The 56,946-nt window shown below is 58.5% G+C and carries 50 protein-coding genes, 1 tRNA gene and 2 pseudogenes (1 of these 53 only partly in view); 26 read left to right on the forward strand and 27 right to left on the reverse strand.

All coding sequences use genetic code 11. From position 1 onward, the window contains the following. The first annotated feature begins 86 nt into the window (after positions 1-86). Together ACVWY9_RS09265 and ACVWY9_RS09270 are read left to right on the forward strand one after the other, a co-directional pair. The gene (locus tag ACVWY9_RS09265) at positions 87-347 is read left to right on the forward strand and encodes a hypothetical protein (protein WP_457388160.1); all 261 of its coding nucleotides are present in this window, start codon (positions 87-89) and stop codon (positions 345-347) included. Continuing rightward, entirely contained in the window at positions 344-1,114 is a 771-nt protein-coding gene (locus ACVWY9_RS09270; RefSeq protein WP_457388161.1) for an adenosylcobinamide-GDP ribazoletransferase, read from the forward strand. Before ACVWY9_RS09265 ends, ACVWY9_RS09270 begins: the two co-directional genes overlap by 4 nt. Before the next feature lie 44 nt (positions 1,115-1,158). On the opposite strand, the pseudogene ACVWY9_RS09275 reads toward ACVWY9_RS09270, so the two are convergent. Beyond that, positions 1,159-1,342 (reverse strand): annotated as a pseudogene (locus ACVWY9_RS09275) (hypothetical protein); the annotation flags it as partial. Positions 1,343-1,392: 50 nt separating this feature from the next. On the opposite strand from ACVWY9_RS09275, the gene ACVWY9_RS09280 reads away from it, so the two are divergent. Continuing rightward, positions 1,393-1,851 (forward strand): molybdenum cofactor biosynthesis protein MoaE, encoded by a 459-nt coding sequence (locus ACVWY9_RS09280; protein WP_414330989.1) that lies wholly within the window; start codon positions 1,393-1,395, stop codon positions 1,849-1,851. A 6-nt stretch (positions 1,852-1,857) separates the two neighbouring features. Here the strand turns inward: ACVWY9_RS09280 and ACVWY9_RS09285 are convergent, their stop codons facing one another. Then, positions 1,858-2,790 (reverse strand): bifunctional riboflavin kinase/FAD synthetase, encoded by a 933-nt coding sequence (locus ACVWY9_RS09285; protein WP_414384440.1) that lies wholly within the window; start codon positions 2,788-2,790, stop codon positions 1,858-1,860. Positions 2,791-2,823: 33 nt separating this feature from the next. Next, positions 2,824-3,309, reverse strand: a complete 486-nt coding sequence (locus tag ACVWY9_RS09290) for a CGLD27 family protein (RefSeq protein ID WP_011433781.1) — start codon at positions 3,307-3,309, stop codon at positions 2,824-2,826. 184 nt (positions 3,310-3,493) lie between these two features. Between ACVWY9_RS09290 and ACVWY9_RS09295 the strand changes: the two genes are divergently transcribed. Further along, positions 3,494-4,510 (forward strand): FHA domain-containing protein, encoded by a 1,017-nt coding sequence (locus ACVWY9_RS09295; RefSeq protein WP_457388162.1) that lies wholly within the window; start codon positions 3,494-3,496, stop codon positions 4,508-4,510. A 114-nt stretch (positions 4,511-4,624) separates the two neighbouring features. After that, positions 4,625-5,062, forward strand: coding sequence for an oxalurate catabolism protein HpxZ (gene hpxZ, locus ACVWY9_RS09300; protein ID WP_457388163.1), 438 nt, complete (start codon positions 4,625-4,627; stop codon positions 5,060-5,062). Here the strand turns inward: hpxZ and ACVWY9_RS09305 are convergent. Then, positions 5,014-6,126, reverse strand: coding sequence for an ATP-dependent 6-phosphofructokinase (locus ACVWY9_RS09305; protein WP_414344504.1), 1,113 nt, complete (start codon positions 6,124-6,126; stop codon positions 5,014-5,016). The two genes, hpxZ and ACVWY9_RS09305, sit on opposite strands and share 49 nt — an antisense overlap. Before the next feature lie 481 nt (positions 6,127-6,607). Between ACVWY9_RS09305 and ACVWY9_RS09310 the strand changes: the two genes are divergently transcribed. Then, a complete protein-coding gene (locus ACVWY9_RS09310) occupies positions 6,608-6,967 on the forward strand; it encodes a pentapeptide repeat-containing protein (protein ID WP_457388164.1) in 360 nt (119 codons plus the stop codon). A 29-nt stretch (positions 6,968-6,996) separates the two neighbouring features. On the opposite strand, the gene coaD is transcribed toward ACVWY9_RS09310, so the two are convergent. The 4 genes from coaD to bchB form a co-directional block, all read right to left on the reverse strand. Continuing rightward, positions 6,997-7,476, reverse strand: coding sequence for a pantetheine-phosphate adenylyltransferase (gene coaD / locus ACVWY9_RS09315; RefSeq protein ID WP_011433776.1), 480 nt, complete (start codon positions 7,474-7,476; stop codon positions 6,997-6,999). 20 nt (positions 7,477-7,496) lie between these two features. After that, on the reverse strand, positions 7,497-7,832 hold the full coding sequence (cutA, locus tag ACVWY9_RS09320) for a divalent-cation tolerance protein CutA (protein WP_457388165.1): 336 nt from the start codon (positions 7,830-7,832) through the stop codon (positions 7,497-7,499). Positions 7,833-7,893: 61 nt separating this feature from the next. Further along, a complete protein-coding gene (gene galE, locus ACVWY9_RS09325) occupies positions 7,894-8,898 on the reverse strand; it encodes a UDP-glucose 4-epimerase GalE (RefSeq protein ID WP_457388166.1) in 1,005 nt (334 codons plus the stop codon). A 54-nt stretch (positions 8,899-8,952) separates the two neighbouring features. After that, positions 8,953-10,485, reverse strand: a complete 1,533-nt coding sequence (gene bchB / locus ACVWY9_RS09330) for a ferredoxin:protochlorophyllide reductase (ATP-dependent) subunit B (protein ID WP_457388167.1) — start codon at positions 10,483-10,485, stop codon at positions 8,953-8,955. A 709-nt stretch (positions 10,486-11,194) separates the two neighbouring features. Between bchB and ACVWY9_RS09335 the strand changes: the two are divergent. Next, positions 11,195-11,440: pseudogene (locus ACVWY9_RS09335) on the forward strand (Mo-dependent nitrogenase C-terminal domain-containing protein); the annotation flags it as partial. 80 nt (positions 11,441-11,520) lie between these two features. Here the strand turns inward: ACVWY9_RS09335 and ACVWY9_RS09340 are convergent. Further along, positions 11,521-16,353, reverse strand: coding sequence for a translocation/assembly module TamB domain-containing protein (locus ACVWY9_RS09340; RefSeq protein ID WP_457388168.1), 4,833 nt, complete (start codon positions 16,351-16,353; stop codon positions 11,521-11,523). Between the two features lie 296 nt (positions 16,354-16,649). Here ACVWY9_RS09340 and ACVWY9_RS09345 point away from each other — a divergent pair, with 296 nt between their 5' ends. From ACVWY9_RS09345 to ACVWY9_RS09365, 5 genes are all read left to right on the forward strand, one after another. Then, positions 16,650-17,063: an STAS domain-containing protein gene (locus ACVWY9_RS09345; protein WP_414357994.1), complete on the forward strand. Its 414-nt coding sequence runs from the start codon at positions 16,650-16,652 to the stop codon at positions 17,061-17,063. Positions 17,064-17,075: 12 nt separating this feature from the next. Next, on the forward strand, positions 17,076-17,831 hold the full coding sequence (locus tag ACVWY9_RS09350; RefSeq protein WP_414406588.1) for a precorrin-2 C(20)-methyltransferase: 756 nt from the start codon (positions 17,076-17,078) through the stop codon (positions 17,829-17,831). Positions 17,832-18,656: 825 nt separating this feature from the next. Continuing rightward, positions 18,657-18,815, forward strand: coding sequence for a hypothetical protein (locus tag ACVWY9_RS09355; RefSeq protein ID WP_414329361.1), 159 nt, complete (start codon positions 18,657-18,659; stop codon positions 18,813-18,815). 265 nt (positions 18,816-19,080) lie between these two features. After that, positions 19,081-19,590: a GNAT family N-acetyltransferase gene (locus ACVWY9_RS09360; RefSeq protein WP_414350038.1), complete on the forward strand. Its 510-nt coding sequence runs from the start codon at positions 19,081-19,083 to the stop codon at positions 19,588-19,590. Between the two features lie 200 nt (positions 19,591-19,790). Then, on the forward strand, positions 19,791-20,312 hold the full coding sequence (locus ACVWY9_RS09365) for a peroxiredoxin (RefSeq protein WP_414417129.1): 522 nt from the start codon (positions 19,791-19,793) through the stop codon (positions 20,310-20,312). 4 nt (positions 20,313-20,316) lie between these two features. Here the strand turns inward: ACVWY9_RS09365 and ACVWY9_RS09370 are convergent, their stop codons facing one another. Then, the gene (locus ACVWY9_RS09370) at positions 20,317-20,502 is read right to left on the reverse strand and encodes a hypothetical protein (RefSeq protein WP_414344512.1); all 186 of its coding nucleotides are present in this window, start codon (positions 20,500-20,502) and stop codon (positions 20,317-20,319) included. Between the two features lie 454 nt (positions 20,503-20,956). Between ACVWY9_RS09370 and ACVWY9_RS09375 the strand changes: the two genes are divergently transcribed. Beyond that, positions 20,957-21,703, forward strand: coding sequence for a glycerophosphodiester phosphodiesterase (locus ACVWY9_RS09375; protein ID WP_457388169.1), 747 nt, complete (start codon positions 20,957-20,959; stop codon positions 21,701-21,703). On the opposite strand, the gene ACVWY9_RS09380 is transcribed toward ACVWY9_RS09375, so the two are convergent. After that, complete coding sequence (locus ACVWY9_RS09380) at positions 21,700-22,422, reverse strand: protein-L-isoaspartate(D-aspartate) O-methyltransferase (protein WP_414358474.1); 723 nt, start codon at positions 22,420-22,422, stop codon at positions 21,700-21,702. The genes ACVWY9_RS09375 and ACVWY9_RS09380 overlap by 4 nt on opposite strands. A gap of 510 nt (positions 22,423-22,932) precedes the next feature. Between ACVWY9_RS09380 and ACVWY9_RS09385 the strand changes: the two genes are divergently transcribed. Then, a complete protein-coding gene (locus tag ACVWY9_RS09385; RefSeq protein ID WP_457388170.1) occupies positions 22,933-24,813 on the forward strand; it encodes an AMP-dependent synthetase/ligase in 1,881 nt (626 codons plus the stop codon). Between the two features lie 13 nt (positions 24,814-24,826). Here the strand turns inward: ACVWY9_RS09385 and ACVWY9_RS09390 are convergent, their stop codons facing one another. Further along, a complete protein-coding gene (locus tag ACVWY9_RS09390) occupies positions 24,827-25,147 on the reverse strand; it encodes a hypothetical protein (protein ID WP_414331146.1) in 321 nt (106 codons plus the stop codon). Between the two features lie 255 nt (positions 25,148-25,402). Between ACVWY9_RS09390 and ACVWY9_RS09395 the strand changes: the two genes are divergently transcribed. Both ACVWY9_RS09395 and ACVWY9_RS09400 read left to right on the forward strand, forming a co-directional pair. Then, entirely contained in the window at positions 25,403-26,800 is a 1,398-nt protein-coding gene (locus tag ACVWY9_RS09395; protein WP_457388171.1) for a (Fe-S)-binding protein, read from the forward strand. 28 nt (positions 26,801-26,828) lie between these two features. Further along, positions 26,829-28,058: an RNA-guided endonuclease InsQ/TnpB family protein gene (locus ACVWY9_RS09400; RefSeq protein ID WP_457388172.1), complete on the forward strand. Its 1,230-nt coding sequence runs from the start codon at positions 26,829-26,831 to the stop codon at positions 28,056-28,058. A 140-nt stretch (positions 28,059-28,198) separates the two neighbouring features. Here the strand turns inward: ACVWY9_RS09400 and ACVWY9_RS09405 are convergent, their stop codons facing one another. The 3 genes from ACVWY9_RS09405 to ACVWY9_RS09415 all read right to left on the reverse strand — a co-directional run bounded on the left by ACVWY9_RS09405 (position 28,199) and on the right by ACVWY9_RS09415 (position 30,862). Next, complete coding sequence (locus tag ACVWY9_RS09405) at positions 28,199-29,698, reverse strand: cobyric acid synthase (RefSeq protein WP_457388173.1); 1,500 nt, start codon at positions 29,696-29,698, stop codon at positions 28,199-28,201. Positions 29,699-29,891: 193 nt separating this feature from the next. Then, positions 29,892-29,963, reverse strand: a tRNA-Gln gene (locus tag ACVWY9_RS09410). A gap of 326 nt (positions 29,964-30,289) precedes the next feature. Next, positions 30,290-30,862 carry an FHA domain-containing protein gene (locus tag ACVWY9_RS09415; protein WP_457388174.1) on the reverse strand — a complete coding sequence of 191 codons (573 nt, stop codon included), beginning with the start codon at positions 30,860-30,862 and terminating at the stop codon, positions 30,290-30,292. Positions 30,863-31,156: 294 nt separating this feature from the next. On the opposite strand from ACVWY9_RS09415, the gene ACVWY9_RS09420 reads away from it, so the two are divergent. The 3 genes from ACVWY9_RS09420 (at position 31,157) to ACVWY9_RS09430 (ending at position 34,034) form a co-directional block, all read left to right on the forward strand. Further along, the gene (locus ACVWY9_RS09420) at positions 31,157-32,029 is read left to right on the forward strand and encodes an inositol monophosphatase family protein (RefSeq protein ID WP_414384140.1); all 873 of its coding nucleotides are present in this window, start codon (positions 31,157-31,159) and stop codon (positions 32,027-32,029) included. Positions 32,030-32,187: 158 nt separating this feature from the next. Further along, positions 32,188-33,045 carry an ABC transporter substrate-binding protein gene (locus tag ACVWY9_RS09425; RefSeq protein WP_457388175.1) on the forward strand — a complete coding sequence of 286 codons (858 nt, stop codon included), beginning with the start codon at positions 32,188-32,190 and terminating at the stop codon, positions 33,043-33,045. Beyond that, positions 33,003-34,034, forward strand: coding sequence for a DnaJ domain-containing protein (locus tag ACVWY9_RS09430; protein ID WP_457388176.1), 1,032 nt, complete (start codon positions 33,003-33,005; stop codon positions 34,032-34,034). The genes ACVWY9_RS09425 and ACVWY9_RS09430 overlap by 43 nt, the downstream gene beginning before the upstream one ends. A 16-nt stretch (positions 34,035-34,050) precedes the next feature. On the opposite strand, the gene ACVWY9_RS09435 is transcribed toward ACVWY9_RS09430, so the two are convergent. The 5 genes from ACVWY9_RS09435 to ACVWY9_RS09455 all read right to left on the reverse strand — a co-directional run bounded on the left by ACVWY9_RS09435 (position 34,051) and on the right by ACVWY9_RS09455 (position 39,352). Beyond that, a complete protein-coding gene (locus tag ACVWY9_RS09435; RefSeq protein WP_457388177.1) occupies positions 34,051-35,634 on the reverse strand; it encodes a CPBP family intramembrane glutamic endopeptidase in 1,584 nt (527 codons plus the stop codon). Between the two features lie 97 nt (positions 35,635-35,731). Beyond that, complete coding sequence (gene trmB, locus ACVWY9_RS09440) at positions 35,732-36,451, reverse strand: tRNA (guanosine(46)-N7)-methyltransferase TrmB (protein ID WP_414374841.1); 720 nt, start codon at positions 36,449-36,451, stop codon at positions 35,732-35,734. Positions 36,452-36,492: 41 nt separating this feature from the next. Next, a complete protein-coding gene (locus tag ACVWY9_RS09445; RefSeq protein ID WP_457388196.1) occupies positions 36,493-37,686 on the reverse strand; it encodes an RNA-guided endonuclease InsQ/TnpB family protein in 1,194 nt (397 codons plus the stop codon). A gap of 136 nt (positions 37,687-37,822) precedes the next feature. After that, complete coding sequence (locus ACVWY9_RS09450) at positions 37,823-38,743, reverse strand: L-lactate dehydrogenase (protein ID WP_457388197.1); 921 nt, start codon at positions 38,741-38,743, stop codon at positions 37,823-37,825. Between the two features lie 249 nt (positions 38,744-38,992). Then, positions 38,993-39,352, reverse strand: a complete 360-nt coding sequence (locus ACVWY9_RS09455) for a hypothetical protein (RefSeq protein WP_457388178.1) — start codon at positions 39,350-39,352, stop codon at positions 38,993-38,995. A 664-nt stretch (positions 39,353-40,016) separates the two neighbouring features. Here ACVWY9_RS09455 and ACVWY9_RS09460 point away from each other — a divergent pair. Then, on the forward strand, positions 40,017-42,032 hold the full coding sequence (locus ACVWY9_RS09460; RefSeq protein WP_457388179.1) for a diguanylate cyclase domain-containing protein: 2,016 nt from the start codon (positions 40,017-40,019) through the stop codon (positions 42,030-42,032). A 36-nt stretch (positions 42,033-42,068) separates the two neighbouring features. Continuing rightward, positions 42,069-43,793, forward strand: coding sequence for an ABC transporter ATP-binding protein (locus ACVWY9_RS09465; RefSeq protein ID WP_457388180.1), 1,725 nt, complete (start codon positions 42,069-42,071; stop codon positions 43,791-43,793). Here the strand turns inward: ACVWY9_RS09465 and ACVWY9_RS09470 are convergent. The 3 genes from ACVWY9_RS09470 to ACVWY9_RS09480 form a co-directional block, all read right to left on the reverse strand. Continuing rightward, positions 43,787-44,725: a carbohydrate kinase family protein gene (locus ACVWY9_RS09470; RefSeq protein ID WP_457388181.1), complete on the reverse strand. Its 939-nt coding sequence runs from the start codon at positions 44,723-44,725 to the stop codon at positions 43,787-43,789. The genes ACVWY9_RS09465 and ACVWY9_RS09470 overlap by 7 nt on opposite strands. A gap of 240 nt (positions 44,726-44,965) precedes the next feature. Continuing rightward, on the reverse strand, positions 44,966-45,835 hold the full coding sequence (locus ACVWY9_RS09475) for a M48 family metallopeptidase (RefSeq protein WP_414374847.1): 870 nt from the start codon (positions 45,833-45,835) through the stop codon (positions 44,966-44,968). A 34-nt stretch (positions 45,836-45,869) separates the two neighbouring features. Further along, a complete protein-coding gene (locus ACVWY9_RS09480) occupies positions 45,870-46,538 on the reverse strand; it encodes a hypothetical protein (protein WP_414332314.1) in 669 nt (222 codons plus the stop codon). Between the two features lie 175 nt (positions 46,539-46,713). Between ACVWY9_RS09480 and treY the strand changes: the two genes are divergently transcribed. Then, on the forward strand, positions 46,714-49,515 hold the full coding sequence (treY, locus tag ACVWY9_RS09485) for a malto-oligosyltrehalose synthase (RefSeq protein WP_457388182.1): 2,802 nt from the start codon (positions 46,714-46,716) through the stop codon (positions 49,513-49,515). Between the two features lie 4 nt (positions 49,516-49,519). On the opposite strand, the gene tpiA is transcribed toward treY, so the two are convergent. Together tpiA and ACVWY9_RS09495 are read right to left on the reverse strand one after the other, a co-directional pair. Beyond that, on the reverse strand, positions 49,520-50,272 hold the full coding sequence (gene tpiA, locus ACVWY9_RS09490; protein WP_414413769.1) for a triose-phosphate isomerase: 753 nt from the start codon (positions 50,270-50,272) through the stop codon (positions 49,520-49,522). 216 nt (positions 50,273-50,488) lie between these two features. Further along, positions 50,489-50,899, reverse strand: coding sequence for an FHA domain-containing protein (locus ACVWY9_RS09495; protein ID WP_414374851.1), 411 nt, complete (start codon positions 50,897-50,899; stop codon positions 50,489-50,491). Positions 50,900-51,237: 338 nt separating this feature from the next. On the opposite strand from ACVWY9_RS09495, the gene ACVWY9_RS09500 reads away from it, so the two are divergent. The 4 genes from ACVWY9_RS09500 to ACVWY9_RS09515 are packed head-to-tail and all read left to right on the forward strand — an operon-like array spanning position 51,238 to position 54,434. After that, entirely contained in the window at positions 51,238-51,543 is a 306-nt protein-coding gene (locus tag ACVWY9_RS09500) for a rubredoxin (protein WP_049749648.1), read from the forward strand. Between the two features lie 8 nt (positions 51,544-51,551). After that, entirely contained in the window at positions 51,552-52,541 is a 990-nt protein-coding gene (locus ACVWY9_RS09505) for a photosynthesis system II assembly factor Ycf48 (RefSeq protein ID WP_049749647.1), read from the forward strand. A 30-nt stretch (positions 52,542-52,571) separates the two neighbouring features. Next, positions 52,572-53,675: an undecaprenyldiphospho-muramoylpentapeptide beta-N-acetylglucosaminyltransferase gene (gene murG, locus ACVWY9_RS09510; RefSeq protein WP_457388183.1), complete on the forward strand. Its 1,104-nt coding sequence runs from the start codon at positions 52,572-52,574 to the stop codon at positions 53,673-53,675. Positions 53,676-53,720: 45 nt separating this feature from the next. Next, a complete protein-coding gene (locus ACVWY9_RS09515) occupies positions 53,721-54,434 on the forward strand; it encodes an endonuclease III domain-containing protein (protein WP_457388184.1) in 714 nt (237 codons plus the stop codon). A gap of 16 nt (positions 54,435-54,450) precedes the next feature. Here the strand turns inward: ACVWY9_RS09515 and ACVWY9_RS09520 are convergent, their stop codons facing one another. Further along, the gene (locus ACVWY9_RS09520) at positions 54,451-56,322 is read right to left on the reverse strand and encodes a chloride channel protein (protein ID WP_457388185.1); all 1,872 of its coding nucleotides are present in this window, start codon (positions 56,320-56,322) and stop codon (positions 54,451-54,453) included. Positions 56,323-56,328: 6 nt separating this feature from the next. Next, positions 56,329-56,946: the 3' portion of a type I methionyl aminopeptidase gene (gene map / locus ACVWY9_RS09525; protein WP_414342345.1), read on the reverse strand. 171 nt of this gene lie beyond the right edge of the window; only the last 618 of its 789 coding nucleotides appear in the window; its start codon lies off the right edge, out of view; it ends in the stop codon at positions 56,329-56,331.

The following is a 56,946-nucleotide window of genomic DNA, read 5'->3' on the forward strand; positions in this document are numbered from 1 at the left end:
GACTCCGTCCCGCTAACGCGAATGGAAACAAACAGAATGCTATCGCTGCATAGTTGAACAGTGATGTTCAGCAGTGTTCAGCGTAAATGTATCAGGATCTTCAGCATGAACTCGAACCAGACTCCGCGGATCCCAGTCTTTCTGAAAAAGCAGCCCTCTTTCTGGTGTTGGCCGCGGTGGGCGCCATCGGAGCTTTGGTGGCCAAGCTCACCATTGTCAAGCTCACCATTGTGGTGGGGCGCACCGTTCGCAAGGATTCCTATTTTCTCTCCCAGAGGGCTGGATTGGCGGATCCCTTTACACAGACTCAAGGACTGAGCGATTGCGGCGCTTCTGGGCAGCCTTGACTTTCTACACGGCCCTGCCTCTGGGGTGGGTCGGAGACTTGCCGTTTGAGGGCATTGCCGCCTGGCTGCCAGGGGTAGGTGTGTTGCTGGGCGGGATCCTCTCCCTGGCTGGGATCCTGCTGCAGATTTTCCCCAATCCGGTGCGGGCCGCTTTGCTCTTGGCCCTGTGGGTTCTCTTGACCGGTGGGCTGCACCTGGACGGGGTGGCCGATACTGCCGATGGCTTGGCGATCAATGTCCACAAGCCTCCCCACACAGGGGATCCGCAACCGGCAGCCCAGGCAGACCCGGAGGGATCCCGCCGCCTGCAGGTGATGAGCGATAGCCACACCGGGGCCTATGGGGTACTGGCCTTGGTGCTGCTGCTGCTGCTGAAATTTGCTGCCCTGAGCAGCGTTCGAGCTTGGCCCCTCTTGCTGCTGGTGCCCGCCTGGGGGCGTTGGGGCCAGTTGCTCGCCATTGCCCTGTACCCCTATCTGCGCGAGCAGGGATCCGCCCGCTTCCTCAAAGACTCCACTTCCTTGCCGGGATCCCTGTGGCCGGGCACTCTGCTTGTGCTGGCCATCACCGGGGGGTTGGGCTGGGCTGGGATCTTGGCTTGGCCCCCTTTGCTGCTCTGGACGCTGGGATCCGCCCTGGGGGCTTGGGCCGTGGGCTACTGGATCTACCGCCAGTTGGGAGGACACACGGGCGATACCTACGGAGCTACGGTGGAATGGTCAGAAGCGATAGCATTGCTGTGGGGATCCCTTATTGGGCCATCATGAATCTGATACATTTACGCTGAACACTGCTGAACATCACTGTTCAACTATGCAGCGATAGCATTCTGTTTGTTTCCAACCAGAATGGCGGTATCCCGCAAAGCTTTGAGTAGAATACCCAAAGCGCAGTTTCCGTGTCGTCTTACTACCAATTTTCTGCTTTGCTTTGGCTACCATGTTGGCAGACTCGAAAGTAAACAGAAAGATCAACTGGTAGTAATCCGTACTGAACATATTATACATTATTTTCAGTATAGTTGAGCTTATTATTGACTAGAGTCATGCTCCTGACCGTCCTGAAGACTTCCTTCCAGATTACCCTGGCTCCCCTGTCCATCGACCGTGTCCACCAAGAGGCCTCCCATCCGGGCAATGGAGCTGTGGTGGTGATGAGCGGTACCGTTCGAGACAACACCAATGGCCGCCCTGTCGATTACCTGGAATACCAAGCCTACGAGCCCATGGCTCTGAAGGTCTTCGCCGATATTGCCCGACAAATTCAGCAGCGCTGGCCAGATGCCAACAGTGTGGTCATCCACCACCGCATCGGCAAGCTGCGCATTGGCGAGATCAGCGTCTTGGTGGCGGTGGGCACCCCTCATCGGGCCGAGGGGTTTGCTGCCTGCCAATTTGCCATCGACACCCTCAAGCACAACGCCCCCATCTGGAAAAAAGAATACTGGCGAGATGGCACCAGCGCCTGGGTGAGCCTTGGCGCTTGCGAGCTCTCTTCGGCATAGATCCCCCTACACCATACCCACTTGCTCAGCCAAACCCAATTGCTGGCGGGCTGTTTGGCAATCTTGCTGAATTTGCTGAATCAAATCTGCCACCGTGGGAAATCTCCGCTCTGGGCGGATAAAGCCCCGTAGCGCCACCCGCACCTCTTGCCCGTAGAGATCTCCTGTCCAATCCAATAGATGCACCTCGACGGTGTGCTGTAAACCGGCAAAGGTGGGCCGATGGCCAATGTTCATCACCCCAGGTAGAGCTGCCGCAGCAGCAGGCACATCCACCCAAACGCTGTACACCCCATCGCGGGGCAAAAACTTCTCCGGAGGCAAGCGGAGGTTGGCGGTGGGAAAGCCCAGTTGTCGGCCCCGCTGATCCCCTTGCACCACCTCTCCCATCAGACGATAGGGGCGACCCAAGAGCGCTTCGGCAGTGGACACCTCCCCGGTCGCCAAGGCAGCTCGAATGCGAGAGCTGCTCACCCGTTCCCCGTTCAGTTTCGCCTCCGGGATCACCTCCACCGGAATGCAGCGCTCGGATCCCCAAGCCTGGAGCGTTTGGGCGTTGCCGGAGCGACGGTGACCAAAGCAAAAATCCCAACCGACGCTGAGATGGCGAACGCGCAGGCCCTGTTCAAGTACCGTTTGGATAAACTCTTGGGGGGGCTGGCAGGCAAATGCAGGGGTGAAGGGGAGCAGTACCACCTGCTCAAAGCCCATTTGCGCCAACAGATCCAGCTTTTCGGCAGGGGGAGTGAGCAACAGCTGAGGCCGCCTCGTCAAGACTTCCTGGGGATGGGGATGAAAGGTGAGGACAGTACGTACCCCCTGAAGAGAATCTCGAATCGGCTGCAGCACCTTCTGATGGCCCAGATGCAAGCCATCGAAGTTCCCGATGGCCACAGCGGTGGGTCGCAAGGTTTGAGCCAGATCAGAAGTGATGTGCACTGTCCGGGATCCTAAAAACAGCCAACCAACTGCCTACCCCAGAGGCCACAGCAGGGCCACCAACCCACTCAAGCCCACTACGCCCCACAAGCTCCGTCGCAGGCGCTGCAACACAGGATCAATCTGATACCTGACAATCAGCCGATGCTGAGCCAGCTCCTCTTCTGACTTGGCATACATCGCCCCATCGTACCAGCCACTTTCTTCATAGGGAATCTGGGCTTGTACCAAGCGCCGCCGCACATAAGCCCATCCCAAGTAGAGATGGAGCAACACCAGGCCGAGCAAGACATTGGCCCCCAGCACCGACCCAGAGACAAAGTGGCCCCAATCTCCGGCAAAGCTGCTCCAAACCAGCGGGGAAACCGCCAGCACAACAGCTCCCCAAACCCCAAAGATTCGTTTTAAGTAAGGGATCCACCCCAAAGCAGGCCAGGAAAAAGGAAAGGCTTCCCTCAGCTCTGCATATTGCCGGAGCGGCTGTTGCTCAGCGGGAATGGGATGGGAGGGATCCAGCATAGACCTTAACGTATCTACACAAAATGATATCGGTCGGGTTGGCCCCCCGCCAAGCCCATCCTCAGACCTCCATCTCTCGACGAAGACAGCCTAGAAATCCAGCCCAGGCATCTTCCCGATCAACCGAAGGGGAGCGGGGTATCGTATTTATTGAAGTGTGGTCGCGTCTACAACTTATCCCATCATGAGCGTCACGAGCGAATCTGCCGCCACTGCCGCACCCTATGTAGTCTTAAAAGAGCCGGATGGCAGCCAAAGAAAACACGTTCTCTCGGGAGCGACCGCTTGGACCCTAGGCCGTGATGAGGACAACGCCATCGTCTTGAGCGATCCCAGCGTTTCCCGCCAACATGCCCTGCTGCAATACCTCGACAACAACAGCATCTATCTCATCGATCTGGGCAGCCGCAACGGCTCGTTTGTCAACAATCGCCGCGTCAGCATTCCCACCCTGCTGCAGGATGGGGATCACCTCACCCTTGGACAATCCCAGCTGGAGTTCCACAGCGGATCCCTGGCCAGCTCAGAACCCAGCCCCGCGGCCAAACCTTCGGACACCCTGGTTTTACAAACCCGCTGGCTGATCTCGGTGGCGGTGGTCGATGTGCGAGGGTACGGACAACTGACTCAACAACTGGACGAGCGCCTGCTTTCCCAGGTGATGGGCGATTGGTTCCGGCGGGGTGGGGATATCATTCAGCAGTACGGGGGCACTGTCGATAAATACATTGGCGATGCGATTATGGCCGTTTGGTTCCATGTGCCCCAAGCCAACACTGCTTCTCTGGGCACGGAAGTGCCGGGAATTCACCTCGATGTGAAGTCGGTTTTGCAGGCCATAGCGAAGCTGTTTCAAATGACCGAGCAGCTGAACGGTGAGTTTCCGCTGCCTTCTCCCATTCGTCTGGGGGCAGGGGTCAACACAGGCTCGGCAATCGTGCGCCAGGTGGGCAACAACACCCGCCAAGAATATACGGCTCTGGGAGATACGGTGAATTTGGCCTTTCGCATCGAGAGCGCTACCCGCACCCTCAACGCCGACCTGGCGATCAGCCAGGACACCTATACCTGCTTGGCCAAACAGCTGGGGCAGGCAGCCGCCTGCTTCTCCCATCAGGCTGTGGAGCTGAAGGGGTATGCCCACCGCCATCAGGTGTACTACTGCGATGTGCGGTCTTTGCAAGCCGTTCTCAGCCCCTAGATCCTAGAGATGTCTTGCCACACGATGGGATCCCGCTGTTCTTTTAGAACCTCCTGCTGCTCCTTGAGCCGATAAGATGGCAAGGCCCATCTCGACTGCACAAGAGCCTGGCCCATGACTCTGGTCAATCGCCCCGAGGTGGTGGCAGAGCTAACCGAACTCTACCATCAGTACGAAGCTGCCCTGACGAGCAATGATGTGCCCACCCTGAACCGCCTGTTTTGGGATGGCCCCCAGGTGGTGCGCTTTGGTGTGGGGGAAAATCTCTACGGGGGAGAGGAGATCAAGGCTTTTCGCCAACAGCGCCCTCCCACGAATTTGGCCCGCGAGATGCTGCGTTTGCAGGTGGTCACCTTTGGGGAAGATTGCGGCTCGGTCACCCTAGAGTTTCGCCGCCTGGTGAACGGGATCCCTCGCTTGGGCCGCCAAAGCCAGATGTGGTACAGGTTCCCCGATATCGGCTGGAAGATCGTCTCTGCCCACGTGTCCTTTTTGCCGGAAGATCAGGGGGAAATGCTGCGCAAAAGCTGCGGATCCACCTCGCCCACGTAGGTATTCAGCCCAATGGCCGTGGCGATCAAAGCCCCATCCACCTCCACCCGCCGATACTGGGAGATGGCCTCTGCCAGGGGCACATCCACCACCCGCCGATTTTGCCAGGCCACCATGCGGTCGTATTTGCCTTGGGCGATCAAGTCCACAGCAGCCACCCCAAAGGCTGCTCCCAGCAGGCGATCCAGAGGAGAAGGCGTACCTCCCCGCTGCAGGTGGCCCAAAACCATAACCCGCGTCTCGATGCCGGTGCGCAGGGCGATCTCGTTGCCGATGTAATGGCCGATGCCGCCGTAGAGAGACTGCCCCAGGCTGTTGGTGTAGGTCACCGGCTCCCCCGACTCGGTGCGAACCGCCTCTGCCACCACCACAATGCTGAAGTTATTGCCCCGCTCTTTGCGGTCGCGGATTCTTTTGCAGACATTCTCCAGCTTGTAGGGAATTTCCGGGATCAAAATCACATGCGCCCCCCCGGCAATGCCAGCGCTGATGGCAATGTGACCGGCATCCCGCCCCATCACCTCCATGACCATGACTCGGCTGTGGCTGATGGCCGTGTAGGTGAGCTGATCTAGAGCTTCCACAGCCACGCTCAAAGCCGTGTTGAACCCCACCGAGTACTCGGTGGCACCGACATCGTTGTCGATGGTCTTGGGGATCCCGACAAAGTTCCAATCCCCCTGCAGAGCCAGTTGCCGGAGAATGGCCAAGCTGCCATCCCCACCCACCCCAATGAGGGCATCCAACCCAAGCCGGTGGTAGCCGGTGATCACTTCTGCCGAGCGATCCACCAAGCTGCCGTCGGGCATAGGGTAGGCGAAGGGGTTGCCTTTGTTCACGGTACCCAAGATGGTGCCGCCGTAGCGCAAAATGCCGGAAACCCGCTTCACATCCAGCAGCTCCGCCTCCACCGGTCGAGCCATCAGTCCTGCCGTCGCATCTTTGATGCCATAAACTTCCATATCGTAGTCGCGGGCCCGCCGCACCACTGCTCGAATCACAGCGTTGAGGCCGCCACAATCGCCGCCACTGGTGAGGATCCCGATTCGCTTACGTTTGGGCATAGAGCTCTGGTTGGAGAAAGGTGAACATCCTGAACAGAGATATGGGTCTACATCGATTGCAGAGAATCCCTACTCGATACAAGCGACGGATGTGAGCCAGTCGATCATTATCCCGGTTCAGCCGGCCCTGGAGAAACACCTTCTGGTTGGGGGAGTGCTGAAAAAGAAGAAGTTGAGGGATCCATACAACCCAGCAAGATCAGGTCAGCCTGCGCTCCCGGTGGGGCTTGGAGTTGGCGATCAAGCCCAGCCGTTAAGTATTCTTCACAAAAAGAATTAAGAAACATTGCCGCACAAGCTGCCGATTGGGAAAGCCTTCGATATCTCTGAGGATAGATCTTTTCAATCAAAAAGACTTGGGGGCAACGATCCACTCAAAAACTGAAATCATTTGTTAGGCAGGGATGATCAAAACCTGGTCAACCCGATGATAGGGATGAGGATAGAAATAAGGCATCCAGTCTGATTTGGGAGCAGTACCATGACTCAAACCATTGCCCAGTGTGCTCTACAAGGGGCCTCAGAGTTGCTCAGCCGCTACCGGCAGGGAGAGCGCCATTTTCCCCAGTCCTGCTTGGAGTATGCCTTCTTGAGGGGGGCCGATCTGCGAGGGGCCAATCTCGAGGGATCCGATTTGCATGGGGCCAACCTGCGCTACGCCAACCTGCGGGGCAGCAATCTGGCAAAGGCCGACCTGCGCTGTGCCGACCTGCGCTATGCCGACCTTGAGGGAGCCTGCTTGGAAGGAGCCAATTTGAGTGGCTCCCTCTACAATCACAACACCTGTTTCCCGGTGGGGTTTGATCCGGTGACGGCAGGGATGCAGCCCTTTGAATTTTGATTGGGGAAGGAGAGGGGATCCCTGAGCCCTCAGGCCAAGGGAAAGCGCTCCCGCAAATCTCGAATCACCGGAGCGGGCACCAGATGATCGATGGGGCCGCCCAGCTTGGCGACCTCCTTCACCAGGCTGCTGCTGACAAAACTGTGCTCGCTGGCGGTGGCAAGGAACAAGGTTTCCAGTTCGGGAGCCAAAAGCTTGTTGGTGTGGGCCATTTGCAGCTCCACATCGAAGTCCGACAAGACTCGCAAGCCGCGCACGATCACCTTTGCCCCCCGTTGACGGGCGTAGGCCACCGTCAGACCTGAAAACGTATCAACCTCAACATTTTTGAGATGGGCCGTGGACAGGCTAATCTGGGCTTGCCGCTGCTCGGGGCTGAACAGAGGGGTTTTGTTGGGGTTTTTCAAGACGGCGACAATCACCTTAGAAAAGAGACGACTGGCTCGCTCGATAACATCGAGATGCCCAAGGGTAATGGGGTCAAAGCTGCCGGGGTAGAGGGCGATCATGGCCAACTGTGCACTATTCCCTAGCCTACCTGGTCTCGGGCCCAAGCCAAATAGGTTGTGCTCACTTGAGTGGCTGCCAGAGCCAGGATCTCGGGCTCAGCGTAGGGGTGCAGCTCTCGCAGCCGTTGTTCCAGGCGGGGGTAGGCAGTTGTGGGCAATTTGAGCAGGATGAGGAACTCGGCATCGGTCTCCAGGGATCCCTGCCAGCGATAGTAGGACGTGATCCCGGGCAAGACCTGGGCACAGGCCACATAACGTTCGGCCACCAGGGTATGGGCCAAGCGATGGGCCTCGGCTTCGGATCCCACTGTGGTCATGACAACCGCGAGGGTATCGGGTGTGGTCTTATCGTCCATGCGGGGCAGTGGTTAAGCAAGCGGTTCCTCCCTATCCTATCGCCCGCCAAGTTAGACGCTCCTAGCTCAACGGGGGCCTAGATTTGCCGAAATAGGGCCGCTTCTGGTGCCAGCGCCAGGCAGTTTGAATGATCTCGGCCAAGTCGGTGTAGAGAGGTTTCCAGTTGAGATCGCGAAGGATGGCGCCGGCATCGCCCACCAAGCGCGGGGGATCCCCAGGTCGACGTGCTCCCATTTGCACCGGGATCCGCTTTCCGGTCACGGCTGCTGCGGTGGCAATGACCTCTTTGACGGAAAAGCCTTGGCCATTGCCCAGGTTGTAGGCTGGTTGTATGGGCCGGCCAGAGGCCAGCGCTTCTATTGCCAACACGTGGGCTTGCGCCAGGTCGGTGACGTGAATGTAGTCGCGGATACAGGTGCCATCGGGGGTATCGTAGTCCTCTCCAAAGACCGTGATGTGGGGACGTTGGCCGCCGGCGACCTCCAACACCAAGGGGATCAAGTGGGTTTCCGGGTCGTGGGCCTCCCCAATTTCGCCATCGGGATCGGCTCCGGCGGCATTGAAGTAGCGCAGGCTAATGGATCGGATCCCGTGGGCAACCTGGAAATCTCGCAAGATCTGCTCCACCATCAGCTTGCTCTGGCCGTAGGGGTTGATGGGACGTTGCGGATGACTTTCGGGAATGGGAATCCGCTCTGGCACCCCATAAGTGGCACAGGTGCTGGAGAACACTATGTAAGGGATCCCGTGATCCCGCATGGCCTCCAACAAACTCAGGGATCCGGCCACATTGTTGCGGTAGTATTTGCCGGGATCCTTCACCGACTCGCCCACATAGGCATAGGCGGCAAAGTGAATCACCCCTTCCGGGCGATAGTGTTGGATGACTTGATCAAGCCGCTGGCGGTCGGCAAGATCCCCAATCTCCAACGGCCCCCAGCGAACTGCCCAGGGGTGCCCGTAAACCAAGTTGTCGTAAGCAATGGGGAGATGGCCAGAGGCCGCCAGAGCTTTGCAAGTGTGGCTGCCGATGTAGCCCGCCCCGCCGGTAACCAGGAGACGCATACGCCAGCTTAGATAGGGATCGCACACAGGATAAAGGCTGCCGACGGGATCCCTTCAAGCTCCAAAAGCTTCTTTGGCGGCGTACATGACCTCCACACTGATCTCGGTCAAGCCTCGTTCGCGGGCAAATTTTTCGGTGTTGCGTTTAACCTTGCCGCGCACAAAGCCGGGCACCTTGTTCAGCTCCGCCTGGGCTTCCCGCGTCCAGACGAGGTCGGAATCGGCGCTCAGGCTCTTGTGAATCACCTCCTTGGTGTCGTGGCCACCGAAGATCTCCAACAGGTGATCTTCCATGCCCAGGGTAAAGGAGTTGTAGATCAAATCCACAATTTGGTTGGCGCCCTCGTAGCCCAAAAAGGGCCGGTAGCCGATAGGGAAATCCTGCACGTGGATGGGGGCCGAGATGACCCCACAAGGGATCCGCAGCCGTTTGCCCACATGCCGCTCCATCTGGGTGCCGAAAATCGCGGCAGGTTCCGCCTGGGCAATGGCGTCCGCCACGCGGGTGTGGTCCTCGGTCATCAAGATCTGATCGCAATATTCCCCCACCTCTGCCTGGAACCACTCCCCATCGTAGGTGCAATAGCTGCCCGCCCACACCACGTGGATCCCCATCTCGCGGGCCAAGATCTTGGTGATGGCTGCCGCGTGGGTGGAATCCCCGAAGACCACCGCTTTTTTGCCGGTCAGGTTTTGGCAGTCGATGGAGCGGGAAAACCAGGCCGCTTGGGAAATGTGCAGGGTTTGCTCCTGGATGTAGGCTTCATAATCGACAGGGATCCCTTGCTCGTTTAGGATCTGCTGGATCTGGCGGATGAAGCGGGCCGTTTCCACCACCCCCATCGGGGTGATCTCAATGTAAGGCATGCCGAATTCCTGCTGCAGATAGCGAGCTGTCATCGGCCCCAGCTCCCGGTAGGGCACCACATTAAACCAAGCCCGCCCCAGGTGTTTGAGATCGTGGACACTGGCCCCTTGCGGGATCACCAGGTTGAGCTGGATCCCCAGATCCCGCAGCAGCACCTTCAGCTCCCGCAGATCATGGGCATTGTGAAACCCTAGGGTGGAAATGCCAAGGATGTTACAGGAAGGCCGCTCCGTCTTTTGGGGCGAGTCGTTCAGCTCCCCCTGTTTGCGAGCCTTGGTGATATAGAACTCCACAATCTGGTGCAGGGTGCGATCCGCTGCCTGCAATTCGTTAACCCGGTAGTGGTTGACATCTGCCAGCATTACGTCGCAGCGACTGGCCAACTGGGCCTGCCGGACAAAGTGATGCAGATCTTCCTGCAAAATGCTGGAAGTGCAGGTGGGGGTGACGACGATCAAATCCGGGTGCTCCTCCCCGTCTTTGCGGACGATGTTGCGAATCACCTTTTCGTCGGATCCCCGCGCCAACACCTGCCGGTCAACGACGCTGGTGGTTACCGGAGTAAAATCCCGCTCTCGCTCCAACATGGAACGCATCACGTTGAAATAGTCGTCTCCCAGAGGAGCGTGCATGATGCTGTGAACGTTTTTGAAGGAGCTGGCCACCCGCAGCGTGCCGATATGGGCAGGGCCAGCGTACATCCAATAGGCCAATTTCATGGGCAGCCTCTCAAGAAAGCCAGAGACAAAATCAAGGATCCCAACCCACCGCCGGATGTGCACCCGCTGGGAATCTCTCCTGGCATTGTAGAACGCTCAGCAGCCGGCATCCCTTGGCTGTTATCCTCCGTAACTCCCAACCGAGACGCTCCCAAGCCAAACTCGATCAAAAGAAAAACAACCCTGCCAAGGCAAGTGTGATTACGGGGATCCCTCTACTCCGCCCAAAGGGCTTGTTCCATCCTAGAAATAGGGGCGATGGATACCCATCTGGCCCCAAAGTTCAAGCTGAGGAACCTCAGGGATCGTGACAGGTGAATCGGCTAGCAGGCAAGAGCAGAGGAGTTTTTGTAGTTTTCGTTACATGTTAACTTTTGGAGACAAAACATGTAGCTCTACAACGTTGAGCAGAGATTCTTGTTTACAGAAGCAAGCTTTCCGTTGGAGAAGGCAGACTAACAGAGGGAAGAGAGATGGCTAATGTTTCCCTGAATACAAGCTCGACACAGAGAATTGTCGATGGCTAGTAATTTTGCGCGCCGTAACCGACCAAAGGCTGCTGCTTCTTCAAAGGTTGAGGTGAAAGCTTATGGGTTCCACAACGATTTCTTGGCAACGTGCTCGCAAAGCTCCTCAGGAGCTGCCTGGTTCCATGACTTCTGTGCTTTTCAAGTCCACGGGTCGCCTGCGCGACTGGTTGCAGGCTCCGTTGCGTCCCATTCAATCGGCTATGGATAACTTTAGCATCCGCGATCCACGCTTGGCCCATTTCCTTTGCCAGTGGATCCCGGCCCGCTGCCCCTTTGAGCGAGATGTGGTGCTGTTTGGCCATAAGGTGATGCACATTCCGCCCATGTGTAAGCTCAACCCCCTCTACGACCAGGTGGCAGGGCTGCGCTTCCGGGCCTTGTCGTTTTTGGCGGAGCGAGGAGAAGACATTAGCCGTTACCTGTAAGGCAGCTTTTTCCACTAAATCTTTTTTCAAGGGATCCCTGGCCATCCAAAGCCTGCTGCCAAACTCCGGAGCGGATCCCATTAGAAGCGGGTCTCAAACTCGATGGAAATGACATTGTTGCCCTCGAGGTCGGTGCTGGCGCGGGTGAGGGTTTGCTCGTTGAGGCGGTAGCGGGCGCTGTAGCGGGTGGGCTGAAAGGGATCCGTTAGGTTGCGCTGCACCGAGATGGAAGTGGCTGGCCCCAGATCGCGGGCCACCTCCAGCGCTAGCCCTATCGAGGAGCGGTTGGCAGCGCGGGTATCGACCTGGGGGACGGGGCTAATGCGCACCTCGTCTAGGCCCAGGGTGTCCCGCAGCGTGTCCAGCACATCGTTGAGCAAGGCAGTTCCGGCCAGGCCGGCCACTCCCGCTTCGGGGTTGAGGCGGGCCAGAGCTGTGCCTCCCAGGAGGGCGACGATCTCTTCGGGGGAGCGGCTGGGGCTGCTGGAAAGGGCCAGAACCCCGTTGCGGGGATCCGCCTCAGCCAGCTGGCTGGCCCGCCCGTTGACCGTGGCGAAAATCTCGATGCTCTGCTGGGATCCCGGCAGGTTGCGGTTGGTGTCAAAGGGGGAGAGCTCTTGGGGAAAGCGATAGACCTCGATGGCCTGGGTCATCAAGCGCAGGTTCAGGAAGGGATCGAAGGGGTTGTCTAGGTCAAAAGTGGCGGTATTGGAGCGGGAGCGATCCAGGCGAAAGTTGGCAAGGGGCAGGTTGACGCGGCCTCGCTCTAGGGCAATGGTGCCCGCTGGGCGCAGATCCTGGGGAGTGCCAAACAGGCGCAAGGTGCCGGCAGCATTGAATTCAAACAGATTGGGACGCTGCACGCGGATCCCTGGCCCCAAGACCAGCTCCAGTCCGTTGAGCCGCGGCTGCCAGAAGGGATCCGGCGAAGTCGAGCCGGCGGCAGCTGTTGCGGCCTCAGGTTCTGCCCGGCGGGGGCTGACATCCACGATCCCTTGAGAAACCTCCAGCCGCCCCTCGAGCAAAGGTTGCAGAAGCAGCCCTCTGACAGCCACCTCGCCGTCCAGATGGCCAGTGTAGAGGTTGGGCAGGTTGAGCTGGATCCCTTGGAGTTGCAGAGTTAAGGGTGGCGAGGTTTCGTCCATCTGCAGGGCACCGCGAGAGTTGACGGGCAAAAAGCCTTCAGCCAAAAGGGATCCACCCCCCAACTGTCCCCGCAGCTCCTGGACTTGCAGCTGATTGAGGTTAAAGGCGATCTGGCCTGTGAGGTCGGTAATGGGCTCCGGCAGGGCTGCCAGCTTGAGGATCCCCGAGTTGACGCTCAAGTTCCCCTGCAGGCTGGGCTCTCGCAAGGTGCCGCGGATGGCCAGCTCCAGTTGGCTTTGGCCGCCTTCCCAGCGCACCTGGTCGGTGAAGAGGTTGATCAGGCGCAGACCGCCATGCTTGGCTTGCAGGGTGAGGTCGATCTGGTCGGATTCGGCCCGCACCTCGGCAAAGGGCAGGGTGTAGGGCACCAGGCCAAAGAGGCGAATGGGTTCGTCACCATTGGCCAGCAGGGCGCCGCCCAGGCGCAGCTGCCCCCGCTGGTAGTCAAATTGTCCTCCCACCTCCCGCAGGGGCACTTGGTTGATCTGGGCGTTGACCACTGTCAGGGATCCGCGGGCATGGGGATCCCGCAGGTTGCCGGCCAGCTCCACGTCCAGGTTGAGATCCCCCTGCAGCTCCAGCTCCTCTGGCAGGAAGCGGTCCAGCAAAGCCAGAGGCAATCCTTGGATTTGCAAGGATCCCGACTGTTCCTCTAGGCCCAGCTTGCCCACAAAAAGGGCTTGACGTTCGCCACTGCGCAACCGCAGCGGCTCCAACACCACTGCATCTCCAGCCAGGCTGCCCCTAGCAGTAAGGCTTTCAATGCCAAACTCCTCTGCCTGCCAATTCTGGCCCTCAAGGTAAAAGCTGACGCTAGGCCGGTTGAGGCTGCCGACCAGGCTAACGCTGGCTTGGAATTCCCCTCGCAGACTTGTGGGCGGCGGGAAAGTGCTCCGCACCGCTGACGCGAACAGCGGATCCATGCGGCTGGCCAAGGTCTCCAGGTGGACGGCCAAGGTCTGGGCATAGTACTCCAGCTGCTCCAGGAGAGGATGGTTGGGCAAACCAACCGGATCGGTCTCCAACACCGAGGCAGGGCCCAAGGGGGGCCGCCGGAAGCCGCGAGTGGTGATGTCTTGCCACTGCCGCCACTTAAAGGCAGAGACGATGTCTTCCAGGCGGCCCTGGCGGGTGCTGATCTCTAGGTTAATTTGAGGAACGGAAACCTCTGGAGTAGACTCCAAACCGCCCTGGAGGGGATCCGCCGGCAGCTCCAGGGTGCCGCTAGCGGTGTAGGTGCTCTCAAACAAATCCAGTTGAGCTTGGGCGATCTCTAGGCGAGGAGAACCATTACCAGCGTGGTAGTCGAAATCCACCGAAAAGCCCCGTACTTCGATCCCTCCCAACTGCAGATCCGCCACCGCAGCCCGTCCTTGGGCGGCGCCGCTTGCCAGGTCAACTGCCACCTCCCCCTCGAGGGTTCCCTGCAGACTGGCCCACGGCCCGGCAGCCACCCCCCCCAGCAAAGCCAGAGGCAACTGGTTCACTGCCACCTGGAGCTCCTCTTGCCGGCGTTGGCCGCGAATTTCCGCCTCGCCCCGCTGCACCTGAAACTGCAAAGGCTGAAACTGGGGATCCAACTGCAGCGCCAGTCGATCCCGCTTCCCCCGCAGATCCACTTCCGTCCCCTGAACAGACCCCTGAAAGGGCCCGGCCAAGTCTTCAAAGGCCACATCTCCCACCTGCAAGCCCCGCAACTGCGCCTTGCCAGTCACCTGCAAGGTGTCCAGAGGTCCGCGGATCTGGCCGGATCCCTGCAGCACTCCTTTCACCAGCGGCGGCAGGCCGGGTACTTCTGCCAGCGTAATCCCGTCGGTGGTAAAGCTCAGATCCAGGGATCCCACCTGCAGGGTTTGAGGATCCACCGGGATCCGCCCCCGTATGCCGGCCAGCCGAGTTGCGTCGGCCAAGATCTCACCTTCTTGGATCACTAGGCCCGCCCCATCCCAGGCCACCTGGCCCCTTGCCTCTCCCAAAGGCTGCGACAGGATCACCGAGCCCTGCGCCCGCAGCGCCCCAAAAAAGCCCAGCTCCAGCGCCCCAAAAAAGCCCAGCTCCGACACCTCAGCCGTGTTCACCTGCGCCGTCAGCTCGCCAGAGAGGGATCCCGGCCATTGGGGGTTGAAAAAGGCCAGCGGCACCTCCTGAGGAGCCAACTGCGTCTGGAGCTGTCCCCCCGCCCACCGCCCCGCCACCGCCACCCGGCCTCCGCCCACGTCCAGCACCGCCTGCGGCACCTGCACCACCCAGTCCCGACCCTCCGGCAAAACCTGCAGCTGCCCTCTTCCGGCGATCTCTCCCCCTTGGGTTGCCCAGGTGGCCTCCGCCCGCGGTTGGGATCCCGTCAGCGCCACCTGCACTTGAGCGGAAACCGGCCCCACCCAAGGAAGAGCGCCCCGGCGGGGCAGGTTGAGGCCGTAAAGGGCCAGCACCTGCTCCACGTCGGCTCCGCTGACTTGAAGATCGAACTGGCCTGCCAAGCCGGCAGCCCATTGCAGCTGGCCGGAGCCTTGGATGCGACCCCCTGCAGTCTTGAGGTCAATTGCTTCCAAGGCCAAGGTTTGATCCGCAAAGCGGAAGCCAAAGGCATACTCCGACACCGGCAGGCGATCCACCTGCCCCGGCGAAAGCCCCCGCAACTGTCCCCGGATCTGCGGCTGATCCAAGGCTCCAGTGACCGCTACGGATCCCCCTACCACCCCCTCCACCGCCACCGGCAGGCCAAAGGCAAACGTCTCTTGGATCTGCTGCAGGCGGGCCGGCGCTACTTCCGCCTGCAAACCAAACCCCTGTCCTTGCTCCCAGACCACCGGGCCTTTTAGCTCGGCAAAGGAAAGCTGACCAAAGCGACCGCTCACCCCCTCCAGATCCAACCCCTGCAAGGTAAAGCGAACGGAGCCCTTCACCTCTTCAAAAGGATGGGGCAACCTCTCCAGATCCAGCCGAGCCTGTTGAACCTGGGCCTGCCCCGTCAACTCCAGCGGTTGATCCCGCCGCCAGAGCACCTGGAGATCCAAGCCAGTTTCCCCCTGCACCTCCGCAAAAGGGGCCGCCGGCACCACACTGGGCAAGAGATCCAAAGGCAGACGAGCCGCAGAAAGCGTCACCGAACCGGAAGCCTGGGCAAAATCCGCCACCCCCCTGAGCTGCAGGGGGTACCCCCCCTCCCCTTCCCGAGGGAGCAACCGTGCCGTCGCCTGGAAACTGGCCCGCCCCCCGAAAAGATCCTCCTCTCCTGGCGGGGCATTGTGAGTCAGCCACACCTGCACCTGGCCCTGCAGCCGATCAAACTGGCGTCGCTCCCCCACCAAAGGGATGGCCGTCAGGGATCCCTGGCGCAAACGGATGTTCAGCCCATGCAAGGGCAGGGATCCCTCCCCTTCGGGCAGTTGAAACTGCACATCCGCCCAGCCGCGATCCAGCGTTTCCATCAGCAGCAGTTGCGGCTGGTTTAGGGTAACATTCAGCACCCGTTCCCCCGTCCGCAGCCAAGTCCAGAAATCAGGGCTGAGGTCGATGGAGCCGATACTGGCCAGATGTTCAACGCGGCTTTCTCCCAAGCTCACCTGCCAGGGGGCCAGAAACCTCACCTCCCCCAATTCCACGCGCCGGCGCATCGCTTGCGAGAGGGTTGCTTCCACCTGCGGCAGCACGTGATCTTGAAGGTAGATCCCTGTTCCCCAGGCGGCACCAAAGGCGGCAGCCGTCAAGCCCAAACCCACCCCAGCTAGAGTGATGGGGGAAAGGTTGAATCGTTGCTGCTGCATCTTTGGATCTTGGTGATCCTCTCCCAACCGCCTACCCCTTAAAAACCTGACAGGCTGCCAAAAGCCATTCGTGCACTGCGGGCCGACCTTGCCGGCACAGTTGCCCCCATCCTACCCAAGGAGTCCTGGCTTGCCACGAGGGAACAGAAAGAAGAGATCCCTGCTCCCAGGCGTAATTCCCCCGAAGACCCCGCGGAAAAATACCGTCTCCCGCGGAGAACGGGGATGCTAAGCTATCTCCACACCCGAGATTGAACCCACCTTGGGGCCTCTCTCAGGTGTTCCCTTCTGTCGAGATGGTTGAAAGGAGAAGAGCCATTCCGGAACCCCTATCTCTGACGGTCAGCTTGCGCGGCAGCCACGAAGCGCTGGAAAACTGCCAGGTCTTTCACCTGACCGGCCTTCTGGATGCCTTTTCCGAGCCGGTCTTTGTTAAGGTGGTCACCAAATACCTGGAAGAGGGATCCCCTAACCTGATCCTGGATTTGACAGGGATCGACTTCATCGACAGCTCTGGCGTCGGCGCCCTGGTGCAATTGGCCAAGCTGGTGCAGAGCCGTGCGGGTGTCTTTCAGGTGGTGAGCAATCCCCGCATCACCCAAACGGTGAAGCTGGTGCGCCTGGAGAAGTTCCTGTCTTTGCGCAACTCCTTGCAGGAAGCCTTGGATCGCCTGAAGGAAGGAAGTACGGGCAGTACAGAGACCGCCTGATACGTAATAAGTATGGGTCTGGGAACCTTTTGGGGGATCAGTGCTGGAGCAGGGGATCCCGACTGGATAACGGTCAAAGCAGCCCGCATCCTCAGCACGGTCAACTGGGTGGCCTGTCCCCAAAATGCCGCCGGCCAGCCGGGCCTGGCCTATCAGATTGTGCGCCCTTGGCTGCGACCGGAACAAACCCTCTTGCCGCTTCGCCTGCCCTTTGTCACCCAGCCGGAAGTCCTACAAGCTGCCTGGCGAGTGGCTGCCCAGCAACTAGCCCCACTCCTAGAAAGGGGAGAAGATGTCGCCTTCATCTGTGAGGGAGACGTGGGCCTCTACAGCACCTTCGCCTACGTGGCCCAAGCCCTGCGGCAGCGGATCCCCGCCTTGCCCATCCAGGCCATACCGGGGGTGTGCTCTCCCTTAGCCGCTGCTGCTGCCCTGGGATCCCCCTTGGTGCTCGGCTCCGAGAAATTGGCGATTTTACCGGCTCTGTTTGCCCTCTCGGAACTGGAGCAGGCTTGTGCCTGGGCTGAGGTAGTCGTCCTCATGAAAGTGGCCTCTGTCTACCCTCAGGTTTGGCAGTGGCTGGCCGAAAGAGGTTGGCTGCAACAAGCCAGCTTGGTGGTCTGGGCCGGCTGGCCCCAGCAAACCCTCTTCCCCACCCTGGAAGGACTGGCCGACTACCAGCCCCCCTACTTTTCCCTGCTGATCCTGCGTTCTCGGCCCCGAAATCAAGATTCTCTTAACCTGGAAAACGAGCTACAGCTGGAATGAGTTTTCTAGGATAGGGAATGAGTTCCTTCCGGCGATTAAGCCCGAAGCAGGGGTTGGTCGTTGTTTTTTTGCGTTTATTTCTGTTTAGCTCAAGGCTCGCGCCGAGCCAGCTTGTTTCCCCAAAAAATCAGGTGTCCTGTGACGGAAAGAGGCTGAGGAATCCGAATCCAGAATGCTGGGATCCCTCATTGACCTGAACCAAAAAGAGATGAAAAGACCAAGTTAAAGGAATGATCCAGCCTGTTAAGAATGGTTGCCGCCCTTGGTGGAGAGATCGGCTATAGGTTAGATTATGGATGTAGTGATTCAGGCGAGGAGGATAATATCTCATCCCCATCTCAAATGCGAGGCACCGCTTCTCGATTGAATCAAATCCAAAATTCAAGTCCAAAATTCTCTGTCGGTCAACGCTTTGATCCAAGCTTCCGATCCGTTGCTTCGGCAGACTCTCCTGAGAAGTGGTTGTCTCGCTCAGCAGAGCACCTGGTACCTACGACAGGTTTTCCTCAAAGCAGAACAAGGGAGTTAGGCAGATAGCAGTTGGGCTTGCTGCACAAGCCACTGGGAAAGTGAGAGAGCGCTCTAGGTGTTCCTCAAATAATCCTCAAATAAAAGTGGTTTTGCCAGATCAACAAGCTCAGCCGGCTATTTTGAGTCTCCATTCATGAGCGAGTCAGGGGGGGAAAATCGGTGATCAGGTTCAGGTGCTCTCAACCTACAAGCTCTGCGAGTCGGAACCAGCGCTCAGTGGGACAAGGACTGCGGGCTTTAGCAATTCGAGGTTCTCTCAGTTCATAGTTTCACTCTCACTTTCAGGAGGTTGCTATGTTTACCTTTCTCTCAAAGATTGCTAGAGCAATTATCCGCATATTTGCTCCTGCCAAGTCCGATCTGGTGGAAGTGGGTTACCAGCCCATCACGGATGATATCTATCGCATCAACGGCTCAGCCTGCCATTTTAGCGATCTGGAGATCTCATCGTAAACCTCAGAGTCGGATTCTGGTGTCGGAGCGGCCACTGGCGCTGGCCTAGAAATTGGAAAAAAAGCTACAAGTTAAGACAACTGAATAAGTCTTAGTTAAGTCTTGGATGCGGTTAGTCCGCGTCGGCAGGGGTGGTTTTCCTCCCTGTGGCCAAGTTCTACCGGTTCAGTGGTGGCTCCCCGTGGGGGTCACCACTTATTGTTTTGTTGTTTGCAAGTTGTTTGGGAAAATAAGGAGAATGCTTGCGGTTGCCCTATCTCAACCTGTGTTGCCTTCCCCCGTAGTTTACCCAGCTACATCGAATGATCTGGATCCCTTGGCCGAAGTTCTAGCCCAGGTTTTTCATCCCCCCTCAGGTCTGCAACGCTGGATCTACCCAATTCGCAAGCTGGGCATTCGCGAAGAGTTGCGCCTCAGGCTGGCCGCAAGGGATCCCCACTACTGCTGTCTGGCAGCTGCGGTGGGATCCGAAGTGGTGGGCACTGCCGAGATCTCTTTGCGGGTCACAGCCCACGGGAAGTATCCCTACCTCTCCAACTTGGCGGTGCTGCCCGGCTGGCGGCGGCGAGGAATTGCTCGTCTGCTTTTGCTCAGTGCTGAAGGGGTGGCGAAAGGGTGGGGCTACCGCTGTTTGCATCTGCACGTATTGGAAGACAATCTCCCCGCGCGGCAACTGTACGCTCAACTGCGCTATACCCCCATCGAACGCACCTCTCAACTCTGGCGATGGTTGGGGATCCCTCCGCAGCTTTTGCTCTGCAAGTGGTTACCTTGAATTGGCAAAGGAATTGGCAAAGCGGCAACATTGAGCTGGCAGAGTGGAGATGCTTCCCACCCCGCCGGCTTGCTTCATGGTGGTGAGACGAGGTCCTGGACTCAGCTTTTATAAAGTTATGTAAACTAGAAATCGGGTTTTAGAGAGGTCCTAGAGTGGCAGTGAAGGAAGTGGGCAGAGTTTGGCGCTGGTTAAACCTCATGGGATTGGTTGTGGGCCTGCTTGTGGGCTTTGGGATGACTCAGCCTGCCTGGGCCCAGTGGGGGACTACCCCTCTCCCGCCGATAGGTTCTCCTGCGCCGGAGTTCGCATTGCCAGATCAATCCGGGCAAATACGGCGGCTGGCGGATTTTCGGGGGGAGTGGGTGGTGTTGTATTTTTACCCCCGCGACTTCACTTCCGGCTGTACGATTGAGGCCCGCCGCTTTCAGCAAGATTTGCCCAAGTTCCGGGCCATGGGGGCACAGGTTGTGGGCGTGAGCGCTGACTCGGTGGACTCTCACAGGCGCTTTTGCTCGGCAGAGGGGCTACAGTTTCCTTTGCTGTCGGATCCCGACGGCACGGTCAGTCGAGCCTACGGATCCTGGATGGGCGATGTTGCCCTGCGCAATACGTTCTTGATCGACCCGGAGGGGATTTTGCGAGAAATCGACCCAATCGTGAACCCCAGCCGCCACAGTGCTGAGGTTCTGGCCCAGTTGCAACGGCTTGTCGGTAGCTAGCCCTCTAGCTTTCCGGGCCAAAAGTCTGCTCGAACTCGTAGAGCAACTCGTCGATCTCCTCCAGCGCTTGGTTGACATCCACGCGCAAGCTGCCCAAGTCTGGCTTTTCCAACAGCTTGGCTACCGCTGGCCGGCGTTCGCGGATTAGCTTGATGCGCTCTTTCAAGGCGGCAATTTCGGCGGCGTCCATAGCTTCAGAGCATGACTCTAGTCAATAATAAGCTCAACTATACTGAAAATAATGTATAATATATAATATGTTCAGTACGGATTACTACCAGTTGATCTTTCTGTTTACTTTCGAGTCTGCCAACATGGTAGCCAAAGCAAAGCAGAAAATTGGTAGTAAGACGACACGGAAACTGCGCTTTGGGTATTCTACTCAAAGCTTTGCGGGATACCGCCATTCTGTTTGGACTCCGTCCCGCTAACGCGAATGGAAACAAACAGAATGCTATCGCTGCATAGTTGAACAGTGATGTTCAGCAGTGTTCAGCGTAAATGTATCAGACCTAATTGACTCTCCTAGCTTATCGCTTCCGCTGGGGGGGTGTCGCCTGCTGGGATCCCTTTCTGAACCACCGAGAGCCAATCATAATAGAGCTGCGCAACCTGGCACTCAACCCCGCTTCAAAGGTGCTGACATGCTCCCCTACACCCAGATTGTCGCCCACCGTGGGGAGCACACCCACGCCGAGGAAAACACGCTGGCCGCTTTTGCTGCCGCTATTGAGGTGGGGGCCGAGCAAATTGAGCTGGATGTGCGCTGTAGCCGAGATGGGATCCCACTGGTTGTTCACGATGCCGATTTGGATGGACAGCCTTTGGCCGCATTAACTTGGGCCGAGATTCGGGCCCGCAAACCCACGATTCCCACTCTTGAAGAGACCCTGTCCCATATCAAGGGCAAAATCACCCTCGATATCGAACTCAAAGAAGCAGGCTATGAGGAACAAGTCCTTGCCCTCGTTAGCGATATTTTGACCCCCGAAGAATTTGTGATCACCTCTTTTTTGCCTCAGGTGGTGCAGCGGGTTAAAACGCTTTTGTCCCCGCAACCCAAGGTTGGCCTGTTGATCGAGGAAAAGTCTGGGGAGTTGCTGCAAGCCAAGGGATCCTTATTTACCCGTTGCCGGGAGTTGGGAGCGGATTTTCTGGCCCCCCACTACAGTTGGGTGAACTTGCAGTTCTTGGCTGAAGCTGAACAGGCCGGGATCCCTCTGTACGTCTGGACGGTGAACGATCCTGAAGTGATGAAGTTGTGCTTGCAGCCATTTGCCGGCTCAGTAGGACAAAATCCCGTTGTTCAAGGGTTGATTACCGACCGTCCCCAATTGGCTTTGCAAATTCGCGCCCACCTTTTGGCAGGAGTAGAGGGGGCAAAACCCTAGACCATGGGCACAAACTGCACCGGAAAAGCCCCTTTTTGAACCCATCCTTGGGCTGTTTTGCAGAGGATCAGCAAGGACTGGGATCCCTGGGCACCGGAGTCCGAAGGGCTTTCTCCCACCGGCACCACCAAGGTGCCCCCCACCGCCAGTTGATCCAGCAGCACCATGGGCACAGTTGGGGGCGCTGCCGTCACCAGAATGGCATCGTAGGGAGCATGCTCTGGCCAACCTTGGTAGCCATCCCCCTGACGCACTTCCACGTTGCGATAGCCCAGGGCAGCGAGGGTTTGTTGAGCTTGAGCAGCCAATGGGGACAGACGCTCCAGGCTATACACTTGCCGGGCCAGCTCTGCCAAAACAGCCGCCTGATAGCCGGAGCCGGTGCCGATTTCCAACACCACCGATTCAGGCGTGAGGCGAGCAGCTTCTGTCATAAAAGCAACAATATAGGGCTGAGAAATGGTCTGGCCATAGCCGATGGGCAGAGGGCAATCCCTGTAGGCCCGATCCCGCAGATCAGAGGGGACAAAAAGGTGACGCGGCACTTTTCCCATGGCTTCCAGTACCCGTGGATCTCGGATCCCTCGTTTGATGAGCTGTTTCTTGACCATCTGCTCCCGTTGGGAAGCAAAGGGATCCGCAGCGTCGGGGGACTCTGGGATCCCAGCTGGAGAGCGAGAAGAATGTCTCCACCGGAAGGATGAGAATGGGTTGATCACCGATACACAACCTCCAGAAACGATGAGCTGCTCAGCTAGAAATCGCAGGAGCCCCGTACCGTACCCGTAGGGTCAGTGTCGGGAGGAATGCTATAATGGTACTGCGGGCACCAGAAACAGCTGTTTAGGGCACTGGTAACGGTCGATTGGGGGTGCAGTAAACCACCCCAGAGGCTCGCGGTTGGCTTGCTAACTGCAGGGCTACTAAAAGCCCGCTTCGTACCGCCTAGCGGTCGGTGTCGGGTAGTTTACATGAAGCTTACAGCCGGGATCCCCATGGGAGATATGGGATCCGGTTTGATCAAAGTTGTAAAGTTTTGTGCGCAATCTGCCGGGGCGAGCAATCACCACCCTGGTTCTGCCAGCGCAAGATTTTATAGTGTTGATCCCTACCTTTTCCCCGCAAGGGGAAGATGGTGAATGGGGTGACAGGCTGGGAACTGTCCTAGCGACACCTGGGGAGAGAGGCTGGGTTTAATAGACTGTAAACGTAATTTACGGTACAGATCTATGACAACTGCTGCCGCTTCTGCTACTCCCACTGCCCCTGAGACGACGCTGCTGAACGTTTGGCAAGTGCTGGCGGAAGAGTTTGCCGGTCAGGTTGCCCTACGGGATCCCCACGCGCAGCCAGTTTTCGAGATGTCTTATGGAGAGCTGTTTCGCCGCATTCAAACCCTGGCGGCTGGCCTGCAGGCTTTGGGCATTTGCCCGGGGGATCGGGTGGCCATTTTTGCCGATAACTCCCCCCGCTGGCTGATGGCCGATCTGGCCACGATGTTCACGGGAGCTGTGAATGTGCCCCGCAGCGCTGTGGCGGATCCCAGTGAGCTGGGCTACATCTTGCGCCACTCCGGTAGCACGGCCCTGATTGCTCAGGATCTGAAGACCCTGAGGCGGATCCGGCCGGATGTGCAGGAGCTGGGCCTGGAACGGCTGCTGTTGCTTTCCGATGAGCAGGAAGCAGGGGTGCTGAACTTTTCCCAATGGCTGCAAAAGGGTCGGGAACACACCTACCAACCCCCAAAGCTGGAGCGATCCCAACTGGCCACCATCATCTACACCTCCGGCACCTCCGGTCGGCCCAAGGGGGTGATGCTCAGCCACGGCAACCTGATGCACCAGGTGGAGAACTTGGGCGTGGTCGTACAGCCACAACCGGGGAATAAGGTGCTGACCATTCTGCCCACTTGGCACTCTTATGAGCGGGCTTGCGAGTATTTTCTCCTCAGCCGCGCCTGCATGTTGGTCTATACCAGCCCTCGCTTTATCAAACAAGATTTCCAACAGGAGCACCCCCATTTTCTGGTGGCAGTGCCCCGGATTTGGGAAACCGTTTATGAAGGGATCCAACGGCAATTCAAAGAGAAAAGCCCCCTGATGCAGCGGCTGATCCGCGCTCTGATGGCCGTGAGTGAGAGCCATGTGCTCTCTGGACGGATAGCTCGCAACCAGTCGATTTTGCATTACGGAGTCAGCCCCTGGGTGCGCCTGCAGGCTCGCCTGCAACATTGGCTGCTCTGGCCCCTGCACCGATTGGCCGATGTGCTGATCTACCGCAAGGTACGACGGGCGTTGGGCCCCAATTTTCAACATGCCATCAGCGGCGGTGGATCCCTGCCTGCCTACTTGGATCTGTTCTACGAGGTGGTGGGCATTTCCATCTTGAATGGCTACGGCCTCACCGAAACTTCGCCGGTGTTGTGCGCGCGGCGTCCAGACAACAATGTGCGCGGTACGGCTGGCCCCCCTCTGCCGGGGACGGAGTTTCGCATTGTGGATCCTGAAACTCGACAGCCGCTGCCCCCTGGAGAAAAAGGACTAATCCTGGCCCGTGGCCCGCAGGTGATGATGGGCTACTACAACAACCCGGAAGCCACCGCCAAGGTGCTCAGCTCCGACGGCTGGTTTGAAACGGGGGATCTGGGCTGGCTCACCCCCGACGGGCAACTGGTGATCACCGGCAGAGCCAAGGATGTCATCGTCCTACTCAATGGGGAGAACATCGAGCCCCAGCCGCTGGAAGATGCTTGTCTGCAATCTCCTTACATCAGTCAGATCGTGATCGTCGGGCAAGACCAAAAGAAATTGGCTGCACTCATCTACCCCAACCTCGATGCCCTCAAAGCCTGGGCTGCCGAGCAAGGGATCCCGGCTGAGGAAGCCGAGCTGCTGGCCCAGCCCCAGATCCGCACCTTGATTTTGCAGGAGGTGCGCCGCCGCATCCAAGAACGCCCTGGCTACCGGCCCGACGAGCAGGTCAGCGACTTTCGCTTCTTGCCGGAGCCGCTGAGCGTGGAAAACGGCCTCATGACCCAGACCCTGAAGATCAAGCGCAACCCGGTGGCCGAGCGCTATGCCCATCTGATCCAAGAGATGTATCCGGCTTGAGGTGCAGGCCCGCCTAAGTTTGGGATCCCCGTTGTTGCTCCAAGTAGCGCCGGAATTGCTCCGGTGGAATGGCCCCTCGGTAGGCTCCACAGTAGTAGAGGGTAAGCACTGCCTTGTAGGCCCAATCGCTTGGCACCACATCCGGGAAAGGGCTGGGCAAAGTATCTGCTTGGTTGTTGGCGCAGGCTTGCAAAATTTGCTCTGTGGTGAGCTGTTCTGCCAAGTCTGGAGGGAGTTCCCGCAGGTTGGCCTGGGCCAGAGCGGCGGTGGGCAGGCTCAAACTGGAGAGGGCTGCGCCCACAAGAGCTGAGGTGAAGAGGTGTTGCACTTTCATAGCACTCCGTGCTGTGCAGAGCACAGACAACTCGAAGAGGGTTAACGAGGGATCGATTGAGAGGGAATCCGTCCGGGGAGTCCCTTCTTCAGGGTAGTACGGACGAAAGGAGCGTCTGGATCTGGATAGAACGCCTCAGCCGCTTTGTTCCCGGATTAAGATGCAGGAAACGGGGGCACCTCCAAAACCCCAAAACAAGCCAAAAGGCAAGATTGAGTCTGTACAGCAGGCTTTTGTGCTGAGAGCTAGAGGCCGATGAACGTATCCAAAGGGCCAAGTTTTGACGGCGTGGATCCCCCGGATCCCAAGCTGATCGATGCCTGCGTGCATTGCGGGTTTTGCCTGACCACCTGCCCCAGCTACCGTGTAATCGGCAAAGAGACGGACTCGCCGCGGGGGCGCATCTATCAGATGGAGGCTCTCAACCAAGGTCAAATCTCCCTCTCGGCGGCTACGGTTTCCCACTTCGACAGTTGTTTGGGCTGTTTGGCCTGTGTTACGGCCTGTCCATCGGGGGTGCAATATGACCGCTTAATTGCCGCCACCCGCCCGCAAATCGAACGCAACTACCCACGTAGCCTTTGGGATCGGCTTTACCGCCAGTTCATCTTCTCGGTGTTTCCTTACCCGGAGCGGCTGCAACCGCTGCTGTGGCCTCTCTGGCTGTACCAAAAAATGGGGATCGGCACCTGGATCCGAAAGGGTCTGGAAAAGGTCTCCCCGCGTTTGGCGGCCATGGAATCCCTGATGCCCCCCCTGGAGGTGGAGCACCTTTTGCCCAAGCGCTATCCGGAGCGGATCCCGGCGGTGGGAGAACGCCGTTTCCGGGTGGGGCTCATTTTGGGCTGTGTGCAGCGCCTGTTTGCCCCACAGGTAAATGAGGCCAGCATTCGCGTCTTGACCCACAACGGCTGTGAGGTGGTGATCCCGCCTGTCCAGGGCTGTTGTGCGGCCTTGCCCCACCATCAAGGGCAACTGCAGCAGGCGGAAACCCTGGCCCGCCAGATGATCGATGCCTTTGCCGATTACGAGTTGGATGCCATTCTGATCACCGCTTCCGGCTGCGGGCATACCCTGAAAGACTATGGCCACCTATTGGCCAGGGATCCCGACTACAAAGAGAAGGCAGCCCGATTTGCCGCCCAGGTCAAGGACATTCAGGAGTTTCTCGCTCAGGTGGGGTTAACGGCTCCCCTACACCCGCTGCAGCCGGAACCCCTGGTGCTGGTCTACCAGGATGCCTGTCACATGCTGCATGGGCAGCGGCTCAGCCAGGAACCCCGACACCTGCTGCGGCAAATCCCGGGTCTGGAGCTGCGGGATCCCGTCGATGCGGCCCTCTGCTGTGGTAGCTCCGGCGTCTACAACCTGTTGCAACCCCAGGTGGCGGATGAGCTGGGATCCCAGAAGGTAAAGAACTTGCTTAACACCGGTGCTCAGGGGATTGTCTCTGCCAATATCGGCTGCCGCCTACAAATCCAGAAACATCTGCGCCTACAGGGCAAAGCCGGGATCCCCATCTATCACCCGATGGAATTGTTGGATCGCTCCCTTACCGCTGCGCGACGCTTTCGCGAACAAGCTACAGGGGCTGCCTCTAGTCCCCGATCTGCTGAACAATTGGTTACTTTGCGGAACCGAAATAGCCATTAAACTAAGCATGTTGGCCGCGGCTATCTGAATGCTGCTTGGATTCCGCACCCGCTTAGAGCTGAATAACCGGCAGAAGACCCTAGCCGCTCAGCACGCTGGGGTAGCCCGTCACGCCTACAACTGGGGCCTGGCCATCTGTCGGCAAGCCCTGGAGAACCGGCAGAAACTCCCCACCGCCATTGACCTGCACAAGCGCCTGGTAGCCGAGGTTAAGAAGGAAAACCCCTGGTACTACCAGGTCTCCAAATGCGCTCCTCAGCAGGCATTACGCAACTTGGAGCAAGCCTTTAAGCGCTGGCGGGGTGGGTTGGGGAAGTTCCCCCGCTTCAAACGCAAGGGAGTGCGAGACAGCTTTTACCTAGAAGGCAGCATCCGCATTTCTGGCGACCGCATCAAGGTGCCTATCTTCGGTTGGCTGCGCTGTGCAGAGTTACTTCCGGCGACCACACCCAAGAACGTGGTCATTAGTCTTCGCGCCGGACATTGGTATATCTCCTTCAAATATGAAGCTCCAGCGCCTCAGGTGGAGAAGACCGGGGAAGTTGTGGGAGTGGACTTAGGTATCCATCACCTGGCCACCTGTTCCGACGGGGAAGTATTCGAGAATCCAAAGCCCTACCGCAAGGCGAGGAAGCGTCTGGCCAGACTGCAACGGCGGCTGAGTCGCAAGCAGAAGGGATCCGCTAACCGTAAGAAGGCGGTGGTGCAGTTAGGCAAGGCCCATAAGCGGGTGGCAGACATTCGGCAAGACAATCTGCACAAGCTAACGACTTACCTGGCCAAGAAGTATCGGGTGGTGGTGATTGAGGGCTTGCAGGTGAAGAACCTGCTCAAGAACCGCAAGCTGGCAGGAGCGCTGTCAGACTGTGGGTTCTACGAGTTGAGGACTCCGTCCCGCTATCGCGAACGGCGACAGCTAGAGTATAAGGCCCGGCTCTACGGCTGTCAGGTGGTGGTGGCGGATAGGTTTTATCCGTCCAGCCAACTGTGTTCAGGGTGTGGGCACCGACAGAAGATGCCACTGCAGGAAAGGGTGTTTTGCTGCCCGTGTTGTGGTCTGGAGCTAGACCGCGACTTGAATGCAGCCCTAAACCTGTTGCGGTGGTACAGAACTACCCCAAGCTCTGGGGGAAGTGACGCCTGTGGAGACTCCTCTGGCGGGGTGGTGGGGGTGAACTCTGCCGCTAGTCATGGGTCGCTGAAGCAGGAAGAAAGCAGCGATGCTGGGCAAAGTTCTGTTTTGTTCAGCGTTGCATAAGTCTTTCGGAGCGGACTTCTTCGGGTCAGGCAGAGGTAGCCGAGGCAACCGGTTGAGTGGATCCTGGATTTCCGGTCGCGCTGGCGTAACCTGGCGCAACATAGCCTCCCACCCCACTTCTCTCCCCCATCGCCGATGGGCTATTCCATCAACAGGCCCAAGTCCAGGTGAGGCTGCCACAGATCGGCCAGGCGCTCCAGCAATTGCTCCCGCTGCTGAGCATAGTGGCCCTCCAGATCCGGCAAGGGATCCCAGCCTTTTTGTCGGCGCAGCCAGTTCAGCCATTGTCGCCGCCACAGGTGGTTGTCAAACAGGCCATGCAGATAGCTGCCCCAAATCCGACCCGTGGGATCCCGCCAGCCCAGGTTCTCTTGCTCGAACAGCGGCAGGCAGCCAGAGGGATCCGCCTGGGTGGATCCCTGATGAATTTCGTACCCCTGGATGGGGGCCAGGGCAGGCCATCGGCTTTGGGTCTGTACCTGCTGGGTGACCTTGGTGGGCTGTAAAACGGTGGTCAAAGGGAGAAAGCCCAACCCCGAGTAGGTGCCGGCGATCCCCTCCCAGCCTTCGGGATCGGCGATGGTTTCTCCCAACATTTGCAGTCCGCCGCAAATGCCGACGATATGGCCGGAGTATTGGCGCAGTTGATCGGCCAAGCCGGTCTTTTGCAACGCGAACAGATCGTTGAGGGTGGTCTTGCTGCCGGGCAGGATAACCACATCCGGGGATCCCAAACTTTGGCCGGGGTGAACCCAGCGCAGATGGACGGTGGGCTCCGCCAACAAGGGGTCAAAATCCGAGAAGTTGGCTACCTGGGGCAGACGAACCACAGCAATCTCCAGTCGCCCTTCCCTCAGGGCTTGGCCACCGGCCCGGTCGCGGCGATCTTCCCAAAGCAGGGGGTTGGCTGCAATTCCCATCGAATCCTCTTGGGGCAGAACCCAATCCAACCAAGGCAAGACACCAACGACGGGGATCCCGGTGTAGTTTTCCAGCCAGTCCAGGCCGGGCTGCAACAATTCCCGCGAGCCGCGAAACTTGTTGATGACAATGCCCCGGATCAGGGCCCGTTCTTCGGGTTCCAGCAGTTGGAGTGTGCCCACCACATGGGCCAGCGCCCCACCTCGGTCGATGTCCGCCACCAGCCAAGTGGGGGATCCCAAATGCAAGGCAACCCGCATATTTGCCAAGTCCCGATGTTTGAGGTTCACCTCTGCTGGGCTACCTGCCCCCTCGCAAAGGATCCAGTCGTACTGCTGTTGTAGGCGAGCAAGGGCTTCTTTGACCGCTTGCCAGGCCGGCGCAAACCAGCGCTCGTAATACTCTCCGGCGCGGTAGGTGCCCACCGCCACTCCGTTCAAGACGATCTGGGAAGTCAGGTTGCCCTGGGGCTTCAGAAGAATCGGGTTCATTTCCACCGCAGGGGGGATCCCGGCAGCCCAAGCTTGCAGAGCCTGCGCGTAGGCAATCTCCTTGCCGTCTGGGGTGACATAGGCGTTGAGGGACATATTCTGAGCTTTGAAGGGGGCGACCCTTTTTCCCGCTTTCTTGAGAATGCGACAGAGGGCTGTCACCAAAAGGGTTTTGCCCACATGGGAAGAAGTTCCCACCACCATCAAGGATCGACCTGAACAGCTCACCCCGGATCCCTCACCCTTGGTTTCTGGTTGTTGTCATTCTCTCCGCGGCCAGTCCTGCCAAGCCAGGGCCTCCGTTGGCAAAGGCGACTCTGCAATCCCCTAGTTAACCGCCCTGCTGATGCCCAGAGCCGCACCCTCCGGTCTGCACGGGATCCCAGGGGCTTGCGCTTTGTGCTTTCGACAGGATTTTGAGCTGGGGCAGATGGATTCGAACCACCGAATGGCGGGACCAAAACCCGCTGCCTTACCGCTTGGCGATGCCCCAATTCACATTGCTTAACCAGCTTAATTAATCTAGCGATGCAGCTTCGGGTCTGTCAACAGTTGCGGTGGCTTCCTGTGTCGTGGGGAAGCTGAAGCTGATACATTCACGCTGAACTCTCCTGAACATGGTTCAGGAAAGAAGCGATCGCATCCTGCCTATCTCTGAGCAGGAAGGCGGTATCCCGCAAAGCCCTGAGGAATACCCCCCGAGCGCTTTCCCCCTTCACTTCCCGGCAACCGTTGCGGTGGACTCAAGGATCAGGGGGAAACTTGGTCTACTATATCCCTCTCAATGACTTTTGCCAAACCGCCTAAAGCTCAGTAAATTCAGCAAAGTTCAGGGTTTTGGGGGTTAGAGGCATGCTCTTCGCCAAGGCCAGGGCCGATGTCAAAGGGGTTCACAGGGAGAATGCGGGCCACCTCGAAGAAATAGGCGCGGATCTCTGGCCCGAAATAGATGACATCTCCGCTCCTCAGGTAGTGAGTGGCCACCCGCGTGCCGTTGACAAACACCCCATTGGTACTGGACTGGCCCTTGCGGTTGCCGTCGATCAGGCAATAGGTAAACCCTGTCCGGTTGGACTTGGTGGGCACCCGCACCAGGTAAGCGTGGTGACGCGAGACAAACCGATTGACGATCTGGATGGCGTTGGAGGGATCCCGTCCAACCGTGTAGATATTCTCCCGCAGGATGTAGCTGCAGGGCCGGACAGGATGGCAGATGGACATGGTGAACTCCGGATGGGATACCGGCCGTTCAGGGACTTGATCGAACAAATCCGCCGGCAGATCAAAGCCCTGGCTGGGAAGAAGACTTTTCCCGCCAACCGCCGTGGTGGAGGTAAAGAAATCGTCGTAGCTATGTGACAACGGCCTTCCCCCCTCAACGCTCAACGCCATTCACAGCAGCTTGGCTTTCCAAATTCAAAGTCTTATCTATAGTCTAAAGTCTTATCTATAGTCTTATCTATAGTTCCCCAAAACCCTACTGCTTTCAAAGGAACTCTGGTCTTGGCGGGCTGCCGGAAAACCCACAAGCCCCAGTGTACTGTACTATACGCTATAGGCAGTCTTGGAGATACCCCCTTTCCCAAAAAATTGGGTTTGGGTTGGGCCTATTTTGGCTTTCAGGGATCCCTTGGGAGCCTCAGCCTTCGCGGGCTATCCTGAGTAACAGATTCTTGAGGTAGGGGTGTGACAGAGGCCCTGCTGCGTCGGTTGGATGTGGCCACAGAAGCTGCCCTGGAGGCAGGGGCTTTGCTGCGCAGTTATGTGGGGGGCACCCTTGCCATTGAGGAGAAACGTCCGGGCGACTTGGTGACTGCGGCGGATCGCGCTTCTGAGGATCTCATCTTGAAAATCTTGAGGCGGCACTTCCCCGAAGATGTCATCTTGACCGAGGAATCAGGCCAGCAGGGATCCCCGGAGGGTGCCTACGCTTGGATGATCGATCCCCTAGATGGCACCACCAACTTTGCCCATGGCTACCCTTTTGCCGCCGTCTCCATCGGTTTGCTGCAGGGGCGGGAGCCGGTTTTGGGGGTTGTTTGTGACGTTTTTCGCGGGGATCTGTTTCGCGCCGTCCAAGGAATGGGGGCCACCCGCAACCGTCAACCCATTCGAGTCTCCACAACGGCTGAATTGTCTCGGAGCCTGCTGGTTACCGGCTTTGCCTACGATCGTCGCGAAACCCCCGACAACAACTACGCCGAGTTTTGCCACTTTACCCATCTCACCCAAGGAGTACGGCGCGGCGGATCTGCAGCTCTGGATTTGGCCTATGTGGCCACCGGCCAGTTGGATGGCTATTGGGAGCGGGGCCTCTCCCCTTGGGACATTGCCGCAGGGATCGTTCTGGTGCGGGAGGCAGGCGGCAAGGTGACCGCTTATGATGGCAGCCCGGTGGACGTTTACAGTGGCCGACTGTTGGCCAGCAATGGCTGGTTACACGCTGCTCTGCAAGAAGAATTGGCCCAAGTACAGCCTTTGCCGGTCTCCTTTCCCATGCGGCGGGATCCACGCCCAGCCTATCAGAACCGGGAAAGCTCCCCAGTTGAGTTGAATTGAAGACAGAAGTAGCTGACGAATAATCGAGGAATAATCAAGAAGATTCCAAGAACCCTATGTTGGGCAGGGTAGATAGGAGATGGGTTAGCGGACTCCCCGGAAAACAGCGACATGGCTGCCGGGCGGCACAGTTCGGCCTGGCTCTCCTCTTGGGAGCGATGGCCCTTGGGGTCGCCACTGCTGGCCCCGGTTACCCTCAGCCGGCACAAGGGAAAGTCGCCCCCACCGAGCAGGCACAGCCCCTCGATTCCCGTTGGGCCGAGATCCAGGCCCGGGGGCGCATTCGGGTTGGCTTGGATCCCAGTCTGGGGCCGGCCTATCTCTATACCGACTTGGAGCGACAAACCTACGCCGGCTTCGAGTGGGATATCCTGGAGGCGCTTGCCCAAACCCTTCAGGTGCAGGTGGATCCCATCTACGTGGCCTGGAGCGAGCAGTTGGCGGCCTTGCAAGCGGATGAGGTGGACTTGATCTGGGGAGCGCGGGAAGCTTTGGGATTGGATCCGGAGCAGTTTCTGGCCACCCGGCCCTACTACCTCAGCCCGCAGCGCTTGGTGGTACGGGATCCCTCCCCCGCCTCCGGGCCAGAGGAACCGGCCATTGAAGCACTGTCGCAATTATTTGGCCGCAAAGTGGGCATTGTAGTTAACAGTACGGGGGCAGCCCTGCTGGAGGCGTACAACGAGAGGAGAGGCAACGCCATTCGTCTCTTTGCCACCAGTAACCCTGAGCGCTTGTTTGCTCAGCTACAGGCTGGCCAGTTGGATGCTGTGCTGGTCGATCAGCCCGTTGCCGCCCTGAACCTGCGCCAAGCTGGATCCCGACTGCGCCTGGTGGGGCCGCCCCTGTTCCCCATGCCTCTGGTGGGAGTAGTATCCTCTCAGCATCCTTCCCTGAAGGAAGCTGTGGATGGGGCGATTTCCAGCCTGATCGAAAACGGAACCTTGCAGCAGATTTTAGAGAAGTGGCAACTATGGGATCCAACTCTAATGTCCCCCGCCTCAACCGAGGACTAGCCCGCTACGAGACTGACCATTTCGCCATCTTAGGCGTGCCCCTTACCGCCGACTCCAAGGGGATCCGGCGCGGCTACCTGCAGGCGGCCAAGGCCCTCCACCCGGATCGGTTTGTGGGGGATCCCGAAGGTGCAGAACGCGCCAACATCCTCTTTGCCAAGCTGGTCAACCCGGCCAACGAAGTGCTGACCAAAGAGCGGGAGCGAGGGGAATACGAAACGGTGCTCAAAATGCGGATTAAACGCCTTTTGGAGACGCCCCCCCCGGATCTTTGGCCCTCTGGGGAAGCTGTCAAGGGCTTGGCCGAGCACCCCCATTGGCAAGAAGAGTATGTCAGGCGGGTGGAGAAGCTGGCCAAAGAGCAATACAGCTCCATGGAAACCCTGCTCGAGAAAACCGAGCAATTGAGCGAGCTGAACCTGGCCTATTTGTTGCTCAAGGCCGGCTACCAGGGGAGCCTAGCCCCTGCCTCTAGAACCACTACCGCGACCGGGATCCCAACCCCTTCCCCCAGCCGTACCACTGTGGGTGGGATCCCAGCCTCCCCCGTCGTTGCTCCGCCCACCCGTCCCCCTGTTCAGCCCGTTCCCACCCCACCTCCGGCTCCCAAGCTCAGCCCTGCGGAAACCCGCTTTATCCAAGCCTTGGACATGATCGAGCGCAAGCAATACCGGGATGCGGTGCAGTATCTGAACTTTGCCATCAGCGCTGAGCCCAACGTGGCCCGCTACTACCTGCACCGAGGCATTGCCCACCTGAAGCAGGGGAATACCGGCATGGCCAAAGCAGACTTTATGCAAGCCAGTCGCCTAGAACCTGCCAACGCCGAGTTGATGGCCGAGGTGCGCCGCTGGCTGCAGCAGGTCACCACCCAACAGCCCGTTCCCTCGCCCAGCCGCCAAACGAGCCAAGCTCAGAAAGTGGTGCCACCTCCCCGTAAGGAGGACAACGGCGGGTTCTTTAGCCGCCTCTTCGGCAGGAAAAAGTAGGCAGACAGAGATCCCCTTAACGCGCTCCTCCCAGCACCAGCAGCGTGACCAGGGATCCCGTATTCCAGAGGCTGTGCAGCAGGATGGGAGCCAGCAGGTTGCGGCTGTGGCTGTACACCACCCCCAGCACCACCCCCAGCATGGTCAAAGGCAGCAGATCGGAAAGGTTGAGGTGGGCAAGGGCAAAGGTGAAGGCGCTAAGCCCAATGGCGGCCCCCATAGGCAGGTAGCGGCTTAGAGTAGGCAGCCAAAAGCCCCGGAACAGCACCTCCTCAAAAACAGGGGCACAGACAGACACCACGGCCAAAAACACCAACCGCGCCCCCCAACCATGGCTATCCAGCAGCAGGGGCAAAATGGGATTCCCACCCCCTGCCTGCGGCAGCAGCAACTGCGACAGCGCCGCTGCCAGCACCACCAAAGGCAAGGCCACCCAGTAGCCACACAGGCCCCACAGCAGCCAAGGGTCCCACAACCGCACCTGCAGCACCCTCTGCCAGCCGGGGTAGGTGTGCAAGAGACGGTACAACAACCCCGCCCCCAGCACAGCGCCGGAGTTGTAGGTGAGAAACAGGGCCACCGCCTGGTGCCAAGGGCTGAGCTGCTCTGCCCCCAGGCCGAGGATGATGATGTAAAGTCGAGGCACCAAAGCGTTGAGGGCGATAAACCCCAAAAACCAGCCGGTCAACACCGCTTGCGCCCCGATCCCCGGCCAAGGCACTTCCCAAGCAGGGCCCAGGAGCGGACGTTTGCGCCAAAGGCTCCAGCCCAGCCAGCCCAACAAGAGCATCAACCCCAGCAGTGCCCCCAGCACGGGGATCCCGCCCACCACCGCCAGTCGAAACAGAGCCGCCAAGGCCAATTTTTCCTGCTGTTGGTTGAGGGCATTCAGGCTATCGCTGCGCTGCTGCAGTCGGTAAAGCTGTTGCAGGGCCACCGCCTCAAACCAGCCATCCAGATGATTGCGGATCTGCACTTCCGCCTCTGGCAAGATGCGCCGCGGTGTTCCCCACAGCCCTTGCAAAACCCGCGCTGCCCCCTTTTGGCTCGATTCCAGCTCCACGGGACGTTCCAGGTCGATGATCTGCTGCCATTGCTGCTGAGCAGCTTCCAGATCTTCTTGGTAGGCATAGAGCAAGCCAAGGCGCAGCCAAAGCGCATCCAGCTCCGTCTGCAAATCTTGCATTGAGGCCAGAAGGGCAGGATCCACCTCTGGAGATTGGGCCAGTTCTGGGCTGGCCGCCTCAGATTCGCCAGCAGGAGTTAAACGGGCCAGCCGTTTCAAGCGTTTCAGGCGTTCGGCGTAGTTATCGGCAGTCTGCTGATAGCGATTTTGGGCCACCTTGAACACATCCTGACCCAAAAGTGCCCGTGCCAGATCCTGATAGCGGGGATCATCGAGGGTGCGGGAAGCCTGCAGGGCGAGATCGGTTTGCAACAAATCCAACTGCGTTTGGGGCGGCGGCTGAAACCAACTGCTGGAAAGAGAAAGCCCGACAATCACAATGGCCAATAGGCTCAGCAGGTTGAGGATCCCACGGCGAACAGAAAACCAAGCAGAGGAGGGGTCGGCAGAGGCCGTGGTTTCAGAGTGAGACATTGCGGCGACGGATCCAACTCAAGCGGGTTATATCCTATCTTCTGTTTGTCTTGGCGGAATGGAGTTGTTATTACTGCATTACGGATTTGTCCTGTTGTCACCGTCGCTCCAGCCAATAGCGATAGATGGGCAGGCCCAGTTGTAGGCAGTGCCACTCTCGCTCCGTGGGAATGCCGAGGGGATTGGAGTCCAAAGGCCCCTGGTGGGGATCCCAAAACTGCGGATGATCCAAAAATCGAGCTGCCATTTCTTCGGCCACCTCTTGGATATCCGATTGCAGGAAGACGGGGCTGCCCGGTCGCAGCAGCAGAGCCAGATCCGCCACCAGTTGGGGCTGGACGATCCGCCGTTTGTGATGGCGCTTTTTGAACCAGGGATCCGGAAATAGGATGGTCACCCGGCTGAGATCCCCCGGCGCAAACAGATGCCGCAAAGAGACATTGATGTTGGCAAACAGAAAATGGACGTTATCCAGCCCCAGCTCATCCCGCCAGGCATTGGCCCGCTCCACCAGCGCCTGCCGAATCTCTACCCCCAGGAAGTTCCAGTCGGGCTGCTCCTGAGCGAGGCGCAGCAGAAATCGTCCGCTCCCTGTGCCGATATCCAGATGAAAGGGCTGCCCCAGCCGCCGGTATACCCGTTCCCAATGGGGTGGGGGGGTGGGCTGCTGATACTGCGCCTGCAGGGGATTGACGTGCTGCCGTACCCGGTGACCGAGGCCCCTCTGTAAGGGGATCCCGGCCCAAGGCGGAGAAGGGGGGCGCTTCTCCAGTTGGCCCTCAGGCGATTGCTGCCCCTGTTGCACCTCTGCTTCCATAGACCACCTCCTGCCGCCAGCTGCGGCCCTCGCCCAGTAAACTACCCGACCCTGACTACTTCGCAGTACAGGGCGGGCTTTCGGTAGCCCTGCAGTTGGCAAGCCAACCACGGACCTCTAGGCTGGTTTACGGCAGCCCCAAGTTTGGCAATCATGTTGGCCCCATTCCAGTCCGCATCCCCTTCCCATCCACAGTGCCCACACTTAAACTTCTTCCCACTGCGATAGGATTGCGTAGGATCGGGATGGATGTGCAAACACCGGTGGCAGGTCTGCGACGTGTAGGCAGGCGGAACCAGTACTACAGGCACTCCGGCGATGGCAGCCTTGTAGACCACAAACATCCTAAGCTGGTAGAACGCCCAACTGTTGGCCCTGCGCCGTTCAGCTTTGCTCCGTGGCTGTTGATTAACCCTTTCCCGGATCCCTGTCAGGTCTTCCAGAGCGATAGCACTGTTGGTAGCTTTTGCCCTGGAGACAATAGCTTTGGAGATGCGATGATTAACCCACGCTTGAAAGCGCCTCTCCTTGCCAGACAGCCGTTGCAGCAGTTGACGGCATCTGCGCCGCGAACTGCGTGTGCCCTTACTGGCTTTGCGTTGGAGTACCGCCCTCAACCGGGAGTAGTGGTCTCGGACTCTGTTCAACTGCTGTCCATTCCAGTGATCTCCTTCCGATGTATGAGCAATATCCGTCCTGCCCAAATCCACCCCGATCACCTTGTCGGTATCTTGTTGCTTGGGTGGTTTTTTCTCTACGCAAATCTGGATGTAGTAGGAGCCATCTTTGCGCTTGACCAGGGTGGCGGATTTGGGGTTGGAACCAGCCAGCATCCCACGCTGGTAGTTGCCAATGGCCAGTTCAAAGCGTTCTCTCCCTTCAACCGTGGTGAGCGACACCGTCCAGTCTTTTTGACGGAACGAAAAGATACGGGCGTCGTAGGTAACAAAGCCGCTCTTAAACTCCTTGACGGGACGCTTTTTCTGCTTAGCCACTTTGCGGGAACCCGCTACCCGTCTGCACACCTGTTGAGCCAAGTTACTGGACAAGCCAAACCGGGCTCGAATCTCGTAGTAGCAAAGGGATTGGAGTTTGACTGCGTTGACTACTTTTTCTGGTGTGTTTTGGTTGACCCAGTTCAATGCCTGTACAAAGGCATCCATCGTCGCGTCCAATTTGGCGGCTTGCGACGGGGACACCTTGAGCTTGCAGGATATGGTCAGGACTTGGCTCATAAGTTCATTGTACTTCATCAAAGCGCATTCCTCCCGACACCGACCCTACGGGTACAGTGCGGGGCTCCTGCGATTTCTAGCTGACCAAGGGATCCCCCAGCTTGGAGGGGAGCGACAAAAGTCCAGGAGATCTAGGCTACCACCGGATGCTGTCGATGACTTGCCGCAAGATCTGGGCCGAGCGGTGCAGCTGCTTGCGCTCACTCTCGGTGAGGGACATGGCCAGCGTGCGTTCCACCCCCTGCCGCCCGACCACTCTGGGCAAGCTGAGACAGACCTCTGGCAGATCGTACTCCCCTTGGGTGAGGCTGCTCACGGTTAAAACGCGGTGTTGATCCCGCAGCAGGGCTTGGACAATTTGCGTCACCCCTAACCCGATGGCGTAGCTGGTGGCCCCTTTGCGACGGATGATCTCGTAGGCAGCGTTGCGCACCTGCTCGAAGATATCCCCCAAATAGGCGGGATCCCAGTCCGGCGAGAGTTCCCCAATCGGGGTACCGGCAATGTTCACCTTGCTCCAAGCGGCCACCTCGCTATCTCCATGTTCGCCGATGATGTAGGCGTGCAGGCTACGCGGATCCACCCCCAGGCGCTCCGCCAAAAGATAGCGAAAGCGGGCTGTGTCCAAAACCGTCCCCGACCCGATCACCTGCCCTGCCGGCAACCCCGACAACTTCAGGGAAACGTAAGTCATGATGTCAACGGGATTGCTCACCACCAAAAGGAGTGTGTCAGGGCAATGCGCCATCAAGGCCGGGATCAAGCCTTTGAAGATCTCGACGTTGCGCTGCACCAAATCCAAACGGGTTTCTCCAGGCCGCTGCTTAGCCCCTGCCGTTAAAATCACCACGTCTGATCCGGCGCAATCAGCCAGTTCCCCTGCCCGTATCCGCGTCGGCTCCACAAAGGGGATCCCGTGCACCAGATCCATCACTTCCCCTTCCAACTTGTTGCGGTCGATGTCGTGAAGGACCAGCTCATCCAGAGTGTTCTGGATTACCATCGAGTAGGCACAGGCCATGCCTACCTGGCCGGCGCCGATGATGGATCCCTTCAAAAGGCGGCGAGAAGTCAGCCCCTCGACCTGCTGCTGGGAGCGCTGCTTGGGTTGGTGCTTAGAAACAGTCATGGCTGCAGCCGCTACTCTTCGTTTTCCAGCTTAAGCCTGCCTAGAGGAAGAAAAAAACAGGCTACCGCTCTCCAGAAGAACTGGAAAGGCGAGAAGAGGCAGGATCGGTTGCCGCAGCGGACTGGATCCATCTGAAACAATAAAAACAATAAATAGCCCTCTAACCTTCAACAGTCCTCAACCCGGCTGCTGGGTTAGCCGCTGCCAAAGCTCGAGGGGAATGCGCTCGTGAGGACACTTTAGGGACTGAATCTGAGCTAAATCTTCCGGCATGTAGTGCAAGGCTACCCGCGCTGCCGGATCCAAAAGGCTGCGCCGTCGTCGGTTACATTGCTCCGCTTCTCCCAGAAACACGTCCAGCCAGCCATCTCGCTCTTGGTAGCGAATCCTCAAAGCAGAGAGAGAAGGCAGAGCAGAGGAAACTTCTTTGCGGTAGAGCCGAAAGCCCTGCTCCAGACTCCAGCCCAACCACCACTGAGGCGCCAATTGCCCCAACTGCCTACACCACACCCCCGCCTGAACCTGTTGCCATGCCATGCTTGCCACTCCGCGACCCGCTCTCCCGAGGGAACTTAACTGCAAATCTTTAGCAATTGCCATTTGGGTAAGCACTCTACCAGACCTCCCTAGCTTGATGCAAGTCTTTATCAAAGAAAGTCCCTGCCAGGTCGGTATAATATTGCAAGTCTATATCAATAGAGTTACGCTGCTACTCAGTTGAGCGGTGGAGTTGTATCCATCAGTCTTCCTCTCTTGTCTTAGGTAAATTGGGGATCCCACGCCCGCGGAATTAGCCATCCTGGGTCTGGCAGGGATCCCTTTTCCAGGGCTAGCTGAGGTTCTTTCTAATGAGAGCAGTTCTAACTAATAGGAGCCTGGTTCCTTCCCAAGCGTGTCGATGTACGGGTAGAACAAGTTCGGGAGCCAGAAGCGGTTTAACCTTGAAAACGGCAGCGCAGGTCTCCTCACGCCGGCAGGACAGAGTTCTTGATTAACCTGCAAGAGTTGCTTCAAAGAATATCCCCTCCGGAGCACCCAAAAGCCCGTTCCAGCCCGGGAATCTTTTGTATCGAGAGACACACAAACTCCCCCAACAATTCCATAGGATGACTGTAGAATGGCAGAGACAGCGTGAATTCATAGCTGTTTTTTTCGGCTTGCCCTCCCCGTTGCCCGAGCGTCTACTGGGTGTTCCTAGCCTATGGTTGAAAGGGGGACTGCTGGGCCAGACCAGACTGGCAGCGTTTATGATGCGCTGACGCGGGCCGATCTGTGGAATCCCCAGGTCATGTACCGTGGGCGCCCGGTACAGGCTCGGGGACGGGCTGTGCTGCGCACCATGTTCGAGAGCGTCAGCGATGGGTTGTTTGTCCTTGAGTGTCTGCCCCCGGAGCCAGAAAGAGGCTCACCTCAACCGCGCTGTCGGTTTTTGGTGGGTAACCCGGCTTTTTGCAGGATGTTTTTTCTCTCCTCTCGACCTATCGAGGGAGAAGAGCTCCAGAGTTGTCTACCGCCTTCTCTGGCTGCGCAGATTCAACTGCACACCGAACACTGCCTCAGCCATGGCCGGCAAGTGAGCTTTGAGCTGAGCCTAACGGCCTCTGCCGCTCCCGACCCAGAGTCGACCCATGTTCTAATCGTTACCCTTTCTCCAGTAGTTGAGGAGAACAAGCCAATCAGCCGAATTGTCGGCTCCTGTCAGGACATCACAGCACGCAAGCAAGTGGAGTGGCAGCTACAGCGCAGCCAAAAGCAACTGTTGGAGCACAACCGGGCTCTGATGGAGCTCACCCGGCACAAAGCCCTCAGCCAAGGAGACTTACAAGCTGCTCTGCAACAGATTTGTACTACAGCCGCCCATACCCTGGGGGTGGCACGGGTGGGGGTCTGGCTCTACACGTCGGAGCGCTCCAGCATTCGCTGCATCAATCAATTCGAGATCACCCCAGACAACCCCGAGGGATCCCATACTCAAGGGGCGGAGATCTGGGCCAAAGACTATCCCCGTTATTTTCAAGCCCTGGAGCAAGAGCGCACCATTGCTGCCGACCAAGTGGTGGCGGATCCCCGCACCGCCGAGTTCGGCAATTCCTACCTGACAGCAATGGGAGTGGTCTCGATGCTGGATGTCCCCATTCGACTGGAAGGACGGATGGTGGGTGTTCTCTGCCACGAGCACATTGGCTCCCCTCGCCACTGGACCTTAGAAGAGCAAAACTTCGCCGGATCCCTGGCGGATTTGGTGTCTCTGGCCCTCGAGATCTCGGAGCGCCGGCAAGTGGAAGAGGAGCTGCGCCAGGCTGAGGAGCGCTATCGCAATTTTTTCGAGAATGCGGTAGAGGGCATTTTTTTCACCGATGCGGCAGGTCGGTATCTCTCCGCCAACCCGATGCTGGCCCAGATCTGCGGCTACAGCTCCCCCGAAGAATTGATGCGCGAAGCGAAAGAGGCGGGCAAGCGGCAGCTCTATGTGGATCCCAGCCAGTGGGAGGAATTTGTGCGGCTATTGCAGGAACAGGGATCCGTACGCGGTTTTGAGTACCGGCTGCGGCGGCGGGATGGCTCGATCATCTGGGTCCGAGAAAAAGCCCGTTTGGTTAAAGATAAAGCCGGAAATCTCCTCGGCTATGAAGGCATCTGCGAAGACATCACCGCCCAAAAGCAGAGCTTAGCCTACATGGAGTTTCGCGCTCATCATGATGCCCTGACAGGTTTGGTGAACCGCGAAGGCTTTCGAGAGCGGCTGCAGCAGGCCCTGCAGCAATACTACAGTGAATCACTGGCCCTCTTCTTTGTGGATTTGGATCACTTCAAAGACATCAACGATACCTTCGGCCACGGTGTCGGCGATGCCCTGTTGCAGGGGGTAGCCGAACGGCTAACCAAGTGCGTTCGCCCTGGAGATATCGTCGCCCGCTGGGGAGGGGATGAGTTCACCCTGCTGCTGCCCCGAATTGGCAGCCCCACAGTGGCAGCGCGTCTGGCTCAGCGGATTGTCGATGCCTTTCAAACTCCCTTCTCCTGCGAGGGCCATTCCCTTTCCGTGACCTGCAGCATCGGCGTCGCCCTCTACCCCCAAGACGGCGTAGAAGTGTCCACCCTTTTGCACCATGCCGACTTGGCCCTCTACCAGGTCAAAGAAAAGGGTCGCAGCGGCTTTCGACTCTATCGGCCAGTTTCAGGGATCCCGGCAGCAGTCCGCAACACTATCCTGTAAGCTGGTTGGGTCAGAGGCCCTTCTGGTTTGTGATTTGTGCATCCGGGTCGTAGCTATCGCCGTCTCATTCCCTTCATTCGGCCCCACCTGTGGATGTTGTTGCTGGGGCTGACCTGCACCCTTGGCTTTGTGCTAACCATGCCCGCCCTCGCCTACTTGATCGAGTGGGTGGCCCGCTCCATTGGTGCCGGGGATCTGGGGCAATTGCGGATGCTGGCCTTGATTGGGGTGGTGTTTTTCTTGGTGCGCGGCGCTTTTCAGTATGGCCAAGACACCCTGATGGCGAGGGCCTCCTTGCAAATGGTTTTGGAATTGCGCCAACAGATTTATGCCCACCTGCAGGCACTGGATGTGGACTATTTTTCCGGCAGCCGCACCGGCGATCTGGTCTATCGCCTCACGGGGGATCTGGATCGGGTGGGAGAGGTGGTGCAACGATTTTTCCATCGCTTCATCCCCAGCGTGCTCACCATCTTGGCGGTGGTGGCCTACCTGTTCTATCTCAACGGCATTCTCACCTTGACCACCTTGCTGATCGCCCCCCTGATGGGAGCCTTGATCAGTTGGTTTGGGGATCGCCTTTTGTTTCGCTCCCGCCTCAACCAAGAGAAGATGTCGGATTTGGCCGCCCTCTTGACAGAGGTGTTTGCCGGGATCAGCCTCACTCGCGCCTTTGCGGCTGAGGACTACGAAATTCGCCGCTTCAGTGCCATTGCCGAAAGCAACCGCCTGGCCCGGTTTCAGACCGAACAGATGAGAGCCATCCAAGACCCGGTGGTGGGTTTTCTGTACGCCATGAGCGTGTTGGGGGTGTTTTGGGTGGGCGGCTGGCAAATTAGCCAGGGCAACCTGACCGGCAGCCAGTTTCTCGGCTTTATCGCCGGTGTTGCGATGTTGATCGACCCTATTGTTCACATCACCAACAACTACAGCGAGCTGAAACAGGGTGAGGCTTCGGTGGAGCGGATTTTCGAGCTGCTGAACACCCGCTCCCAAATCCGGGAGCTGCCCGGGGCCCGCCCCATGCCTGCCATTCAGGGTTGGGTGGAGTTCGACCAAGTTTCCTTTGCCTACAAACCGGATCAGCCGGTGCTCAAACAGATCAGCTTTCAGGTGTCTCCCGGCGAGATTGTGGCCCTGGTGGGATCCTCCGGCGCCGGCAAATCCACCTTGGTGAGCCTGATTCCCCGCTTTTACGATCCCCAGCAGGGCTGCATCCGCATCGACGGCATCGACATCCGCACCGTCACCCTCAAGAGCCTGCGCCGGCAGATCGGCATTGTGCCGCAGGAGATCACCCTGTTTTCGGGAACCATTGCCAGCAACATCGCCTACGGACAAGAGCATTTTGACCTGGAAGCGGTGCGCCAGGCGGCCCAGGTGGCCAACATCGACACCTTTATCGAGAGCTTGCCCGATGGCTACGCCACCCGCGTGGGAGAACGGGGGGTCACCCTCTCCGGTGGACAACGGCAACGGCTGGCCATTGCCCGCGCCGTGCTCCTCAACCCCAAGATCTTGATCCTGGACGAGGCTACCTCGGCTTTGGACAACGAGTCGGAAGCGTTGGTGCAGGAAGCACTGCAACGGCTGATGCAACGCTGTACCGTTTTTGTGATTGCCCACCGCCTCTCGACGGTACGCACTGCCCACCGCATTTTCGTCTTGGAGCAGGGGCAATTGCTGGAGCAGGGAAATCACCGAGAATTGCTGGGCAAAGGGGGTCGCTACGCCCAGTTTCACCTGCGCCAGTTTCATTGAACCCTTGGCCTCTGGATCTCCTGGATCTCCCATGCCTGCCGGAAGGGCCGGTAAAACTCCGGATCCGCAGGCGCTCCCCCCGGGATCCCGCAGATGGCCGCCGCAAATTGCACGGCCCGTTGCACCAGAATCGCCTCCGGCCATCCCCGCAACAGCCCCAGGATGGCCACGGCGCTAAATGCATCTCCCGCCCCCACCGTATCCACCAGCTGAGGCGCGGGCACTGGGTCGGCCCGATGGATCTGAGTAGGGGTGATCAGCAGCGCGCCTGCCGCTCCCAAGGTCAGAAATAGACCTTTCAGGTTCAGGTGGGCCTGTAGGATCTGCCCTTGCTCCAGCAGGTCTCCAGGAGGGATCCCTTCCAGTTGGGCCACTTGCTCCAGCTCTGCCTGGTTCAGCTTCAGCCAAGTGCAGGTGCGCAGCATCTCCTGGATGGCGTCTGGATGCCACCAGGGATCCCGCAGGTTGAGATCCAGAAACACGGGACAGCCCAAAGCGGGGATCCCCTCTTGAAAGTGGCGATGGGCTGCCTCCCGGCGGGCTGCCAAGCTGCCCCGGTAGAGCAGGCTGGGCTGGAGAGCTTGCAGAGCCCCGATATCCAACTGGATGTAGTCGTAGGCTTGGTCGGGCAAGATGGCGAAGGTGGGGATCCCTTGCTCATCCAGGGTTACTTGAACCTTGCCGGTGGGGTGAACAGAATCCTGCTGCAGACCCTCCAGGCGCAGCCCCTGCCGTCGCAAGGCCCCCAGCAGCTCTCTGGCGGCCTCGTCTTGGCCAACACGGCTGAGCAAGAGGGGATCGGATCCCAGCCCCTTGAGGTTCCAAGCCACATTCAAAGCTGCTCCGCCCAGCACAACCTCGGTGGGGAAGCAGTCGAAAAGCACCTCCCCCAAGATGAGCGGCAAACCCAGGGGCACATGAGAGGGATCCATCTTGAGCACTCAGCTAGAAATCGCAGGAGCCCCGTGCTGTACCGGTAGGATCAGTGTCGAGAGGAAAGTCCGCCTCCATGGTTATAATTGTACTGCGGACACCAGAAACGGTTGTTTAAGGCACTGGTAACGGTCGATTGGGGGTGCTGTAAACCACCCCAGAGGCTCGTGGTTGGCTTGCCAACTGCAGGGCTACCAAAAGCCCGCTCTGTACTGCTTTAGCGGTCGGAGTCGGGTAGTTTACGAAGCAGCCGTTGACGTCCGCGGTGCGGAGCCCAATCCCTGGAGCTCCAGGATCTGCTGATAGGTGTTGCTGCGGAACCAACGCTCGATTTCTCTGGCCCGCAGCACCGGCAGCGGATGGGTGCGCCCCACCGTTTGCATCTGCTTCAGCTCCATCTGCCACAGATCCCCGTCCAGCTCATCATAAGTGCGGGCCTGCTCCAAAAAGGCGTCCACGTTCAGCTTGGGGGCCAATTGCGGGGATCCCCCACACAATTTCATCAACACCGAGATCACCGTCTTGGCATCTTGGGCTACCAACAGCGCCGCCCGGTCACAGGTAAACTCGGCACACCGCAGCCAGTGCATCAGTTGATCCTGCAACGCCTGATAAAACAACCCCCCGAAGGGGAGCAAGCTGGTGGAGAGCATGAGAATGTTGGCCATCGTCAAGTAGACCCCGTGATTGCACTTCAAGTGGCCCAACTCATGAGCGATCACGGCCTGAATTTCCGGCGGCTCCAACAGATCCAGCAGAGAGCTGTGCAAGACAATGAAGGGCTTTTTCCCCTGCATGGCAAAGGTGTAAGCATTGGGCGTGGGGTTCTGCCGCACGTAGAGCTGGGGCACCTCCAGATCCAAGATGCGACAGGCCTGCACCAAAAGCTGATGAATTTCCGGCAACTGATGCTCGTTAATTTGGATACTAGAAGCAATGTTGTCCAGATAAAATATCTGTCCTGCCGTTGAGCCAAGCCAATTTTGAATCAGCAGGCCCAGCCCCGGCACTTGCTGCAGAGAGCGGGTGGCTTGCAGATCCACGGGATGACGAAATTGGTCGGCCCGCAGGCCCAACAGAATGCGAGGTTCTCGTTGAATGGACGACATAGACAATAGACAACAGACGGAGAAAGGACTTCGGTTACAACTCGTAGGGCACAAACTGGCGGTGGCGATTCAACAAAAATAGCCGCTCCGGCGGCGGATCCGGCAGGGTCGGCTTGTCAGTAAAATCAAACGGGTTTTCTCCAGAGGGGATCTCCCAATAGACCACATGATCTTGAATGCGAGTGCCATCGGTAACAAAGCGCCCAGTATCGGCGGCAGCACGCTCAGCGCGGCGATAGAGTCGCCCTTGCCAGGTCAAGTGCGGGGGCAGCCCCAATCCCAAAAACAGTTGCTGCCGACTGGATTCCTGGTTGAACACCGTTTGCAGGCGATCCGCCCAGATCCTTGCCAGATCTGCCGGTTGGGGAGCAGCATGAGCCTCTGCATCGGCTGGAGTTACCTCCAACAGCAGTTGCTGGTTCAAAAGAATCCGAGCGGCTTGAGCTGGGGGATCCCCGCTGCCGGTCGTCGAGGGATTGGGACTGGGGATATCCAGACTGACCTGCACCTGAGGGCTGCTGGCCTGTAGCAAAATCTCTTCCAACCGTTGCTTCAGCAGACGGAGGCGAGCGGGGGCATCGGGGGTGCGCAGGGTCAAAACCAGCTCACTCCCCACGCGAAACTCGCTTTCTGCCCAGGTTGCCTCACTCCGCCAACTCCCCATCAGCCCACCCACGAGCAGGATCCCTGCCCACCTCGCCATCCTTGCCGGCCCCCTTACCGGGGGTGAAGCGCTCCTCTGTGGCCTTGACAAGTTCACTAACCTCGCCTCTCCCCTGCAGGACTCCTTGATCTTAGCCGCTACCCTAGATACATCTGTTCTCTTGACCCTATGCCGTTGGCAAGCTCGGCTTCTTTGTCATTGTTCTAAGGTCATCATGCGGATCCCGACTTCCACCTATCGCATTCAGTTTCATGCTGGGTTTGACTTCGACGCAGCACGACAGATTGTTCCCTACCTGAAGCTGCTGGGCATCAGTGACTTGTATGCCTCTCCCATCTTCCAAGCCCGCAAAGGCAGCACCCACGGCTACGACGTGGTGGATCCCAGGCAGATTAACCAGGAACTGGGGGGAAGCGAAAAGTTTGAGCTCTTGTGGGAAGCCCTCAATCAGCAGGGAATAGGCTGGATCCAGGACATTGTGCCCAATCACATGGCCTACGATGGCCAGAACCAGATGCTCATGGATGTTCTGGAGAGTGGCCCCAACTCAGATTTTGTTGACTACTTTGATGTGAATTGGAATCACTCTTACCTGGGGATCAAAGGCAGAATCTTAGCCCCTTTCTTGGGAGATTTCTACGACAAATGTTTGGAGTCGGGTCAAATCCAGCTTCGTTATGATGCCGATGGCCTAAGTATTAACTACTACAACTTGAGGTTCCCCCTCAATATTGACACCTATGCGGATGTTTTTACCTACAACCTGAGCAAGCTGCGGCGAAAATTGGGACGCAGCCATCCCGACTACGTCAAGTTACTCGGGATCCTCTTCAGCCTGAAATTCATTCCCAGCAAGGAAGATCTCCTAGAGCGCACCGATCAAATTAGCTTTGCCAAGCATTCGTTGTGGGAACTCTACACGTCTAGCCAACCTATCCAGAGCTTTTTTGACGAGAACATTGCCATTTTTAACGGCAAGCCAGGGGATCCGTCGAGCTTTGACCTGCTGGATAGTCTTCTGGCGCGGCAACATTTCCGCCTTTCCTTCTGGAAGGTGGGTGCTGAGGAGATCAATTATCGTCGTTTCTTTACCATTAACGAGCTGATCTCGCTGCGGGTAGAAGATCGCGAGGTGTTTCGCAAAACCCATCAGCTTATCTTTAAGCTTGCAGAACAGGGACGATTTAATGGTTTGCGCATCGATCATATCGATGGGTTGTTCAATCCCGAAGAGTATCTCCATCGCCTGCGGGAACGCTGCCCAAATCTCTACATCGTAGTAGAAAAAATACTAGAGGCTAATGAAAGTCTGCCCCAAAGCTGGCCGGTTCAGGGCACAACGGGCTATGATTTTTTAGCTAAGCTCAACGGCATCTTTTGTCAAGAAGAAAATGCAGAGGCTTTTGACTCTCTCTATCAAAATTTCACAAATCTACGGCATTCCCCAGAGCAGGTTATCGAAGATAAAAAACGCCTGATCATCGAGCGCAACCTGTCAGGAGATATGGATAACCTTGCTTTTTTGCTCAAACAGATCACCAGCCACCATCGCTATGCCAATGACTTTACCCTCTACAGTTTACGTCGAGCTTTGGTAGAAGTTTTGGTGTGCTTTCCGGTCTACCGCGTCTATATCCACGAAGGGATCCTCAGTCCAGAAGGTCAACAGGTGGTTCGTCAAGCTGTGGAGAAGGCCAAGGAGAACCTGCCCGTTTTGGTGAATGAGCTGAATTTTATTCAGCGCTTTCTCTGCCTGGAGTCTCTGGACAATTTATCAGACCAGGAGAAAAATGAGCAGATCCATTTTGCCATGCGCTTGCAGCAGTTGGCTGGCCCTCTCATGGCCAAAGGGGTAGAAGATACTGCTTTTTATGTGTACAACCGCCTTTTATCTCTCAATGAAGTCGGCGGGGATCCCTGTCGCTTTGGCCTTTCGGTGCAAGAGTTTCACCGCTTTAATCAAGAGCGGGCAGCTCGGTGGCCTCTGTCCATGAATGCTTCTGCCACCCACGACACCAAGCGTGGCGAAGATGTGCGGGCCCGGCTGAATGTGCTTTCTGAAATCCCCGCCGAGTGGGAAAAGCACATCAACCTTTGGCATGAACTGAACCTCGGCTACAAAGTCCGCAGCAAACAAGCCAAGCGCTCAGAACTGCCGGATCGCAATGACGAGTATTTGCTCTACCAGACATTGCTCGGCTCCTATCCCTTCCAACCGGAAGAGGTACCCCAGTTTGTACAGCGGGTCAAAGATTATGCCATCAAAGCAGTGCGGGAAGCTAAAGTTCACACCGCTTGGCTTCGCCCCGATACCGAGTACGAAGAAGCCACTACCGCCTTTATCGAACGGATCCTTCAAGGCCCTAACCCCTTTTTGGAGTCCTTTTTGCCTTTCCAACGGAAAGTTGCTCACTTTGGCATTTTTAATTCTCTCTCACAGACGCTGATCAAACTGACCAGCCCTGGGATCCCGGATATTTACCAAGGCACGGAACTGTGGGATTTGAGCATGGTGGATCCCGACAATCGTCGGCCTGTGGATTTTTCCCGTCGCCTCGCCTATTTGGAAGAAATTCAGCGGCGGGTTAAACAGGATCCTCTCCAACTCATCGCGGATTTGCTCCTGCACCGCAGCGACGGACGCATTAAGCTGTTTCTGATTTACCACGTGCTCAAGGCCCGCCAGGAACAGCCCCAATTGTTTCTCGAGGGCAGCTACATTCCTCTGCAAATCAGCGGATCCCATGCTGACCATGTTGTGGCTTTTGCCCGTCAGCACAGTAAGCAGGTATTGCTCACGGTAGTGCCGCGTTTTTTAACAAAGTTGATCGACGAAACCCAAGATCCTCTGGGAGAATCCGTTTGGGCAGATACCGAAATTCATCTGCCGCGTTGGAAGCGGCTGGACTGGGTGAACGGGCTAACCCAGGAAAGGATCCCTGCCGGCGAAACCTTGCCGGTGGGCGTTGTCTTAAAATCCTTCCCGGTAGCCCTGCTGTGGGGACAATCCCGCTAGCGGCCTAGGCGGGAGCTAGGGCCTGAAAGTTGACGATGCGGGCAAACTCTTGGGGGTCTAGGCTGGCCCCTCCCACCAACACGCCGTCGATCTCAGGCTGGGCCATCAGCTCATCGATGTTGCCGGCCTTCACCGAGCCGCCATACAAAATGGGCAGTTGGGCATTGCCCAGGTGTTGCCGGATCAAGCCGATGACCCGGTTGGCCTCTTGAGCTGCACAAGTCTGGCCGGTGCCGATGGCCCAAATGGGCTCATAGGCAATCACCAAGTTCTCCAGATCGATCCCCGGCAAGGCGCGATCCAATTGCCCCACAATCCAAGACTCGGTCAAGCCTTGCTCCCGCTGCTGCTGGCTTTCTCCCACACAAAGGATGGGGGTGAGCCCGTGCCGCTGGGCAGCTGCCAAACGCCAATTAACGGTTTCGTCCGTCTCGCCGAAGTACTGCCGCCGTTCGCTGTGGCCGACGATGACGTAGCGCACCCCCAATTCCGCCAGCATGGGGCCGGAAATTTCCCCGGTAAAGGCCCCCTGATCCTCCCAATGTAGGTTTTGTGCTCCCACGGCTATGTCGGATCCGCGGCTTTGCTCTGCCACCACCGCCAGGTCTGTAAAGGGCACACATAGGATGATCTGCCGCTGGGATGCTGACCCTGACGGCGATGACCGTAAAGCCAGGCCCAACTCTCGCAGAAACTCGCGAGCCTCAGCCTGAGTCTTGTGCATTTTCCAGTTGCCGGCGATGAGGATGGGGCGCAAGATGGATCCTCCCTTAGAGACAACAGAAGGAAGGGATCCCGCAAGCAGAAAGCCCAATAAAACAGCAGGGATCCCAGCTTTGTTTTTTCGTATGACACAGTTTACCAGCAAGCGATCCCGAAAATACGGCGACGGGATCCCCTCTCCAAGCGCCGGTTAACCCTTCAACCAGCATGCAGACGGGACAGGCCAAGACCCAACAGGGAAGGCAGCTTCCTACAGCCCAACGATCTGGGTGTTTTCAAAGGTAGCCAGAATTTCATCCAGATCTTTGTTCTGCAGCGAGTAGGTAGCGGTGGCATCGTTGCCAAACTGAATTTCGTCCCCGTCCTCCAGATCCCGAAATTCCACCCGTTGCCCGCCCACGTAAAGGCCGTTGGTGCTGGGGGTGCCCTGAATGTCTCCGTCGATGATTTGGTAAGTGAACCCATCGGGAGAAGAGGGGGATTCTGTTTTGACCAAAATGGCGTGGTAGCGAGAGGCGTACTGGGAGTCGATGCGAATGCTGTTGCGTGGATCCCGGCCCAACGAATAAAGCTCAGCCGTCAACCAGTAGGCTTTTGGCCCGTGACGATCCTTGACGATGAGCACGTGATTGAGGGCTGGTCGGCGAGGGGGCGTGGTCATGAAAGGCACCCGCTTGCACAACACTGAGGGCAGGATAGCCAAAACATAACATAGGATCCCCCAGGTGGATCCCTATGTCCACCAGATCAGCCTCTCCAAGAGCAGCGGAATCTGCCCATCACTCTGAGCTGGCGCGGGATCCCCCTGAGCAACAAGAAAGGGTCTGAGTAGATTTTTGTAACAATTCCTCTCATAATAGGATCGACGATGCAGATGGATCCCTGACCATGAATGGCTCGCAACCGGATCCCGGTGCTCAACCCCGTTCTCCCCAGACACCGAAGCTCATTGAGTTGCCGGAAGATGAAACCGATGCGCAGCTCAGCGATCCCCTGCGGATGCAGCGCTACGAATGTCGTTCTTGTGGCTATGTTTACGAACCGGCCAAGGGGGATCAGCTCAATCGGATCCCGGCGGGCGTGCCGTTTGAGGAATTGCCAGCCGATTGGAAATGTCCGGTGTGCCGAGCCGGTAAGCGCTCGTTCCAAGCAGTGGGCGCCAAGGGCAAGCCTTCCGGTTTTCAAGAGAACTTGCGCTACGGCCTGGGGGTGAACGTGATGACCCCTGCCCAAAAGAACCTGCTGATCTTCTTGGGACTGGCGCTGGGATTTTTATTTTTGATGAGTTTCTATTTCGTCGAGTGAGGGTCAAGATGTTCAAACCCCTGAGGCTGGTGCTGCTGATTGCTGTCTCGGTGCTGCTAATGGCGGCGCGGATGCCCAACATGCGGGTGGTCCCCTGGCAGCAGGTGGAAGTGCCCACCCAGAACATTCTGCTGGACATTGCCTTCACCGGCACCACCCCTTCCCATGGCTGGTTGGTGGGAGACAAGGCGACGCTGCTGGAATCCCGCGATGGGGGTCTGCACTGGCAGGTGCGGGAGCTGCCGGGTCTGGAGCCGGAAGCCTACCTGGCCTCCATTAGCTTTGCTGGGGCAGAAGGCTGGGTGGCCGGGCAGCCGAAGATCCTCCTCCACACCCTGAACGAGGGATCCGACTGGACTTCCATCCGCCTCAACAACCAACTGCCAGGGGAGCCGCTCTTGATCCAGGCTCTGGGCCCTGGCGCCGCCGAAATGGTGACCAATGTGGGGGCCATCTACCGCACCGAAGATGGCGGTCAGACCTGGCATGCCCAAGTGGATGAGCCGATTGGGGCCATCAAAAACATTGCCCGCGGCCCTGAAGGCGAATATCTGGCGGTGTCGTCGCGGGGCAGCTTCTACTTTCTGTACACTCCTGAAAGTCGCACCTGGAAGCCCTACCCGCGGGAAAGCTCCCGCCGCATTCAAAACATGGGCTTTGGCCCCCACGGCAGCGCTTGGAAATTGAACCAAGGGGCGGAGATCGCCTTTACCGATGACTTCACCTCCGGCCAGTGGTCGTCACCGCTGCGTCCAGGGCGGGCCCTCAGCTTTGGCTACCTCAATGCCGCCTACCAGAACGACCACGACCTGTGGGTGGTGGGGGGTGGCGCTACCCTGATCCACAGCCCTGATGGTGGCAAAACCTGGGAGCAGGCCAAGAAACTCAGCAACATCCCCGCCAACTTCTACAGCATTGAGTTTTTCGGCCCCGAGCAAGGGTTTATTCTGGGGCAACGGGGCACCCTCTTGCGCTATGTCAGCTCCAACAACTCCTGAAGGTCTCAGGGATCCCTAACCGGCACACGGGTGGACACACGCGCCAAGGATCCAGCTTCACGCCCGCGGCTGCTGGTTGCTGCCAGTGGCACTGGTGGCCACATTTTTCCGGCTTTGGCTATTGCCGAGCAGTTGCCCGACTGGCAGATCGAATGGCTGGGGGTGCCGGATCGGATGGAAGGGAAGCTGGTGCGGGAGCGGTATCCCTTGCACCGGGTCGTCATGTCGGGCTGGCAGGGATCCCCTCTCCACAGGCTGCAGGCCTTGGCCCAACTGGCCCGTGCGACCCTACAAGTGCGCCGACTCCTTATGTCGGGACGGTTTGATATTGTCCTGACCACCGGTGGGTACATTGCCGCTCCGGCCATTTTGGCCGCCCGTTCGCTGGGGGTGCCGGTGTTGCTGCACGAGTCCAATCGGATCCCGGGCAAAGTGACCCGTTGGCTGGGGAGATTTTGTCAGGTGGTGGCGCTGGGCATGGCGGAGACGGCAGAGCATTTGCCAGGGGTGGCCGCCCAAGTGGTGGGCACGCCAGTGCGGGCCGAGTTCTACACGCCCCAGCCTTTCCCTGCCGACCTCCCCATTCCCGACGGGGATCCCCTCATTGTGGTCATGGGGGGCAGCCAAGGGGCGCGGGGCCTCAACCGCATGGTGGCCGCCTGTGCCCCAGCTTGGTTGGAGGCGGGGGCCTGGATCGTGCATTTGACCGGCGACAGCGAAGCTCAAGATCCGGAAGCCAGGATCCCCAGCCATCCCCGCTACCGGCCCTTTCCTTTCCGTCGAGATGTAGCTGCCTTGTTGCAGCGGGCCAACTTTGCCATTAGCCGCGCCGGAGCCATGAGCCTGGCGGAGTTGCTGACCACCGCCACCCCGGCCATTTTGATCCCCTATCCCTTTGCTGCTGAGGATCATCAGTATCAGAATGCTCTGGCCTTTGTGGGGCGCGGTGGGGGGGTGGTCATGCGAGAATCCGAAGAGAACTTGGACTTGCTGCGGCAAACGGTGTTGACCTGGTTGGCCCAGCCGCAGGTGGTTGCCCAAATGGCCGCTCGCTTGCAGGCCGCAGCTCCTCCCAATGCCAGCAAGGTTCTTGCCCGCCTGTTGCAGGAGATCCGCCAGAGTTCTGCCCGTTAAGCCGTGGTACAGCCAAGATTGGACAGCCTTTCCCAACGCCCGCCTGTGCCCGCCAAAGCGGCGGAGTCCCCAACCCTGCTGGCAGAACTCCCGCCCGCCGACAGGATGGAATCGCTGTTGATGCGGCTAGAGCAGTGCTTCGGGATCCCCCAGCGGGCTCCCGATGGCCTTTCCCCCCGCCCGGATCTCCTGGACGAGTTGGTGGGCACGATCCTTTCCCAGAACACCACTGACACCAACAGCAGCCGTGCCTTCCGCGCCCTCAAAGCCGCCTTTCCCTCTTGGGAAGCGGTCTTGGCTGCCGACCCGGCAGATCTGGCCCAGGTGATCCGCTCCGGCGGCTTAGCCCACCTCAAGGCAGCCCGAATTCAGGAGATCCTGGCCGCCATTCAAGAACGACAGGGATCCCTGAGCCTCGACTTTCTGCGCGACCTGGACGACGCCGGCGCCCTCGACTTTCTGCTCTCGTTAAAAGGGGTAGGGCTGAAGACCGCCACCTGTGTGTTGTTGTTCGGGCTGGGTCGGGATCTCTGCCCGGTGGATACCCATGTGCATCGAGTGGCCAACCGTCTGGGCTTGGTGCGGGCCAAACATCCCGACGACACTTTTGCTCAGCTTTCCCCTCAGATCCCCAGAGGCAAAGCCTATTCCCTGCACGTCAACTTTGTCCGGCTGGGCAAGCGCATTTGCAAGGCCCGTATGCCCGAATGTGGCCGCTGCCCGCTGCGTCCCACCTGCCCCTCTGGGCGGCAGCGTTGATCCCGACAGCAGGGCTCTATTCTGCGGGCGCAGTAGAAGCATCTGGGATCCCCTCTTGTCCGTTCCTGCCGGCGTCTCTCTCTGCTGGGGGAACTTCCAACTCCAGGGCTTGCCGCACCGATTGAATCTCTTGGGAGAGCAGCACCCGCTCTCGATCCAACAGGCCGACGATCTGCTCCGGGTCTTCCCGCGAGACCACTGGCAATTGGCGCAAATCGTATTCGTACATCGGCTCAGCTGCCACCGCTACCGCCTCATCGGGGAAGGTGGTGAGAACCGGAGATTGGCTGACCTCCTGTACGGTTAGCTCCGCCAACTCCGCCGCCTCCTTATGGGCCAAGGCCCGCTCCAGATCTTCCAGGGTGAGAATGCCCCGCAGCCGCTCCTGTCCGTCCACCACCAACGCGCTATGGCACTTTTGCTGCAGCAAACTCTCCAGAGCTTCTCGCAGCGGTGTGTCTTGCCGAAGCAAAAGAGATGGGGGCACCATCACCTCTTGCACCGTCAGCTCTCTAGGCTCCTGCCCAAGGACTCCGTCAAGCGTTGCGTGGCGATAGCGACGGGCGGAAGGGTAGATGGCCGGCGAATGCAACTGCTCCGTCAGCCAGATGCTCAAACCCACTGCCGCCATCACCGGCAGCGCGATGTGATAGTCCCGCGTCATCTCAAACAGCAGCAAGATGGCCGTTAGCGGAGCCCGCACGCTGGCCGCCAACACCGCCGCCATGCCCACCATGGCGTAGGCAGCAGGGGGAGACAAGGCAATCAAGGGCAAAGCTTGAGATAGCACCTGACCGTAGCCTGCCCCCAGCACTGCCCCCATGAACAAAGCCGGGGCAAAGGTTCCCCCCACAAAGCCGCTGCCCAGGCTCAAAGCGCTCAGCAACAGCTTGCCCAATAGGAGCAGGCCCAGATGGCCAAGAGAAAAGGGAACGGCCTGCAGAATCGACTCAATGGTTTCATAGCCCACCCCCAACGCCAATGGGATCCCCAAGCCCGCGCAGCCCAGGATCCCGCCCCCCAAAATGGGCTTGCTCCAAGCTGGCCAGGCCGCCAGGGGGCCACTGTTGAACAGGTGCTTGCCCCACTCCAGGGTGTAGCTGAAGGCCATAGAAACCAGGCTGGCCAAAAAGCCCAAGCCGAGATACAGAGGTACCTCCAGCAAGCTGTGGATCTCGTAGTCCGGCAAGACAAAAGCCGGCTGGGTGATGGTGGGCAAAAGAAAAGCGGGTTGTGCCCCCAACCCCACCTGGGCGATCAAGGCGGAGACCACCGCCGCCAACACCACCACACTGACAGCAGAAGTGGTGAAGGTGCGGGCCAAAGCCAGCTCCAGCGCCAAAAACACCCCGGCAATGGGCGCGTTAAACCCTGCCGCCAGGCCAGCCGCTGCTCCGGCAGCCATCAACAGTTGCACCCGCTCCCGCGAGAGGCGTAGGTTTTGCCCCAGCAGGGATCCCAGCAAAGCGCCACTTTCCACACTGGGGGCCTCAGGGCCAAGGGAAGCTCCCGCGCCCAACGAGATGGCAGCCGCCAGGAGCTTGAGCGGGATCCACCAGGGCTGAAGTGCCAAAGGACGAGCAGGACTCACCAAGCTGGAGAGGCTCAAGTTGGGAAAGGGCACAACTGCCCCCAAAGCGCCGATCAGCAGGCCCCCCAACACCGGCGCCAAAGCCAGCGGCCAGGATCCCAGCAGCCACAGGCCATAGTGTTCTGCGGCCCTGCCGAGGCCATCCACGAGGGTGTCCTGCAGCAGATAGCGCCACCAGCCAATCAAGTAGCGAAATCCAACCACCGATAGCCCCGTGCCCAACCCCACTGCCGCCGCCAGCAGCAGCAGCAGGTTCTCGGAGGAGAGGCGCAGGCGGAGAGCGGGGGCGCTGTTCATGATGGCTCAGGGGCTTTGGGAAGGCAGGGTCAAGATCTCTACACCGGTTTCGGTAACGGCGACCGTATGTTCAAATTGGGCCGAGAGCTTGCCATCCAAAGTGACCGCCGTCCACCCGTCGGAGAGCACCTTCACCTCCCAGGTGCCCTCGTTGATCATCGGCTCGATGGTGAACACCATGCCGGGGCGGAGTTTCTCCCCTTTTCCCCGTTCGCCGTAGTGGGGGATCTGGGGAGCAGTGTGGAATTGCCGTCCCACCCCATGCCCGACAAAATCGCGCACCACGCTGTAGCCCTGGGCCTCGGCATATTCTTGGATGGCAGCGCCAATGTCGCCGACTCTCCCCCCCGGCTTGACGGCAGCAATGCCCCGCCGCAGACATTCTTCGGTCACCTCCACCAAGCGCCGCGCCCGCTCAGAAGGCTGTCCGACAAAGAAGGTTTTGGAGGTATCGCCGTGGTAGCCATCCAAAACCGGGGTGACATCGATGTTGATGATGTCGCCTTCTCGCAGGATCTGCTTGGGGCTGGGAATGCCGTGGCAGACCACGTGGTTGACACTGGTGCAGATGGATTTGGGAAAGCCATGGTAGCCTAAAGGGGCACTTTTGGCCCCATGCGCCCG

This window comes from Thermostichus sp. OS-CIW-31 (genome assembly GCF_054060305.1).

Bases quoted from the DNA above. Each gene is read 5' to 3' on its own strand.
- ACVWY9_RS09500 (WP_049749648.1), top strand. From the start codon at position 51,238: ATGCAGCGCTACGAATGTCGTTCTTGTGGCTATGTTTACGAACCGGCC.
- ACVWY9_RS09480 (WP_414332314.1), bottom strand. From the start codon at position 46,538: ATGGCGAGGTGGGCAGGGATCCTGCTCGTGGGTGGGCTGATGGGGAGT.
- ACVWY9_RS09475 (WP_414374847.1), bottom strand. From the start codon at position 45,835: ATGTCGTCCATTCAACGAGAACCTCGCATTCTGTTGGGCCTGCGGGCC.
- ACVWY9_RS09395 (WP_457388171.1), top strand. From the start codon at position 25,403: ATGAACGTATCCAAAGGGCCAAGTTTTGACGGCGTGGATCCCCCGGAT.
- ACVWY9_RS09455 (WP_457388178.1), bottom strand. From the start codon at position 39,352: ATGGCATGGCAACAGGTTCAGGCGGGGGTGTGGTGTAGGCAGTTGGGG.
- treY (WP_457388182.1), top strand. From the start codon at position 46,714: ATGCGGATCCCGACTTCCACCTATCGCATTCAGTTTCATGCTGGGTTT.
- ACVWY9_RS09495 (WP_414374851.1), bottom strand. From the start codon at position 50,899: ATGACCACGCCCCCTCGCCGACCAGCCCTCAATCACGTGCTCATCGTC.
- ACVWY9_RS09460 (WP_457388179.1), top strand. From the start codon at position 40,017: ATGGTTGAAAGGGGGACTGCTGGGCCAGACCAGACTGGCAGCGTTTAT.
- ACVWY9_RS09400 (WP_457388172.1), top strand. From the start codon at position 26,829: ATGCTGCTTGGATTCCGCACCCGCTTAGAGCTGAATAACCGGCAGAAG.
- ACVWY9_RS09295 (WP_457388162.1), top strand. From the start codon at position 3,494: ATGAGCGTCACGAGCGAATCTGCCGCCACTGCCGCACCCTATGTAGTC.
- bchB (WP_457388167.1), bottom strand. From the start codon at position 10,485: ATGAAATTGGCCTATTGGATGTACGCTGGCCCTGCCCATATCGGCACG.
- ACVWY9_RS09340 (WP_457388168.1), bottom strand. From the start codon at position 16,353: ATGCAGCAGCAACGATTCAACCTTTCCCCCATCACTCTAGCTGGGGTG.
- ACVWY9_RS09305 (WP_414344504.1), bottom strand. From the start codon at position 6,126: ATGCCCAAACGTAAGCGAATCGGGATCCTCACCAGTGGCGGCGATTGT.
- cutA (WP_457388165.1), bottom strand. From the start codon at position 7,832: ATGGACGATAAGACCACACCCGATACCCTCGCGGTTGTCATGACCACA.
- ACVWY9_RS09310 (WP_457388164.1), top strand. From the start codon at position 6,608: ATGACTCAAACCATTGCCCAGTGTGCTCTACAAGGGGCCTCAGAGTTG.
- ACVWY9_RS09370 (WP_414344512.1), bottom strand. From the start codon at position 20,502: ATGGACGCCGCCGAAATTGCCGCCTTGAAAGAGCGCATCAAGCTAATC.
- ACVWY9_RS09365 (WP_414417129.1), top strand. From the start codon at position 19,791: ATGGGATTGGTTGTGGGCCTGCTTGTGGGCTTTGGGATGACTCAGCCT.
- galE (WP_457388166.1), bottom strand. From the start codon at position 8,898: ATGCGTCTCCTGGTTACCGGCGGGGCGGGCTACATCGGCAGCCACACT.
- ACVWY9_RS09265 (WP_457388160.1), top strand. From the start codon at position 87: ATGTATCAGGATCTTCAGCATGAACTCGAACCAGACTCCGCGGATCCC.
- trmB (WP_414374841.1), bottom strand. From the start codon at position 36,451: ATGGAAGCAGAGGTGCAACAGGGGCAGCAATCGCCTGAGGGCCAACTG.
- ACVWY9_RS09470 (WP_457388181.1), bottom strand. From the start codon at position 44,725: ATGGATCCCTCTCATGTGCCCCTGGGTTTGCCGCTCATCTTGGGGGAG.
- ACVWY9_RS09505 (WP_049749647.1), top strand. From the start codon at position 51,552: ATGTTCAAACCCCTGAGGCTGGTGCTGCTGATTGCTGTCTCGGTGCTG.
- ACVWY9_RS09385 (WP_457388170.1), top strand. From the start codon at position 22,933: ATGACAACTGCTGCCGCTTCTGCTACTCCCACTGCCCCTGAGACGACG.
- ACVWY9_RS09355 (WP_414329361.1), top strand. From the start codon at position 18,657: ATGTTTACCTTTCTCTCAAAGATTGCTAGAGCAATTATCCGCATATTT.
- coaD (WP_011433776.1), bottom strand. From the start codon at position 7,476: ATGATCGCCCTCTACCCCGGCAGCTTTGACCCCATTACCCTTGGGCAT.
- ACVWY9_RS09415 (WP_457388174.1), bottom strand. From the start codon at position 30,862: ATGGCGTTGAGCGTTGAGGGGGGAAGGCCGTTGTCACATAGCTACGAC.
- ACVWY9_RS09375 (WP_457388169.1), top strand. From the start codon at position 20,957: ATGCTCCCCTACACCCAGATTGTCGCCCACCGTGGGGAGCACACCCAC.
- hpxZ (WP_457388163.1), top strand. From the start codon at position 4,625: ATGACTCTGGTCAATCGCCCCGAGGTGGTGGCAGAGCTAACCGAACTC.
- ACVWY9_RS09280 (WP_414330989.1), top strand. From the start codon at position 1,393: ATGCTCCTGACCGTCCTGAAGACTTCCTTCCAGATTACCCTGGCTCCC.
- ACVWY9_RS09290 (WP_011433781.1), bottom strand. From the start codon at position 3,309: ATGCTGGATCCCTCCCATCCCATTCCCGCTGAGCAACAGCCGCTCCGG.
- ACVWY9_RS09430 (WP_457388176.1), top strand. From the start codon at position 33,003: ATGGGATCCAACTCTAATGTCCCCCGCCTCAACCGAGGACTAGCCCGC.
- ACVWY9_RS09350 (WP_414406588.1), top strand. From the start codon at position 17,076: ATGGGTCTGGGAACCTTTTGGGGGATCAGTGCTGGAGCAGGGGATCCC.
- ACVWY9_RS09425 (WP_457388175.1), top strand. From the start codon at position 32,188: ATGGCCCTTGGGGTCGCCACTGCTGGCCCCGGTTACCCTCAGCCGGCA.
- ACVWY9_RS09435 (WP_457388177.1), bottom strand. From the start codon at position 35,634: ATGTCTCACTCTGAAACCACGGCCTCTGCCGACCCCTCCTCTGCTTGG.
- ACVWY9_RS09445 (WP_457388196.1), bottom strand. From the start codon at position 37,686: ATGAGCCAAGTCCTGACCATATCCTGCAAGCTCAAGGTGTCCCCGTCG.
- ACVWY9_RS09345 (WP_414357994.1), top strand. From the start codon at position 16,650: ATGGTTGAAAGGAGAAGAGCCATTCCGGAACCCCTATCTCTGACGGTC.
- ACVWY9_RS09520 (WP_457388185.1), bottom strand. From the start codon at position 56,322: ATGAACAGCGCCCCCGCTCTCCGCCTGCGCCTCTCCTCCGAGAACCTG.
- ACVWY9_RS09390 (WP_414331146.1), bottom strand. From the start codon at position 25,147: ATGAAAGTGCAACACCTCTTCACCTCAGCTCTTGTGGGCGCAGCCCTC.